Source organism: Ruegeria profundi, from assembly GCF_049800715.1.
Lineage (GTDB): Bacteria > Pseudomonadota > Alphaproteobacteria > Rhodobacterales > Rhodobacteraceae > Ruegeria > Ruegeria profundi_A.
Genome location: NZ_JBNAFO010000006.1, coordinates 1 through 55,820, shown reverse-complemented (window position 1 = coordinate 55,820; position 55,820 = coordinate 1). Strand labels below are relative to the sequence as shown.

55 protein-coding genes and 1 tRNA gene (1 of these 56 running past the window's edge) are annotated in these 55,820 nt (G+C 57.6%); 38 read left to right on the top strand and 18 right to left on the bottom strand.

Annotated features, from left to right (window positions below; translation table 11 throughout):
* Positions 1–974: the 5' portion of an energy-dependent translational throttle protein EttA gene (ettA, locus tag ACP15L_RS11410; RefSeq protein WP_425084251.1), read on the bottom strand. Its footprint begins 694 nt before the window's first position; the window shows 974 of its 1,668 coding nt (coding positions 1–974); it begins with the start codon at positions 972–974; its stop codon lies off the left edge, out of view.
* A gap of 138 nt (positions 975–1,112) precedes the next feature.
* Between ettA and ACP15L_RS11405 the strand changes: the two genes are divergently transcribed.
* The 3 genes from ACP15L_RS11405 to dacB all read left to right on the top strand — a co-directional run bounded on the left by ACP15L_RS11405 (position 1,113) and on the right by dacB (position 3,781).
* Positions 1,113–1,583, top strand: coding sequence for an MOSC domain-containing protein (locus ACP15L_RS11405; protein ID WP_425084250.1), 471 nt, complete (start codon positions 1,113–1,115; stop codon positions 1,581–1,583).
* Between the two features lie 32 nt (positions 1,584–1,615).
* On the top strand, positions 1,616–2,236 hold the full coding sequence (locus tag ACP15L_RS11400; RefSeq protein ID WP_425084249.1) for a nicotinate-nucleotide adenylyltransferase: 621 nt from the start codon (positions 1,616–1,618) through the stop codon (positions 2,234–2,236).
* 66 nt (positions 2,237–2,302) lie between these two features.
* The gene (gene dacB, locus ACP15L_RS11395) at positions 2,303–3,781 is read left to right on the top strand and encodes a D-alanyl-D-alanine carboxypeptidase/D-alanyl-D-alanine endopeptidase (protein WP_425084248.1); all 1,479 of its coding nucleotides are present in this window, start codon (positions 2,303–2,305) and stop codon (positions 3,779–3,781) included.
* Positions 3,782–3,783: 2 nt separating this feature from the next.
* Here the strand turns inward: dacB and ACP15L_RS11390 are convergent, their stop codons facing one another.
* A complete protein-coding gene (locus ACP15L_RS11390) occupies positions 3,784–4,206 on the bottom strand; it encodes a tellurite resistance TerB family protein (RefSeq protein ID WP_170721088.1) in 423 nt (140 codons plus the stop codon).
* Between the two features lie 79 nt (positions 4,207–4,285).
* On the bottom strand, positions 4,286–4,753 hold the full coding sequence (locus ACP15L_RS11385) for an Lrp/AsnC family transcriptional regulator (protein ID WP_425084247.1): 468 nt from the start codon (positions 4,751–4,753) through the stop codon (positions 4,286–4,288).
* Positions 4,754–4,862: 109 nt separating this feature from the next.
* On the opposite strand from ACP15L_RS11385, the gene phhA reads away from it, so the two are divergent.
* Positions 4,863–5,663, top strand: coding sequence for a phenylalanine 4-monooxygenase (gene phhA / locus ACP15L_RS11380; RefSeq protein WP_425084246.1), 801 nt, complete (start codon positions 4,863–4,865; stop codon positions 5,661–5,663).
* A gap of 6 nt (positions 5,664–5,669) precedes the next feature.
* A complete protein-coding gene (locus ACP15L_RS11375; protein ID WP_170691407.1) occupies positions 5,670–6,023 on the top strand; it encodes a 4a-hydroxytetrahydrobiopterin dehydratase in 354 nt (117 codons plus the stop codon).
* Between the two features lie 127 nt (positions 6,024–6,150).
* On the opposite strand, the gene ACP15L_RS11370 is transcribed toward ACP15L_RS11375, so the two are convergent.
* Complete coding sequence (locus tag ACP15L_RS11370; protein WP_425084245.1) at positions 6,151–8,031, bottom strand: hypothetical protein; 1,881 nt, start codon at positions 8,029–8,031, stop codon at positions 6,151–6,153.
* Between the two features lie 339 nt (positions 8,032–8,370).
* Between ACP15L_RS11370 and ACP15L_RS11365 the strand changes: the two genes are divergently transcribed.
* From ACP15L_RS11365 to ACP15L_RS11350, 4 genes are all read left to right on the top strand, one after another.
* Complete coding sequence (locus tag ACP15L_RS11365; RefSeq protein WP_425084244.1) at positions 8,371–9,945, top strand: lysine--tRNA ligase; 1,575 nt, start codon at positions 8,371–8,373, stop codon at positions 9,943–9,945.
* A gap of 48 nt (positions 9,946–9,993) precedes the next feature.
* Positions 9,994–10,395, top strand: a complete 402-nt coding sequence (locus ACP15L_RS11360; protein ID WP_425084243.1) for a DUF4864 domain-containing protein — start codon at positions 9,994–9,996, stop codon at positions 10,393–10,395.
* A 135-nt stretch (positions 10,396–10,530) separates the two neighbouring features.
* Complete coding sequence (locus tag ACP15L_RS11355; protein ID WP_425084242.1) at positions 10,531–12,816, top strand: glycosyl hydrolase family 28-related protein; 2,286 nt, start codon at positions 10,531–10,533, stop codon at positions 12,814–12,816.
* Positions 12,817–12,927: 111 nt separating this feature from the next.
* Entirely contained in the window at positions 12,928–13,248 is a 321-nt protein-coding gene (locus ACP15L_RS11350; RefSeq protein WP_170378809.1) for an antibiotic biosynthesis monooxygenase family protein, read from the top strand.
* Positions 13,249–13,269: 21 nt separating this feature from the next.
* Here ACP15L_RS11350 and ACP15L_RS11345 read toward each other — a convergent pair whose 3' ends face one another.
* The gene (locus ACP15L_RS11345) at positions 13,270–13,752 is read right to left on the bottom strand and encodes a HugZ family protein (protein WP_425084241.1); all 483 of its coding nucleotides are present in this window, start codon (positions 13,750–13,752) and stop codon (positions 13,270–13,272) included.
* Between the two features lie 109 nt (positions 13,753–13,861).
* Between ACP15L_RS11345 and ACP15L_RS11340 the strand changes: the two genes are divergently transcribed.
* Together ACP15L_RS11340 and ACP15L_RS11335 are read left to right on the top strand one after the other, a co-directional pair.
* Positions 13,862–14,272 (top strand): excalibur calcium-binding domain-containing protein, encoded by a 411-nt coding sequence (locus ACP15L_RS11340; RefSeq protein ID WP_425084240.1) that lies wholly within the window; start codon positions 13,862–13,864, stop codon positions 14,270–14,272.
* A 143-nt stretch (positions 14,273–14,415) separates the two neighbouring features.
* Positions 14,416–14,706 carry a hypothetical protein gene (locus ACP15L_RS11335; protein ID WP_170468737.1) on the top strand — a complete coding sequence of 97 codons (291 nt, stop codon included), beginning with the start codon at positions 14,416–14,418 and terminating at the stop codon, positions 14,704–14,706.
* 44 nt (positions 14,707–14,750) lie between these two features.
* Here the strand turns inward: ACP15L_RS11335 and ACP15L_RS11330 are convergent, their stop codons facing one another.
* Complete coding sequence (locus ACP15L_RS11330; protein WP_425084239.1) at positions 14,751–15,179, bottom strand: hypothetical protein; 429 nt, start codon at positions 15,177–15,179, stop codon at positions 14,751–14,753.
* A 47-nt stretch (positions 15,180–15,226) separates the two neighbouring features.
* Positions 15,227–15,934: an ORF6N domain-containing protein gene (locus ACP15L_RS11325; protein WP_425084238.1), complete on the bottom strand. Its 708-nt coding sequence runs from the start codon at positions 15,932–15,934 to the stop codon at positions 15,227–15,229.
* Positions 15,935–16,238: 304 nt separating this feature from the next.
* Between ACP15L_RS11325 and ACP15L_RS11320 the strand changes: the two genes are divergently transcribed.
* A complete protein-coding gene (locus ACP15L_RS11320; protein ID WP_425084237.1) occupies positions 16,239–16,886 on the top strand; it encodes a hypothetical protein in 648 nt (215 codons plus the stop codon).
* Positions 16,887–16,907: 21 nt separating this feature from the next.
* On the opposite strand, the gene uvrB is transcribed toward ACP15L_RS11320, so the two are convergent.
* Entirely contained in the window at positions 16,908–19,094 is a 2,187-nt protein-coding gene (gene uvrB, locus ACP15L_RS11315) for an excinuclease ABC subunit UvrB (RefSeq protein ID WP_425084236.1), read from the bottom strand.
* Positions 19,095–19,246: 152 nt separating this feature from the next.
* On the opposite strand from uvrB, the gene ACP15L_RS11310 reads away from it, so the two are divergent.
* From ACP15L_RS11310 to ACP15L_RS11300, 3 genes are all read left to right on the top strand, one after another.
* Positions 19,247–19,558, top strand: a complete 312-nt coding sequence (locus tag ACP15L_RS11310) for an ETC complex I subunit (protein ID WP_425084235.1) — start codon at positions 19,247–19,249, stop codon at positions 19,556–19,558.
* A complete protein-coding gene (locus ACP15L_RS11305) occupies positions 19,559–20,035 on the top strand; it encodes a GNAT family N-acetyltransferase (protein ID WP_425084234.1) in 477 nt (158 codons plus the stop codon).
* A gap of 21 nt (positions 20,036–20,056) precedes the next feature.
* A tRNA-Arg gene (locus ACP15L_RS11300) sits at positions 20,057–20,133 on the top strand.
* A gap of 179 nt (positions 20,134–20,312) precedes the next feature.
* Here ACP15L_RS11300 and ACP15L_RS11295 read toward each other — a convergent pair.
* Positions 20,313–21,377 carry a Hint domain-containing protein gene (locus tag ACP15L_RS11295; RefSeq protein WP_425084233.1) on the bottom strand — a complete coding sequence of 355 codons (1,065 nt, stop codon included), beginning with the start codon at positions 21,375–21,377 and terminating at the stop codon, positions 20,313–20,315.
* 256 nt (positions 21,378–21,633) lie between these two features.
* On the opposite strand from ACP15L_RS11295, the gene iolG reads away from it, so the two are divergent.
* From iolG to ACP15L_RS11250, 9 genes are all read left to right on the top strand, one after another.
* Positions 21,634–22,647, top strand: coding sequence for an inositol 2-dehydrogenase (gene iolG / locus ACP15L_RS11290; RefSeq protein WP_425084232.1), 1,014 nt, complete (start codon positions 21,634–21,636; stop codon positions 22,645–22,647).
* A 122-nt stretch (positions 22,648–22,769) separates the two neighbouring features.
* Positions 22,770–23,711 carry a sugar ABC transporter substrate-binding protein gene (locus ACP15L_RS11285; protein WP_170378787.1) on the top strand — a complete coding sequence of 314 codons (942 nt, stop codon included), beginning with the start codon at positions 22,770–22,772 and terminating at the stop codon, positions 23,709–23,711.
* Between the two features lie 84 nt (positions 23,712–23,795).
* Positions 23,796–24,920, top strand: coding sequence for an ABC transporter permease (locus ACP15L_RS11280; RefSeq protein ID WP_425084231.1), 1,125 nt, complete (start codon positions 23,796–23,798; stop codon positions 24,918–24,920).
* A gap of 1 nt (position 24,921) precedes the next feature.
* Positions 24,922–25,740, top strand: coding sequence for an ATP-binding cassette domain-containing protein (locus tag ACP15L_RS11275; protein WP_170639990.1), 819 nt, complete (start codon positions 24,922–24,924; stop codon positions 25,738–25,740).
* 89 nt (positions 25,741–25,829) lie between these two features.
* Positions 25,830–27,662 (top strand): 3D-(3,5/4)-trihydroxycyclohexane-1,2-dione acylhydrolase (decyclizing), encoded by a 1,833-nt coding sequence (gene iolD, locus ACP15L_RS11270; RefSeq protein ID WP_425084230.1) that lies wholly within the window; start codon positions 25,830–25,832, stop codon positions 27,660–27,662.
* Entirely contained in the window at positions 27,659–28,558 is a 900-nt protein-coding gene (gene iolE / locus ACP15L_RS11265) for a myo-inosose-2 dehydratase (RefSeq protein WP_425084229.1), read from the top strand. The genes iolD and iolE overlap by 4 nt, the downstream gene beginning before the upstream one ends.
* A gap of 48 nt (positions 28,559–28,606) precedes the next feature.
* Positions 28,607–29,788, top strand: a complete 1,182-nt coding sequence (locus ACP15L_RS11260) for a phytanoyl-CoA dioxygenase family protein (protein WP_425084228.1) — start codon at positions 28,607–28,609, stop codon at positions 29,786–29,788.
* Between the two features lie 47 nt (positions 29,789–29,835).
* On the top strand, positions 29,836–30,642 hold the full coding sequence (iolB, locus tag ACP15L_RS11255) for a 5-deoxy-glucuronate isomerase (protein WP_425084227.1): 807 nt from the start codon (positions 29,836–29,838) through the stop codon (positions 30,640–30,642).
* A complete protein-coding gene (locus tag ACP15L_RS11250) occupies positions 30,639–31,397 on the top strand; it encodes an SDR family NAD(P)-dependent oxidoreductase (protein WP_425084226.1) in 759 nt (252 codons plus the stop codon). The genes iolB and ACP15L_RS11250 overlap by 4 nt, the downstream gene beginning before the upstream one ends.
* Before the next feature lie 195 nt (positions 31,398–31,592).
* On the opposite strand, the gene ACP15L_RS11245 is transcribed toward ACP15L_RS11250, so the two are convergent.
* The 4 genes from ACP15L_RS11245 to iolC all read right to left on the bottom strand — a co-directional run bounded on the left by ACP15L_RS11245 (position 31,593) and on the right by iolC (position 35,080).
* A complete protein-coding gene (locus ACP15L_RS11245; protein ID WP_425084225.1) occupies positions 31,593–32,159 on the bottom strand; it encodes a hypothetical protein in 567 nt (188 codons plus the stop codon).
* 258 nt (positions 32,160–32,417) lie between these two features.
* A complete protein-coding gene (locus tag ACP15L_RS11240; RefSeq protein WP_425084224.1) occupies positions 32,418–33,257 on the bottom strand; it encodes a class II fructose-bisphosphate aldolase in 840 nt (279 codons plus the stop codon).
* Positions 33,254–34,090, bottom strand: coding sequence for a 5-deoxy-glucuronate isomerase (locus tag ACP15L_RS11235; RefSeq protein ID WP_425084223.1), 837 nt, complete (start codon positions 34,088–34,090; stop codon positions 33,254–33,256). The genes ACP15L_RS11240 and ACP15L_RS11235 overlap by 4 nt, the downstream gene beginning before the upstream one ends.
* Before the next feature lie 9 nt (positions 34,091–34,099).
* Positions 34,100–35,080: a 5-dehydro-2-deoxygluconokinase gene (gene iolC, locus ACP15L_RS11230; protein WP_425084222.1), complete on the bottom strand. Its 981-nt coding sequence runs from the start codon at positions 35,078–35,080 to the stop codon at positions 34,100–34,102.
* Positions 35,081–35,193: 113 nt separating this feature from the next.
* Here iolC and ACP15L_RS11225 point away from each other — a divergent pair, with 113 nt between their 5' ends.
* Both ACP15L_RS11225 and ACP15L_RS11220 read left to right on the top strand, forming a co-directional pair.
* Positions 35,194–36,297: a Gfo/Idh/MocA family protein gene (locus ACP15L_RS11225; protein WP_425084221.1), complete on the top strand. Its 1,104-nt coding sequence runs from the start codon at positions 35,194–35,196 to the stop codon at positions 36,295–36,297.
* Positions 36,298–36,335: 38 nt separating this feature from the next.
* Complete coding sequence (locus ACP15L_RS11220; protein ID WP_425084220.1) at positions 36,336–37,469, top strand: Gfo/Idh/MocA family protein; 1,134 nt, start codon at positions 36,336–36,338, stop codon at positions 37,467–37,469.
* Here ACP15L_RS11220 and ACP15L_RS11215 read toward each other — a convergent pair whose 3' ends face one another.
* From ACP15L_RS11215 to ACP15L_RS11205, 3 genes are all read right to left on the bottom strand, one after another.
* Positions 37,470–38,468, bottom strand: coding sequence for a LacI family DNA-binding transcriptional regulator (locus ACP15L_RS11215; RefSeq protein ID WP_170378761.1), 999 nt, complete (start codon positions 38,466–38,468; stop codon positions 37,470–37,472). It lies immediately after the preceding gene.
* Positions 38,469–39,181: 713 nt separating this feature from the next.
* Positions 39,182–40,279, bottom strand: coding sequence for a Gfo/Idh/MocA family protein (locus ACP15L_RS11210; RefSeq protein ID WP_425084219.1), 1,098 nt, complete (start codon positions 40,277–40,279; stop codon positions 39,182–39,184).
* Positions 40,280–40,291: 12 nt separating this feature from the next.
* Positions 40,292–41,002: a GntR family transcriptional regulator gene (locus tag ACP15L_RS11205; RefSeq protein WP_425084218.1), complete on the bottom strand. Its 711-nt coding sequence runs from the start codon at positions 41,000–41,002 to the stop codon at positions 40,292–40,294.
* A gap of 105 nt (positions 41,003–41,107) precedes the next feature.
* Here ACP15L_RS11205 and ACP15L_RS11200 point away from each other — a divergent pair, with 105 nt between their 5' ends.
* From ACP15L_RS11200 to dctP, 6 genes are read left to right on the top strand one after another with little or no spacing between them, the layout of a single operon-like run.
* A complete protein-coding gene (locus tag ACP15L_RS11200; RefSeq protein WP_425084217.1) occupies positions 41,108–42,262 on the top strand; it encodes an LLM class flavin-dependent oxidoreductase in 1,155 nt (384 codons plus the stop codon).
* Entirely contained in the window at positions 42,262–43,152 is an 891-nt protein-coding gene (locus ACP15L_RS11195) for an aldo/keto reductase (RefSeq protein ID WP_425084216.1), read from the top strand. The genes ACP15L_RS11200 and ACP15L_RS11195 overlap by 1 nt, the downstream gene beginning before the upstream one ends.
* Positions 43,152–43,667 carry a flavin reductase family protein gene (locus ACP15L_RS11190; RefSeq protein WP_425084411.1) on the top strand — a complete coding sequence of 172 codons (516 nt, stop codon included), beginning with the start codon at positions 43,152–43,154 and terminating at the stop codon, positions 43,665–43,667. The genes ACP15L_RS11195 and ACP15L_RS11190 overlap by 1 nt, the downstream gene beginning before the upstream one ends.
* 53 nt (positions 43,668–43,720) lie before the next feature.
* Positions 43,721–44,308, top strand: a complete 588-nt coding sequence (locus tag ACP15L_RS11185) for a TRAP transporter small permease subunit (RefSeq protein WP_170468686.1) — start codon at positions 43,721–43,723, stop codon at positions 44,306–44,308.
* The gene (locus ACP15L_RS11180) at positions 44,309–45,598 is read left to right on the top strand and encodes a TRAP transporter large permease (protein WP_170378746.1); all 1,290 of its coding nucleotides are present in this window, start codon (positions 44,309–44,311) and stop codon (positions 45,596–45,598) included.
* Between the two features lie 24 nt (positions 45,599–45,622).
* Positions 45,623–46,684: a TRAP transporter substrate-binding protein DctP gene (gene dctP, locus ACP15L_RS11175; RefSeq protein ID WP_170457744.1), complete on the top strand. Its 1,062-nt coding sequence runs from the start codon at positions 45,623–45,625 to the stop codon at positions 46,682–46,684.
* Positions 46,685–46,714: 30 nt separating this feature from the next.
* Here the strand turns inward: dctP and ACP15L_RS11170 are convergent, their stop codons facing one another.
* Positions 46,715–47,185, bottom strand: a complete 471-nt coding sequence (locus tag ACP15L_RS11170) for a tetratricopeptide repeat protein (RefSeq protein WP_170478075.1) — start codon at positions 47,183–47,185, stop codon at positions 46,715–46,717.
* A gap of 45 nt (positions 47,186–47,230) precedes the next feature.
* Between ACP15L_RS11170 and ACP15L_RS11165 the strand changes: the two genes are divergently transcribed.
* Positions 47,231–48,472 (top strand): cytochrome-c peroxidase, encoded by a 1,242-nt coding sequence (locus tag ACP15L_RS11165; RefSeq protein ID WP_425084215.1) that lies wholly within the window; start codon positions 47,231–47,233, stop codon positions 48,470–48,472.
* Positions 48,473–48,812: 340 nt separating this feature from the next.
* Here ACP15L_RS11165 and ACP15L_RS11160 read toward each other — a convergent pair whose 3' ends face one another.
* Positions 48,813–49,817, bottom strand: a complete 1,005-nt coding sequence (locus tag ACP15L_RS11160) for a helix-turn-helix domain-containing protein (RefSeq protein ID WP_425084214.1) — start codon at positions 49,815–49,817, stop codon at positions 48,813–48,815.
* A gap of 141 nt (positions 49,818–49,958) precedes the next feature.
* Here ACP15L_RS11160 and ACP15L_RS11155 point away from each other — a divergent pair, with 141 nt between their 5' ends.
* The 5 genes from ACP15L_RS11155 to ACP15L_RS11135 all read left to right on the top strand — a co-directional run bounded on the left by ACP15L_RS11155 (position 49,959) and on the right by ACP15L_RS11135 (position 55,746).
* Positions 49,959–51,356: an amidohydrolase family protein gene (locus ACP15L_RS11155; RefSeq protein ID WP_425084213.1), complete on the top strand. Its 1,398-nt coding sequence runs from the start codon at positions 49,959–49,961 to the stop codon at positions 51,354–51,356.
* An 86-nt stretch (positions 51,357–51,442) separates the two neighbouring features.
* The gene (locus ACP15L_RS11150; RefSeq protein WP_425084212.1) at positions 51,443–52,147 is read left to right on the top strand and encodes a DUF3299 domain-containing protein; all 705 of its coding nucleotides are present in this window, start codon (positions 51,443–51,445) and stop codon (positions 52,145–52,147) included.
* Positions 52,144–53,322 carry a carbohydrate porin gene (locus ACP15L_RS11145; protein WP_425084211.1) on the top strand — a complete coding sequence of 393 codons (1,179 nt, stop codon included), beginning with the start codon at positions 52,144–52,146 and terminating at the stop codon, positions 53,320–53,322. Before ACP15L_RS11150 ends, ACP15L_RS11145 begins: the two co-directional genes overlap by 4 nt.
* Before the next feature lie 69 nt (positions 53,323–53,391).
* Positions 53,392–54,351, top strand: coding sequence for a hypothetical protein (locus tag ACP15L_RS11140; protein WP_425084210.1), 960 nt, complete (start codon positions 53,392–53,394; stop codon positions 54,349–54,351).
* Positions 54,352–54,394: 43 nt separating this feature from the next.
* Positions 54,395–55,746, top strand: a protein-coding gene (locus ACP15L_RS11135; RefSeq protein WP_425084199.1) for an IS3 family transposase whose coding sequence is annotated in 2 segments (ribosomal slippage) — positions 54,395–54,731 and positions 54,731–55,746 — 1,353 coding nt in all. Because the reading frame shifts where the segments join, the coding sequence is not laid out codon by codon here.
* Positions 55,747–55,820 lie beyond the last annotated feature (74 nt).

Below are 55,820 nucleotides of genomic sequence, written 5' to 3'. Positions count from 1 at the left end.
TCGATCACCTTGCCGCCAAGGCGCTGGCCGTTGGGGATGACGATCTGGGCGCGGGTTAGCTTTTCGCGTTCGGACTGTTCGGCCAGTTCGTTATAGGCGTTGATCCGGGCCTTGGATTTGGCCTGGCGGGCCTTCTGTCCCTGACGCATCCATTCCAACTCGCGTTGCAGGGTCTTCTGCTTGGACTTGTCCTCGCGGGCTTCCTGTTCGAGGCGTTTGGCCTTTTGTTCCAGCCATGCGGAGTAGTTGCCCTCGTAGGGGATGCCGCGGCCCCGGTCGAGTTCGAGAATCCAGCCGGTGATGTCGTCCAGGAAGTAACGGTCGTGAGTGACGATCAGGATGGTACCCTTGTAGTCGATCAGGTGCTGTTGCAGCCAGGCGATGGTCTCGGCGTCCAGATGGTTGGTCGGTTCGTCCAGCAGCAGCATGTCGGGCGCTTCCAGCAGCAGTTTGCACAGCGCCACGCGGCGTTTCTCACCCCCCGAGAGGTTGGCGATGTTGGCATCGTCCGGCGGGCAGCGCAGCGCCTCCATCGAGACGTCGATCTGGCTGTCGAGGTCCCACAGGTTTTCCGCGTCGATCGCGTCCTGCAGGGTGGTCATCTCTTCCATCAACTCGTCCGAGTAATTCTCGGCGATCTCCATGGCGATCTCGTTGAACCGGTCCACCTTGGCTTTTTTTGCCGCGACGCCCAGCATGACGTTTTCGCGGACCGACAGCGATTCATCCAGCTGCGGTTCCTGCGGCAGATAGCCCACCTTGGCGCCCTCGGCCGCCCATGCCTCACCGGTGAAATCCGTATCAAGGCCGGCCATGATCTTCATCAGTGTCGATTTACCCGCGCCGTTGACGCCGACGACACCGATTTTCACGCCGGGCAGAAAGCTCAGGTGGATGTTTTCAAAGCACTTCTTGCCACCAGGATAGGTCTTGGAGACACCCTGCATGTGGTAGACATATTGATAGGCGGCCATGTCGCGTCCTCTGGGTCGGGGAAATCAGCTTGAAACGCTTGATATCCAAGCGGGGCGGGCGGGGCAAGCTGGTGGTTTCGTGATTTTTGCTGAGACCTTGGGCGGGCTAGAGTGGCTTCGGTTTGAGAGGCGTGTGAGATGTCAGAACTTGCGGAATTGATTGACGGGTGGGCAAAGCCCGGTCGGGTCGATTGGATTGGTTTGCGTCCAGCCCGACGGGCGAAGATCGTCACTTTAGGCGACGCTATGATTTCCGCTGATGGTTTGGATGGAGATCGCAGTCGCACGGGCAAGCGGGCGGTGACGTTGATCCAGCAGGAGCATTTGGCGACGATTGGCTCGTATCTTGGACATGGGCCGATTGCGCCAGAGATATTGCGGCGCAACCTGGTGGTTTCGGGGATCAATCTGGCCGCTCTGAAGGGGCGTGAGGTGCAGGTGGGCGAGGCGGTTCTGCGTTTTAACGTGATCTGCGCACCTTGCAGCCGGATGGAGGAAGCGCTGGGAAAAGGCGGCTATTCTGCCGTGCGCGGGCATGGCGGGTGGTGTGCGGAAGTGGTGCGTCCGGGACGGGTTCGGGTGGGCGATGCGGTGCAACCTGTTGATTGACAAGCTGCTGCAGTTCTGAACAACAGCAAGGGATGTTGCGCAGCCAGATACCCTATGCTCGGCCCGGACAGGTCATTGGGCTGTTCGGAGGGTCCTTTGATCCTCCGCATCAGGGGCATGTGCATGTCACGCTTGAGGCGATGAAAGCATTCGGTTTGGATCGTGTGTGGTGGCTGGTCTCTCCGGGTAACCCTCTGAAACAGCGCGGGCCTGCGCCTTTGCCACGTCGGTTAGAGGCCGCGCGGGCGGTGATGCAGCACCCTCGGGTGGACGTGACGGATATCGAGGCGCTGACAGGCACACAAGCGACGGCGGATACGCTGGCGGCCCTCCGGCGGCTTTATCCTCGGGTTCGGTTCGTCTGGATCATGGGGGCCGACAATCTGGCGCAGTTTCATCGGTGGAAGGACTGGCGGCAGATCATGGACCGCGTCCCCGTGGGCGTTGTGGCGCGACCGGGGGATCGGATTTCCGCGCGGATGTCGCCAGCAGCACGGGTTTATGCGCCCTACAGAATTGACGGGCAGGCGCGGCATCTATTGGGGCGCGCGCAGGCGCCGGGGTGGTGTTTCGTGAATGTGCCGATGGTCAATCTCAGTTCAACTGAACTTCGCAATCGCGGCATCTGGGCAAACGGAGTGTTGCCCGAATAGCCACATTGCCTGCATATTCTCATGCAATGGTTGTCCAAATTTCATCTCTGGGATTTTAATTGACCCATGGTTGATCGTATTTCACGACGTTTGTTTCTGGCAGGGTTGAGCGCAGCTGCGGTCCCTGCGGCTGCCATGGCGCAGGCGCCTTTGGTATCCTTGCGGCCTCAGGCCCGAGGGCCTCAGCTGACCGGGGCCGAGCGGTTCGTTCGTGCAGCCGGGCTGCGGGGCGATGTGATCTTTGCAGTGGCAGATGTTGAGACGGGCACCCAGCTTGAGGCGCTGGGGGGTGAGGCCGGGTTGCCTCCGGCCAGTGTGGGCAAGGCGCTGACCGCGCTCTATGCGTTGGACGTTCTGGGGCCAGATCATCGCTTTGAGACCAAGCTTCTGGCGGATGGGCCAATTGAGAATGGCATTCTAAAGGGCGACTTGATCCTTGTCGGTGGCGGCGATCCTCTGCTGGATACGGATGCATTGGCAAGCATGGCGGCTAATCTGCGCGAGGCCGGGGTGACCGAGGTGCGCGGAGCGTTCAAGGTCTATGACGGAGCCTTGCCCTATGTGTTCAGCATCGACCCAGGGCAGCCAGATCATCTGGGCTATAGCCCGGCGATCAGTGGAATTTCTTTGAACTTCAACCGCGTTCATTTCGAATGGAAGCGGGCCGGGACGAATTACAACGTCACGATGGATGCGCGCAGCGCCAAGTACCGTCCGGATGTAGATATGGCTGTGATGCGGGTCGAACCGCGCAGCCTGCCGATCTACACCTATCAACCCAGCGCACGTCAGGACCGCTGGACCGTGGCCAAAGGCGCGCTGGGCAACGGCGGCGCACGTTGGTTACCCGTTCGAAAACCTGCACTTTATGCGGGCGATGTGTTTCGCACGCTTGCCCGCTCAAACGGGATTGTTCTGGGTCGGGTGCAAGTCACGCAGGAAACCCCGCAGGGCACTACGTTGGTTGTGCATCAGAGTGACCGGTTAGAGAGCATCCTGCGCGGGATGCTGAAATACTCGACCAATCTGACGGCAGAAATGGTTGGTATGGCGGTTACTAAAGCACGCGGGGTGAGGCCGAGTGATCTGGCGGACTCGGCGGCTGAGATGAACCGCTGGGCGGCGGAGACCTATGGTGCCAACCAAATCGCCATGGTGGATCACTCTGGTCTTGGTGATGCGTCCCGCATGCCTCCGGGTGATCTGGTGAAGGCGCTTGTTGCGGCGCGCAAAACCGGGGCGCTGCGGCCGCTGCTCAAACCTTTCACGCTGACTGATAGTCAGGGTCGGGCGGTCAAGGATCACCCCATCAAGGTGAATGCAAAAACCGGAACGCTGAACTTCGTTTCGGGTCTTGGTGGGTTTCTGACCACGGCTGACGGGTCTGAACTGGCCTTTGCGATTTTTACGGCAGATGTGGACCACCGCGCCACGATCCCGCGCGAACAACGCGAGCGTCCCGAAGGTGCCCGTAGTTGGAACCGCCGGTCGCGCAAGCTGCAGCGGGCGTTGATTGAACGCTGGGGGTCTCTCTACGGCAGTTGAACCTAAATCGTGTGGCGCGCGCGGGCACCGCGTTCGATCGCGGCTGCGTGCAGGCGGTCGATGTTCAGCTCATAGCGGATTTCTTCCAACAAACGCAGCTCGGTTTCGGCCAGTGAACCGTCTGCGGCGGCAACGTCGCAGGCCAGTGCATAGGCCGTTTCGTTCAAGCGTTCGGGCAAGTTGTCACGGATCAGGCCGAAGAGGGCGTCCAAACCATCTTCCTGTTCGAACAGGTCGAACACGATTTGCGAAACCCGGCGGGTGCGGTCGATGTCATAACCCGCAAAAACAGGCAGCATATTCACCGCGCCTTCGATCTTGACCAGTTCGGCGGTGCGGATTGTCTCATCCGACGCCGAGATCGCGACCATGATCGCCACAAGGCAATCTTGCGGAGACATCGGGTGTGGTACTTGGTCGGTCATTGGGTCGTCCTGAGTCATTTGCTGCCGTCGCACGATAGGAGGGCTGGCGGGCAGGTTCAACGGCTTTTGCTGGCGCGCGTCAGAGAATTGGCAATGGCCCCCGCGTTTTGGTCTGGCGCAACACGAAATTGCTGCGGGTGTCACGCACCAGACCTGACTTCAAAAGGCGCTGCATTATGAAAAGCTCAAGATCTTCGGGCGATTTGGCGTAGACCTTGAGGAGGAAGTCATGATCCCCAGTAATCGACGCGCATTCCACGATCTGAGGTTCGGTTTCAACAAGCCGTAGGAAGGCGTTGATGCTGTCTTCCTGATGGCTCTGCAACGCGACGTGGATATAGGCAATGGCGTTCAGTCCGACAGACTTGGCGCGGACCTGCGCAGTGTAGCCCGATACAACGCCTGAGGCCTCAAGATCCCGCACCCGACGCCAGCATTGCGAGGCCGACAGGCCCGTGCGGTCTGCAAGTTCCTGCATCGACAATCGGCCGTCGGTTTGCAGCTGTTGCAGGATGGCTAGATCGGCAGTATGAAACGTTTGTGCCAATTTTAACCTCAATGCGAAATGATCCGTTCAACTATAAGCGATCTTCCTATCTATAGAAACTGAATTCGCCACCTCCCTTGAATAGAATATCTGTGAGGGGGAGGAGAAGATGCCGAAAACAACGAAATACCGCGCTAGAATCGCCGATGCGAAGGGTCATATCGCGTATACCGCTGAAGAGGACGCCGTTTGGGCTGATCTCTACTCGGCGCAGCAGGACAACGTGCAGAAATACATGGCGCGCGACTATCTCGACGGCCTGAAACGGTTGGAGTTGCCGAAGACCCGTGTGCCTTCCTGCAAGGATATTTCAGAGCGCTTACTTGACCTGACCGGATGGCGGGTGCAGCCCGTGCCAGCGCTGATTGGGTTCGAAACCTTCTTTGGGATGCTGGCCGACAGGGTGTTTCCGGCTGCGTCCTTCATCCGTTCACGCGAGGATTTCGACTATATTGAAGAGCCGGACATCTTTCATGAGATCTTTGGGCATACGCCCTTGCTCAGTGATCCCAGATTTGCGGCGTTCAGTAGGGCCATCGGCAAGGCCGGGGTGCAGGCTGAGCCAAAGGACTATGCCTGGCTGATCCGGCTTTATTGGTTTTCGGTCGAGTTCGGGTTACGGTGGCAGGATGGTGAAATCAAAGCGCTGGGTTCGGGGCTTGCGTCCTCGCCAACTGAACTGGTTTATGCGGTCGAAAGCGACATTCCCGACCGAGACCCGTTTGACGTGCTGACGATTCTGCGTACTCCATACCGAATCGACATGCACCAAATGGGCTACTTTGTTCTGCAAGACCCCGAGGCGCTGTTCGCCGCGGCTGACAGGGACCTGTTGGCAGATGTAAGACAGGCGCAGTCGCTCGGTCTATTGCCCAACAAGTTCCCACCCAAAGCAACAGCAGCGGAGTGATCGAAAATGACCACAACAGGACAAACCTGCAACTTGTCAGACCGTACGTGCGTACCTTGTTCCGGCGGCATTCCAGCCCTGACGGCAGACGAGGCGAATGCTCATATGGGCGAGCTGTCATCGGAATGGACACTGAATGTCGGGTCGACCGAGCTTAGCCGCCACTTCGCGTTCAAGGGTTTCGCTAAGGCGACATATCTGGCCAATCTTTGTGCATGGCTGGCGGATCAGCAGGGCCACCATCCCGATATCTCGTTCGGCTGGGGCTATGTGGATGTCAGGCTGACAACCCATGAAATCGGCGGACTCAGCGAGAATGACTTTATCTGGGCGGCGAAACTGGACCAGTTGACCGGTTGAATCGGCCTTGGCCCTAAGAAAAACCCCGTGCTTTTTTGACTCATGCTGCACCGACACGACAGGAGGGGGAGTTGGAAGGTTCAATTGGAATGTGGGTGCGCACGGGTTTCATGCTGCCCCCGGATTTCTATTCGAGATAAAACCAGTTCCCGGCGCCCAATTTTTCAAGGTCAATGACATGCATACCGTCCTGAAAACTGTGTGCTCCCACGGCGGCTTTTTTCTGGTCGGGGAAGCGAAGCGTTAGCCTAGGCGATGCTTTTATCTGAAGCCGTCCGACTAAGGGCTCAATCCGGAAGGAGAGTTCTTCCGGAACTGCGCGGCCGGCCAGTGAGACCAGAATACGTCCTGAAGTTGTAATCTCTTCATCATCAAGACTTTGGACAACAACAGCCGCAGTTGGGTTCTCGACCTCGAAAGCTACATTCGTGGTTGCGACCGTTTTGTCCGAAAGGTGTCCTGCGGCGGCCTGGGTCTTGGCCGTGTCGATGACAATCAGGCCATCGTTGAATGCCCTATAAAAATCACCGGTATCCGCCGCAACGGTTTGAGCGTCCGGTTCCAGGTAAGAGTGTTCGGTATCGAGTATTTCATGTTGCTGCTCCTCCAGTACCGAGGCTTGCAACCAAGGCAGTGCCGGCGTGTCCGGCATACAGGTGACCAATCTACTTTGCTCGACGATTGTTCGTATCCCGACCGAGGATGCCGGCGTTATCGAATTGCCAAAAAAGGCCTCGTGATCGGGGCAAAGGGCATAAGTCTTTTCCGCAAGGCGCACATGGCCCTGCCGATAGAGAAGAGCAGCCGCAGGCATCATGGCCATCATCGCGGGGTCTTCGGCCATGCTCCAGTTGGTGGGGCGAAGCGGGCCATTCAAGGGCTGCTGCGCATAACCATAGACGATAGGGGCATCCCATCCCTGATGGGCGGCGCGCACGGCGACACTGAGTGGTGCAATAAACCTGTCGTCGCCGGGAAATTCGCCGATGTTCCACTCGGAAACGCTGAACGGCATTCCGACCACTTGTCCAATGGACAGCCAATCCAGAAAGCCGGATCGCGTTCTTGGGTCGTAAAAAACTTCTCCCGAGCTTCCATAGCTATGCGCGTCAACCATGGAGCCGCGCGTGAGAGAGGGCAGCCCGGCGACCGACATCCCGCCCCACAAGCTGGTTGTGGTGATCAGACCCTCAAACCCGGTGGCTTCAATATTCTCGATCATTCGGTCATTGAAGCGGCGTTCAAGTTCGTTGAGGAACAGCTTGGACGGCCCGTGCAACCACGATCGCCAGGTGAGTTCCGGGTCAATGCCATTTTCCAAGGCAAATTCGCGCGCGGCCGCCATATAGACTGCGTTGTGCCGGGGGACGTTCTTGTCTGGCAGCAACGCATTTCCGAAATGATGTGTCAGATCATTTTCGTTGGTGATCATAACGGCAATGACCGCAGGATCTTCTGCGTAGGACAACCCGGTTATCTTGTTGATGTGTCGTAGATACTTGTCCTGAAAATCAAGCATCAGCGCTTCGATACTGGGTGAAATGTAGCTGAATCCCTTGACGCGAATCGAGGTCTCACCCTTGGCGATCTCTTCGAAATCCTCGACCCCGTCTTCGTTTGTAAAGCTGCGACCGACATGAAGGTCGAGCCAGATGTAAAGGCCCTCGGCCTTTAGTGCCGCGATCCATTGGTCCAGTTTTTTCAATGAGAAGGCATCGAGCTTGCGGGTTGTCTGCGCTTCGCTGCCAAAGATGTTGGGTTGCACCCAATGCGAGTCGTGGTGGTGGATGCGCACCAGATTGAAGCCCAACCGAGAAAGACGTTGGGCATGGGCCCGCATGAAACGAGGTTCGGTCGTGAACAGCGCATAGGCTTGAAGGTTCGCCCCCCAAAATCGGGCCGGGGTACCATCCGCGAAGAAAAGCTCATCGCCGACGGCCTGTATCTTACCGTGACGGCCGGCAGGCTGGTGGTTCAACGCACTTAGGTCGGGAATGGGGGTTTCCAACCGCAGCGCCCCTCTCGGCCAAGTCTGTACATCTTCGCTTGGCTGCGACGTTGCCGATCTGGGGCCGGATGCGATGCTAACCGCTAGGATGAGCAAAAAAGCAAAGATATCTGGGCGGTTCATCAGGCACCTCGTGCTTGTGCAGTGTATCTTTTCGGAAGGTTACCGCGTTGCCCGGGATTTCAAAATGGTTCTGCACACTGAGCTTATGCTTATTTGCAGTGGGCGGCGCTAGAAAAACCCCGTGCTTTTATTGACTCATGCTGCACCGGCACAATAGGAGGGGCCGGTCGGTTGCAAAGGGCGACCGGCGCTGTTTTTCCCGATGGAGCAAATCTGATGTCTGAACTGCGTGAAACCGCAATGTCGTCCAAGGCCTGGCCTTTCGAAGAGGCGCGCCGGTTGCTCAAACGCTATCAGAAGAACGCTCCGGAGAAGGGGTTTGTGTTGTTCGAGACCGGCTATGGCCCCTCGGGTCTGCCGCATATCGGCACCTTTGGGGAGGTCGCGCGAACCACGATGGTCAAGCGCGCGTTCGAGGCCCTGTCGGATATCCCGACGAAACTGATCTGTTTCTCGGACGATCTGGACGGCATGCGCAAAGTGCCCAGCAACGTGCCGAACCCGGAGATTCTGGAGCAGCACCTGCAGCGTCCGCTGACTTCGGTTCCCGATCCATTCGGTGAATACGAAAGCTTTGGGGCGCACAACAACGCTATGCTACGCCGATTCCTCGACACCTTTGGGTTCGAGTATGAGTTCTATTCGGCCAAGGAATTCTACGAGTCCGGACAATTTGACGAGATCCTAAAGCGCGCTGTCGAACGCTATGACGAGATCATGGCAATCATGCTGAAAAGTCTCCGCGAAGAACGGCAGCAAACTTATTCGATCTTCCTGCCTCTGCATCCCGAAAGCGGGCGGGTGATGTATGTGCCGATGAAAAAGGTATGTGCCGAAACCTACACCGTGACCTTTGATGATGAGACGGGCAAGGAATGGACCGTTCCCGTGACCGGCGGCAACGTAAAGCTGCAGTGGAAGCCGGACTTTGGCGCACGCTGGGCTGCGCTTGGTGTCGATTTCGAGATGTACGGCAAGGAACACGCCACCAACGAAAAGATCTATGACGCGATCTGCCGTGCTTTGGGTGGCCGAGCGCCCGAGCATTTCTCGTATGAGCTGTTTTTGGATGAAAACGGTCAGAAGATATCGAAGTCGTCCGGCAATGGTGTGTCGATTGACGAATGGTTGACCTATGCACCGACGGAAAGCCTGTCGTATTTCATGTATCAAAAGCCCAAGACGGCCAAGCGGATGCATTTTGACGTCATTCCCAAAGCCTATGATGAATATCATCAGCAGTTGCGAGCCTATCCGGGGCAGGATCTGAAGGCGCAGTTGAACAACCCGGTCTGGCATATTCATGGCGGAGATGTCCCGGAATCGACCCTGATTGTGCCGTTTGCCATGTTGCTGAACCTCGCCTCGGTTTCAGGGGCTGAAGACAAGGAGGCGCTGTGGGGCTTCATTCGCCGTTACGCGCCTGAGGCGACGGCAGAAAGCCACCCCGATCTGGATCAGGCGGCTGGTTTTGCTGTGCGCTACTTCAACGATTTCGTCAAACCAACGCGCAAACACCGCGCCCCGACGGATCAAGAGCGCGAAGCGCTGGAGGCGCTCAAGGCCGCGCTCGAGGCCTATGACGGCCCGGCCGAGGATGAGGCTCTGCAATCGGTGGTCTATTCCATCGGGCGCGAGCGGTTTGACCCGATGCGTGGCTGGTTCACCGCCCTCTACGAGGTGCTGTTGGGGGCCTCGCAAGGCCCGCGTTTTGGCGGCTTCATTGCCCTCTATGGCGTGCCGGAAACGATTGCACTGATCGACAAGGCCTTGGCCGGAGAACTGGTCTGATTTGACCTGATCCCGCATGGGGCTACCGTTCCGACAGGAGGTAGCCCCATGCGTCGTTTACTGCTTGCCCTGTCCCTGAGCGCCGGTTTGGCCTCGGGTGCGTCTGCCCAGAGCGCCGAGATCGAGGCCAATATTGCGGCCCAGATTCAGGCCTTCAAGGCGGATGATTTCGCCACGGCCTTTACCTTTGCCAGCCCCAATATCCAGCGTCTATTCGGAAACCCGGACAATTTCGGAGCGATGGTACGCAATGGCTATCCCATGGTCTGGCGTCCCTCTGATGTGCGGTTTCTGGAACTGCGCGAGGTCGCAGACGCGTTGTGGCAGAAGGTCATGATCACCGATGGCGATGGCGCGGTTCACATTCTCGATTATCAGATGATCCAGCAGGAAAATGGCTGGAAGATCAACGGCGTGCAGCTATTGGGTCGCGCTGACCCTGCAGCCTGATGCAACACCACCGTCACGGTCGTATGAGTGGCGGTTAATCCCTTTTGGATACTCAGATCGTCGCGTTCGGGATGGACCTGAACACGGCGTTTGAACGTGCAGCCATTGGGCCGCGCGACGAGGAAAGGGATTTCTATGAACAAGGCAATCACCGACGGCATTGTGTTCATGCCGCCTGCTTTCGAAAACGGTCTGGGCGTGTGGTCTGCGGGCGATGGTACGCCGGGCTCACCGACCTATGATGGCTCGGGCACCGGGGCATTTGTGCCGTCGGATGCGGATTTTGGCGGCTGTCTTGAGATCCTGAAGATCAACAGTCCGCAGCAGTTGCGCTACGTGGGCCAGACCCAGATCCTGCCGGGGTGCTATTTGCAGATCAAGGCGCGGGTCAAGGCGATCAGTGGCCCTCTGCCCGAAGTGCGGATCGCCGCCTGGGCCGGTGCAGCAGGCGACACCCACCTGACAGGCGTGATCGAGCAAGGTCCAGCCACCCAGCTGACAAGTTACGGCGCGGTGACCGAGATCACCGCGATTGTGGGCACCGGGCGACGTCCGGGTGTGGACATGGCTTGGGGTGTCAGTGCGCTCTACGGTCATTTCGGCATTGATATTGAGGGCGCCAACGGGGCCGTCATCCGCGTCGATGATTTGGAGATCACCGACGTTACCGGCGTGTTCCTGCGTGAGATCATCAGCCGTGTGGACGTGCGCGACTATGGCGCGGTGGGCGACGGCATTGCCGACGACTCGGCCGCGTTCGAGGCAGCGGATCAGGCCGCCGGAGGCCGGCGCATTTTTGTGCCCCAAGGCACCTATCGTCTGGCCGAGAACACCACCCTGTCCTCGGAGGTCGAGTTTCAGGGCACAGTTACGATGCCTGACGACAAGATGCTTTTGCTGCTGAAAAACTATGACCTGCCCGCCTATATTGCCGCGTTCGGGAATGAAGAACTGGCCTTCAAAAAGGCGTTTCAGGCGCTGCTGAACAACTCGGACCATGAATCGCTGGATCTGGGCGGCCGCAAGATCGAAGTGACGGCCCCTATCGACATGTTTGCCGCCGTTCCCAACAGGCCGGGGTTTTCGACCCGTCGCGTCATCCGTAACGGTCAGTTCGATGTCAAAAGCAGCTCGGCCTGGGATACCGAGACCTTCACCTCGGTCGCGACCTATGATCCGGCGGATTCGACCCGTCTGACCAATGTGGCCAACGTGGCGAATATCCCCATCGGCTCGCTGGTTCAGGGTAGCGGCGTCGGGCGCGAGATCTACGTGCGCGGCAAGGATGAAAGCGCCGGAGAGCTGACGCTGAACGCACCGATGTATGATGCGGCAGGCACCCAGACCTTCACCTTCGTGTCCTTCAAATACCTGCTGGATTTCGGCAATTTCGGAGTGCTGCGTAAGTTCGGGATGGAACAGATCGAGTTCCAGTGCAACGGCCGCTGTAGCGCCATTCGTCTGGCACCTGCGGGCAGCACGTTTTCCCTGTCGGATTGTTTCATCAGCCGTCCGCTGGATCGCGGCATCACCTCGATTGGGACGGGCTGCAAAGGGATGCTGATCGACAATTGCCAGTTCCTGTCCTCGGAAGAGTCCTTCATTGTCCCGGACCGCAAGTCCATCGCGCTGAACACTACCTCGAACGACGTTAAGATCCGCCACAACCGGGCAGTGCGCTTCAAGCATTTTGCGGTTATCGGCGGCGACAACAACATGATCCTTGGCAACCACTTCTTCCAGGGCGACAGTATTCCGCAAGGGGTGCGGACCGCAGGGCTGATCATGATCGGCACCTATAACAGCTCGACCATCGCCGAGAACTACGTAGACAATTGCTTTGTGCAATGGACGAATGAGCGTGACACGACGCCCGCCTATGTCTCGGGCTATTCCTTCAGTGCCATGAGCATCACCGACAATATCTTCTATTCCAGCGAAGCGCCGCCCTGGTTCAGCTATATTGTGATCCGTCCGCACGGTCCGGGTCATTTTCTGAACGGGCTGGCGGTGACCGGTAACAAGTTCCGCTCGAACGGAACGGACCTAGAGCGCGCCGACCGCGTGGATACGTCCTTTGCGGATCTGGATGCGGATCAGCACATCAACGTAACGTTCAGCAACAACACCTATCACGGGATTGACGCCAAGGTCGAAAACCCGCTGCGGGTGCGGCACAGCCAGAACTCGGCCTCGCAGGTCTGGACCATCGACTCGGACGGTCGGTTGCCGTTTGGCGCCAAGGCTCGCAGTTGCGACGCGGTGGCGGTTCTGGGGCCGCTCAGAACGGCGCTTGGGTCGGTTCGCTATTCCTTTCCCTATGCCGATGTCGAACAGGGCAGCAATGGCGATGCCGTCCAATTGCGCTGGGCCGAAAGCCTGAGCGGCGATGTCTCGGTACAGATGCGTCTGGAAGAGTAACAATACCTGCAAGTCGCCCCGTTTTCGGGGCGGCTTCGCTTTGGGCAGCAGGAAAGACAAGACGTTTGGGATTCCTGTGCTAGGCTGAGGGTAAGCCAAAGGAGGACCCAGATGCCGACCATAGCCAAAACCGCCAGCGTTCAGACCGTTATCACGACATTTGAGATGACACCCGGCACCTGTCAGGACCTGCTAGAGGCGCTGACGGATGCCTATTCCGACTTCATCTCAAAACAGCCGGGATTTGTATCGGCCGGCCTGCATGTCAACGACGCCCAGACCCGGATTGCCAATTATTCGCAATGGGAACGGCGCGAGGATTTTCTGGCCATGCTACGCACCCCGGAAATGCGCGACCGCAACCGCAAGATCAACGAGCTATGCAAGAGTTTCGAGCCGGTCATGTATGATGTGGCTGAGACATTCAATTAACTCAGGTCCGGTGTCCCGGTGTCAGATGTCTGTAGCTTCGACACGGTAAGCTTTGCCAAACCCGCCGTTCAGCAGCCCATCTTCAATCTCAAAGCGGACAAAGCTGAAGTCTGCGAAATCAGCATAGAGTTTAGCCTTCGGGCGCAATGACAGATACCTCTGGCGGAGGTTGTCATGGTCCTCCGTTCCTCTTGCAACTAAACGGGCCATCGCGTGTAAGGTCAGCCGGGGATGCGTCAGCGGATCCCCTTTAGGGCCAGGATCCCCGACCAGAAGGGCGCAGGCCGGGTTGTTCTGTAGCGCCCGGCTATGATCCGACAGGCTTGAAATCAGCGAGATCGGTTGCCCCTTGGCATCTGTCGCCAGAGCGATCCGCGATACGGATGGCATAGCGGTACCCGGTCTCAGAACGGCCAGCGCGGCATGGGTCGCCGCATCCATCAATTCGCGGATCAGGCCCCGGGCGGTGTCGTCCAGCGGTTGGTAGGGGTCTTTGGTTGGCATTGTGCCTCGCATTGGTGAGCGTGAGGGTAATCCTATACCCGCTGATCTTTGTGTGCGAGCCGTGTTCTGCCTCGGCTTCGCCACAAAGTCCCTGTATCGCGATGGCATGATGTTTCGCAAATCCAATCTGGACGAACCCTTGCCGACCAAACGTCAGCGCCGGGCCGAAGCCGCCCGGCGACGCGCACTCTCTCCGGTGCGTATTCTGCTTATGGTTCTGTGCCTGCCGCTGACCGTCGCGTTGATCTCTTTCAACATGTTCGTGCGCCTTTCGGACTATGGTCGGGATGAAGCTATGGTCCATCTGATCGCGCTGGCCGGCTGCGATGCCTCTCGGTCCATGGGTTTTGGAACGTTTTACGAAGGCTATGCCGGATATCATCCTCGCAACGACCCCGACGGTGACGGACTGGCCTGTGGACCGGATGTGGCGCAGGCTCCCTCGCCGAGCACGACCATGCCCCGCGAAACCAGCGCCAGCCAAAGGTCCTTGGGCAACGCCAAGTTCATAAAGCCCTAAAACCCGTGGGTTGAGGGCTATTACTTCCGCGACCGCTTGGCCTGTGACGCTGCGGGAATCTGCCAGTTCATGCTATGATGCGCGGCGTTGGTACCAGTTTGGTGCCTCCATCGGGCAATTTTGCCCAGCTTGGGAGGACAAAGATGTTTGCACGCGTAACTCAATTTAAAATGAAGCCCGGCACGCGCGAGGCGGCCACGGCGAAGATGAACGAATTGAAATCTGAAATCATGGGCATGCCCGGCATGCACTGTTTTACCAACGTCATGAACGAGGACGGCACGGGATACGTGATCTCGGTGGTCGAAAGCGAGGATATCTCGAACGCAAACGCCCCAAAAGTGGCCGAGCTTTGGGGGCATTTCGCCGAGTTCATGGAAGCGCCGCCAACCCCGGCAGGCTTTGACGTGATTGCCCATTGGGACAAAGGCTGAAGGCACGTTTGACCACAGGCCGATCCGCGCCGCTTCAGGCAACGCTACGAGAGCAGCGACGCTGCGCAGGTGCGAAACTTGCGCACCTCTGGCGCGGCACCTTCCAGTGAGAATTCACTCAGGTGGTCTTGCGTGAAGGCATAGGCCGTTTGGTTGAACTCGAGGCCGTCCAAGACGTTGCCAAAGCCGGTGTCTGAGACGAACAACGACATCGCATCGTCCGACAGCGTGTGTCGTGGCGTTCCGATCTCAATCGGGTTTGGGCCTTCAAACCGCATGGCAAACCAAGGTGATTGCGTCCAACCTTCGGCGCGGCGCGTGATTTCAAGGGTATAGAGCGGCTGCGCCGGATCGTAGGTGAGCCGGATCTCCTCTGCTTCGGTCTCGTGTGTCAACGTGCAGATCTTGCCAATCGTGGCGTTCCACGCATAGGCGGGGCTGCCGAGCAGCAGTGAGAGCAGGACAAAGCGCATGGAGAGGAACCTAGCCGCAGATTGCCCTTTGGCAAGTGTGAGACGGGCTAACCCTTCATTGCATTCAACAAGTCCAACAGCCGCTTTCGATCATCATCGTCAGCATAGTCACCGGTGGCCAGGCGCTGGGCAATGCTCAGACGCAGGCGTTCCTGCTGGGTGCGGACATCTTCGCTGGCGGTTTCGGCCAGCGTCTTCATGATCGCCGCCACGGCCTGTTTGCGATTGGTGCTGGGGCTGGCGATATAGTCAACAAGGCTCTGCTTACCGGAATCGAGGATGTTTTCGGCCAGATCACGCAGTTGCGCGCCATTGGGCAGCAGCGGGGCAGGAGCGTCTTCGGGCGGCAGGATTTCGGGCAGGCTGCGCGGGGTCTCGGCCAGAGCGTTCGCACCGTCGACAAAGGCCTCGGTGATCATCCGAGTGATTTTGATCGCGCGCGGGTCCTTGAACAGGGCCGAGGCGATGGCCACGCCGTAATCCGTGTAAACCCACGGATTGACCCGCCGCCCGCCGCGGCCCTTGGGTTTTGAAATCACATTCTGTGATTGCAAATCGGTGACCTCGGCGTCGGTCAGTTGAAAGCGGTAGCCCTCAAACAGGTCCTTGTTGCGCGAGACGGCCTGATTTAAGGCGCTGACCGATTTTCCATAGAACTGCGCCAAATCCTCGGCCAGCACCACGCGGGTGCCGCGCACCCGGTGAATGGCGCTCTGGACTTCATGCGTGCTGGGCAGGGTGTTGGGGTTCGTCATGGTAACCGTTTGGAATCACAATTTGTGATTTCAAACGTGGAGGAGAGGGCGCTGGGCTGCAAGGGTGGAGTGTGGGGAGGCCGGTTCGAATTGGTCGAATTCTGGATAGTCAAAACTGCCTACGGGGTGCCGAAAAAAGAGAGGAACGTTAACCGCCATGTAGTTGAATGAACTTGAATGATAACTTGGAAACCTATCCCACTCTAATTTAACGTTCACACCCCCAATCTCGAACAGAAACATATTGATTCGAACGTTAGTCGAATTCAAACTGATACGTGTACGATTAAATTAGGTGTTGGATATGAAAATTGAGTTTCTAGGAGCATTGTTGCCAGCTTTCGCGCTATTAGCACTGTTTACTTTTTACCCAACGATGGGTCAGTCGCATGGTGATTGTGCGCAAATAGAAAACGACATAGCGCGTCTAAGTTGTTTTGATAATTCTCATGTTTCCAGTGTTCAATCCAACGTGTCGCCAATGACCGCCTACATAGAGCATTCAAACTTACTTTATTCAGGTTGGTGGGATGGAGGTAGGGGTCAGATAGTCAACTCAGCCTTTGATGACACAAACTGCAATTATGTATTTGGGCGTTTGGATGGATCATTGGCGTCGGGTTTCTGGTTTAATGCTATTGCATTTAATGCTGGAGAAATCGAAAGAATTAATGTGCAAGGAAACAGGACGCTTTTCACTATGAAACGTCGAGCAGAATTGGCATTCCATTGGGCGGAATCAAGGCAGACCCTACCTGATCAGGGTTCAGCAGAACGGTTTCTTGCAATTATGTTGAACACGATCCTAGAGGATGAGATGCGGGGCGAAGCGATAAAATTAGAGTATGCGCCGACACAAAAACTATCAATTACAACGCCTGAGTCAGCAGTTGACTATGACAAAATCAAAAACTCACTCACTGACTTAGTCCAGACGTGCGAGAGTAGGTGAAGTGAAGCCTATACAGCACTATCACCGCTTCCGCCTCTTCACATTCCCACCTCGCTGCCCCGGTCGTCCAGCCGTTGACCGTCCGCGCGACTTAACGGCATCCTCCGAGGCCTTCTCGACCGCCCACTGCCGCGCCATGGGGTCGTCGGCGACGGCGAGGTCGACCGCTTCCAGACGTTTGATCTCATCGCGGATGTTGGCGGCCTCTTCGAATTCAAGGTTCTCGGCGGCTTTGCGCATCTTCTCGCGCAACCCGTCCAGGTGGGCCTCGAGGTTGGCGCCGTGCATCGGTTTGTCGATGGTGGCGGTGACGCGGTTCATGTCGACGTCGCCTTCGTAGAGTCCGGCCAGAACGTCCTCGACATTCTTCTTCACCGTCTCGGGCGTGATGCCGTGTTCCTCGTTATAGGCAATCTGCTTGGCGCGGCGGCGGTTGGTCTCGTTCAGCGCGCGCTCCATCGAGCCGGTGATCTTGTCGGCATACATGATGACGCGGCCATCGGCGTTGCGCGCGGCGCGGCCGATGGTCTGGACCAAAGAGGTCTCGGACCGAAGAAAGCCTTCCTTATCCGCGTCCAGAATGGCGACCAGCCCGCATTCGGGAATGTCGAGGCCTTCGCGCAGAAGGTTGATGCCGACCAGCACATCGAAGGCCCCCAGCCGCAAGTCGCGCAGGATTTCGATGCGTTCCAGCGTGTCGATATCCGAATGCATGTAGCGCACCTTGACGCCCTGTTCGTGCAGGTATTCCGTTAGGTCCTCGGCCATGCGTTTGGTCAGCGTGGTGACCAGCGTGCGGAACCCGTTGGCGGAGACCTTGCGCACCTCGTCCAGCAGGTCGTCGACCTGCATCGACACGGGACGGATTTCGACCTCGGGGTCCAGAAGGCCGGTGGGGCGGATCACCTGTTCGGTGAAGACGCCGCCGGTCTGTTCGATCTCCCACTTTGCCGGGGTGGCCGAGACAAAGACGGATTGCGGGCGCATCGCGTCCCATTCCTCGAACTTCAGCGGGCGGTTGTCCATGCAGGAGGGCAGGCGGAACCCGTGTTCGGCCAGTGTGAATTTGCGCCGATAGTCGCCCCGGTACATGCCGCCGATCTGCGGGACCGAGACGTGGGATTCATCGGCAAAGACGATGGCGTTGTCGGGGATGAATTCGAACAGGGTCGGGGGCGGTTCACCCGGCGCGCGACCGGTCAGATAACGCGAGTAGTTCTCGATCCCGTTGCAGACGCCGGTGGCCTCCAGCATTTCCAGATCGAAATTGGTGCGTTGCTCCAGACGTTGGGCTTCCAGCAGTTTGCCTTCGCCCACCAGTTGGTCCAGCCGGATGCGCAGTTCCTTTTTGATCCCGATGATCGCCTGCTGCATCGTCGGTTTCGGCGTGACGTAGTGCGAGTTCGCATAGACTCGCACCTGTTCCATCGTGGCAGCGCGTTCTCCGGTCAGCGGGTCGAATTCGGTGATCTGTTCCAGTTCCTCGCCGAAGAAAGACAGCTTCCAGGCGCGGTCCTCGAGGTGGGCGGGCCAGATCTCAAGCGAGTCACCCCGAACCCGGAAGGACCCGCGCTGAAACGCCTGATCGTTGCGGCGGTATTGCTGAGCAACGAGATCGGCCATGACCTGCCTCTGGTCATACTCACTGCCAACCTTCAGATCCTGAGTCATCGCCCCATAGGTCTCGACCGAGCCGATACCGTAGATGCAGGACACCGAGGCGACGATGATCACGTCATCGCGTTCAAGCAGCGCCCGCGTGGCCGAGTGGCGCATCCGGTCGATCTGTTCGTTGATCTGCGATTCTTTCTCGATATAGGTGTCCGAGCGCGGCACATAGGCCTCGGGCTGGTAGTAGTCGTAGTAGGACACGAAATATTCGACCGAGTTTTGGGGGAAGAAGCCCTTGAACTCGCCGTATAGCTGCGCGGCCAGTGTCTTATTGGGTGCAAGGATGATGGCGGGGCGCTGCGTTTCTTCGATCACCTTGGCCATTGTGAAGGTCTTACCCGTTCCGGTCGCGCCCAGCAGAACCTGATCGCGCTCGCCGTCCATAACGCCGCCCGCCAGCTCTTTGATGGCCGTGGGCTGGTCCCCGGCGGGCGCAAAATCGGTGTGCATGACAAACGCCTTGCCGCCCTCAAGCTTGAGGCGGGCGCGGACGTCTTCTGAGGTCAGCTGGGTCTTGTCGGAATGAGCATAGGCCATAGAGGGGATTCCTTTCGCGCCTGATTTTGATCTGTTTTTGTTCCGGTTCAAGGGGGCATTTCCAATGCACGCAATTGCGACAATTGCGGACTTGTCCGAATGGATGCTGTGACGCATAAACATAGCCAGCCAAGTGAGCACGGAGAGGCGAGATGCGCGCACGGATATATCAGCCTTCGCGGAATGCGATGACCTCGGGCATGGCCAAAACCCGCAAGTGGGTTTTGGAATATGCGCCTGCGTCCTCGCGTGAAGTTGATCCGCTGATGGGCTGGACCTCATCCGATGACACCCAGACCCAGGTGCGCCTGAAATTCGCTACCAAGGAAGAGGCGCTGGATTACGCCAAGGACAATGGTATTGACGTGCAGGTCAGCGAGCCGCACAAGCGCAAGCCCAACCTGCGTCCGCGCGGGTATGGCGAGAATTTCGCAACGGACCGTCGCAGCCCCTGGACGCACTAAATGATCGAAATTCGACCGGCCGACCCCATGTCGGATGCCTTGCGCCCTGTGATTGAGGCGCATTTTGCCCATAGCGAACAAGCGGGTCCGGCGGAAAGCAATCATACCATGGGGCCCGAGGCCTTGTCGGGTGACGGCATCCGCTTCTGGGGTCTTTTCGAAGAGGGTCGCGCCTTGGGCTGCGGCGCGTTGAAGACGCTACCCGATGGTACGGCCGAAGTGAAATCGGTGCACGTTGTCGAAGCCGCCCGCGGACGCGGTCTGGCGCGGGTGATGATGGCGCATCTTGCTGATCTGGCAGCCAAGGAAGGCACAGAGGCGCTTGTGCTTGAAACGGGTGCGGCGCACCTGCCAGACTATGCGGCTGCGCGTAAGCTCTATGAGGCGCTGGGTTATTCCTATTGCGGCCCGATCTATGGGTATGAAGATGATCCAAACAGCGCCTTCATGCGCTTGGCTCTTGAACCCCGCCCTTAAAACCAGCAAGAAGGGCGCAGCGGTCCCTTAGCTCAACTGGATAGAGCAGCTGACTTCTAATCAGCAGGTTGAGGGTTCGAGTCCTTCAGGGATCGCCATTCCACTTAAAAAACGCGCGGTTTGTCCGATCCGTTCTTCGCTTTGGAGGGGAAGGGTCAGAAGGGCTGGCTGAGGGGGTCGTGCCAGCCCTTCTTAAGAGGGTTACTGAGTGGTAGGTAAATCAGTTCCCAATAGTTAACAAAGGTGCCGCGCGTGCGAAATTGGGGGATTCCCGTAGTTACTGCGCCGCCAAGCGGGATTCTGCAGTGATTGAACGAGAGAGATGCGACCTGAGAACAGCCGCTTCATGTGGCTTCAGAATGGGTGCAGCCGTCGGCCCAAAGGCGTTGGGATCTTTGCGCAGCTCGGGGAAAAGTGACAGTATTTCAGCACGCTGCGGGCGATCCAGCGCTCCGATCGAGGTCGGGGATACGAAAATACTCTCGCTGAGGACGCCCTCAGATCTGACGATCTGATGCTGATCGAACATGATATGCCAATAGCTGACATGCCCGCCTTCGCGAATCGATACACCTTCCATGCCGCATAGGAACTTGGCTGCCACCAATGCGCGGGGCGCGCCAAACAGAAGCTCGGCTACACTTGTGTCGATCATCATCCTGTGCTGCTGCGAGACGACAAGTTCGCGCGGGTTCCCCATCGTATTGGGGGCGAAGGCCACAGGGGCAACGCGCCCGGTTGCCGGAACGGATGTGCTCCCGACCCACAGAACGGGCTGCAGGCCGTTGTCTCGTGTCCAGACCTTTTGACCCACGTGGATCTGCTGCACGGGAACTTGGCCGTCGGCTGTTTCGATCAATGTGCCCTCAGCAAAGCAAGCCACATAGTCCGAATACAGCGAAGACCCCGTATTCGATCCCGCAACCTTGACGTAGGAGGCCCCATCTATCAGTCGCTCCGAGGCCGCAAAACCCCAGACATCCGACGTCACACCGTTTTGCGAAAAGACATACAGCCGGATGACAGGGCCGGTTGCTACATCGTTTTCGTCAAGCTGCCGAATATCGATGAAGGACTCGGATTCCACAGGGGTACCATTGGCCACGATACCACCGCCATCGGTGACGGTATGACCAAAGGCCTGATCATCTTCGAACACATCTGGATTGCCCGAGGTGTCATCCACGGTGATCGTGGTTCCGCCGCCCGCAGTATATTGGAAAATAGTACTGTCCGGCGTGTCCGAGTTGTTGCGGATCGGTGTGCCTACGATCCCAGCGCTGGGGCTGGACGTAACCATCATGTTTTCGCTGTCGATCGAAAAGAAACTGCGTAGAACCATCACACACCCATCATGTTTACTATTGCTTCGAGTTGCCCGAACAGACAATTCGCGACGCACCCTAGGGTGGTTCTTGGCCTCGACCAATTCACGTCATCTTGAGCGTCAGGTTATTTGAGGCTTCGCGCATTCAATTGTGGTTGAGGTGCCGACTACATAGCCGGCAGACCTTGATCGGAGGACCAGTGATAAAACTATTGCAACCGGTTGCAAAAAAATCCATTGTTGCGCCAGAAAACAGGATTCGAGGGTTTGGATGTTGAAGGTTGGATTGCTGGGCGCCGGACGGATCGGGCGGGTGCATGCGCGGGCGATATCGGCCCATCCGGGCAGTGTGTTATGTGCTGTCTCGGATGCCATGGCTCAGGCGGCAGAGGATCTGGCCAATGACCACGGTGCCGAGGTTCGAACCTCGGACCAGATCATAGCGGACCCAGAAATTGACGCTGTGCTGATCGCGACGCCGACAGACACGCATTCAGACCTGATCGAAGCCGCAACAGCGGCAGGCAAAGCAGTTTTGTGTGAAAAACCCGTGGATCTGGACCTTCAGCGGGCCATTTCCTGCCAGCAGTCGGTCGCGGCTCATGGTCAGCCCGTGATGATCGGCTTCAACCGTCGGTTTGATCCCAGCTTTTCGGCATTGAAAGCGGCTGTGGATGCGGGCGAGATCGGCAAGGCTGAACTGTTGTCCATCACCTCGTTTGACCCGGCCCCGCCGCCCGTGAGCTATGTCAAGGTTTCGGGTGGCCTGTTCCGGGACATGATGATCCACGATTTCGACATGGCGAATTTCTTGATGGGAGGGGTCCCAACGACGATTTCCGCTGTCGGCTCGTCGATCGTAGACCCAGAAATCGGCGCGGCCGGAGACGTGGATACCGCCGTTGTTACAATGACTTACGCGGACGGTCGTATCGCGGTCATCAAGAATTCACGCCGGGCGGCCTATGGCTATGATCAGCGGGTCGAGCTGCTGGGTTCCGAAGGTCTTCTTCAGGCGCAGAACATGCTGGAGAACACGGTTGTCAAATCGACCTCCACCGGCGTCGTCGGGGCCAAACCCACCTATTTCTTTCTGGAACGCTACATGCCGGCCTATCAGGCCGAGTGGGCCGCTTTTGTGGAGGCAGCGGCCTCGGGCGCGCAGGTTCCGGTCTCGCTGGAAGATGGCGTTGCAGCCCTCGCAATGGCCGAAGCGGCAACCCTGTCGGCGCAGTCCGGTAGGCCGGTTCATCTGGCTGAAGTTTTGAAACCGGTTGCAAAATGATTGAATTTCTTCAAACTGAAAACAGCTCGGATACAGACCCGGGCAATACAGATTCGGCCCAACCGAATAAATGGGGCTGATAGCCTAGGACGAAAACAGACGGTTTTATGGGAGGAAACCAAATGAACAAGTTTGTGAAAAGAGTACTGATGGCCAGTGCTGTCGCGGTGGCGGCCGCAAGCGGTGCCGCAGCTGAAGGCGAAAAGTACATCCTGGTCAGCCATGCCCCTGACAGTGACAGTTGGTGGAACACGATCAAGAACGGTATCGCTTTGGCCGGTGAGCAGATGGGTGTCGAGGTGGAATATCGCAACCCGCCTACTGGTGACCTTGCGGATATGGCGCGCATCATCGATCAGGCTGCGGCCTCTGGTCCCAATGGTATCATCACCACGTTGGCTGACCCGGATATTCTCGAAGGCCCAATCAAAGCTGCTGTAGATTCCGGGATCGACGTGATCATTATGAACACTGGGACGCCCGATAAGGCGCGCGAAGTTGGCGCCCTGATGTATGTCGGGCAGCCCGAATACGACGCCGGCTACGCGGCTGGTCTTCGGGCGAAAGGTGACGGCATCGGCTCTTTCCTTTGTGTCAACCACTATATCGTCCAGCCATCCAGCCAAGAGCGTTGCCAGGGCTTCGCGGACGGACTGGGTATCGAACTTGGTGAGCAGATGATCGACGCGGGACAGGATCCGGCTGAGATCAAGAACCGCGTTCTGGCCTACCTGTCGGCTAACCCGGAGACGGACGCTGTTTTGACGCTTGGCCCGACCTCTGCCGACCCAACCATCTTGGCGCTGCAAGAGAACGGCATGGCCGGTGATATTTATTTCGGCACGTTTGATCTGGGTGGCGAGATTGTCAAAGCCATCAAGGACGGTACCATTCAGTGGGGAATCGACCAGCAGCCGTTCCTGCAGGCCTACCTGCCGGTTGTTGTTCTGACCAACTACCACCGTTACGGCGTTCTGCCAGGCAACAACATCAACTCTGGCCCCGGTTTCGTGACTGCTGACGGTCTGGAGAAAATCGAAGAATTCGCGGGTGAATACCGCTAATCTTCCTAGCTGAGCGGGCGTGCTAAGGCGCCCGCTCAGACCTACTTCCATTTTTTCTGGATCACCCGCGAGGGGAGGACCACAATGTCTGAGTCAGCTCAATCCACGGCAGTTGAAGATGAACGGATCAAAGAGATCTCGCCGCTGCGCCGTGCTCTGATCCGCCCAGAGCTGGGTGGAATTGTCGGCACCGTCGCCGTATTTACGTTTTTTCTGTTGTTTGCCTTCGATAGTGGCATGTTCACAAGTCAAGGTGTGCTGAATTGGTCGATCGTTTCGGCGCAGTTCATGATCATTGCCGTAGGGGCGTGCCTGCTCATGATCGCAGGCGAATTTGACTTATCGGTCGGTTCGATGATCGGCTTTGCCGGGATGATGATCGCGATCTTCTCAGTCACACTCAGTTGGCCCGTGTGGATGGCTATCATTGTGACGTTTGCGCTCTGTGTGTCGATTGGGGCCTTGAACGGTTTTATCGTGGTGCGAACTGGCCTGCCCAGCTTTATCGTGACTTTGGCCTTCCTGTTTATCCTACGCGGCTTCACTATTTATCTGCCGCAAACCATTGAGCGGAAGACGATCATCGGCGGCATCAAAGACGTCGCGGAAGGTGACTGGCTGGCATCGATTTTCGGTGGCAAAGTCGGACAAGGGTTCTTCACTTGGCTTGGCGAAAACGGCTTGATCGAAACGTTCGAGCGTGGAACGCGCGCGGGTCAGCCTATTGTTGACGGTATTCCAATGCTGATTGTCTGGGCCATTGGTATCATTATTTTTGGCCACGTGCTGCTTACCAAAACCAAGTTTGGGAATTGGATTTTCGCAGCAGGTGGCGACGCCGAGGCAGCGCGAAATTCAGGCGTGCCAGTGAACAAAGTCAAAATACTGATGTTCATGTTCACCGCCTTCTGCGCCACGGTTTTCGCCACCTGTCAGGTTATGGAGTTCGGCTCGGCTGGTGCGGACCGCGGTTTGCTTAAGGAGTTTGAAGCGATTATTGCGGTTGTAATTGGCGGCGCGCTGCTGACCGGCGGATATGGCTCGGTTCTGGGGGCTGCTTTGGGCGCGTTGATTTTTGGCGTGGTACAGCAGGGGCTGTTCTTTGCCGGCGTCGAAAGCTCATTGTTTAGGGTCTTCTTGGGGATCATCCTGTTGGGTGCCGTAATCCTCAACACCTATATCCGCCGCATCATCACAGGAGAACACTGAGATGACTGACGATACCAAGTTCCACCATGGGGACGCGCAGGATAGCAAGCCGATCATTCGTATGGTCGACATCCAGAAACACTTCGGTTCAGTCATTGCGTTGGCAGGTGTCAGCTTTGACCTTAAACCCGGGGAATGCCACTGTCTTCTCGGCGACAATGGCGCCGGCAAGTCGACCTTCATTAAGACGATGTCGGGCGTTCACAAACCAACTTCGGGCGAGATTTTCTTCGAAGACAAACCGATGCATTTTGAAGACCCGCGCGATGCTATTTCAGCGGGGATCGCAACAGTGCATCAGCATTTGGCCATGATCCCGCTGATGAGTGTCAGCCGCAATTTCTTCATGGGCAACGAACCTACGCGCAAAGTGGCCGGAATCAGTTTCTTCGACAAGAAGCTGGCTGACGAGATCACTATGGAGGAGATGCGCAAGATGGGCATCAACCTGCGTGGCCCGGATCAGGCTGTGGGCACCCTGTCGGGAGGGGAACGTCAGACGGTTGCGATTGCGCGCGCGGTTCATTTCGGTGCCAAGATCCTGATTTTGGACGAGCCAACCTCGGCCCTTGGTGTGCGGCAAACTTCGAACGTGCTGGCGACCATCGACAAGGTGCGCAGCCAAGGCGTCGGAGTGGTTTTCATCAGCCACAACGTGCGCCACGCGCTGGCCGTCGGCGACCGCTTTACCGTGCTGAACCGGGGCAAAACGCTGGGCACCGCAAAACGCGGTGAGATCACACCTGAAGAACTACAGGACCTGATGGCAGGAGGGCAGGAATTGGCCCAATTGGAAGGGTCACTGGGCGGAACGGTTTAACACCGTTCCCCCAAAATTGGACCATTCGGTCCGACATCCAACGAAATCGCAGAATTGGCCAAATTGGCCTTGTGTTGAAAGGGATCACAATGGGCAAAACCGTCCGACTGACCGCAGCGCAAGCTTTGGTGCGCTATCTGGGCGCGCAGATGAATGAGGCTGGAGAGCCTTTTATCGCCGGTGTCTGGGCCATTTTCGGCCATGGCAATGTGGCCGGGCTGGGTGAGGCGCTGCATGGTGTCAAAGACACGCTGCCCACCTATCGTGGCCACAATGAACAGACGATGGCGCATTGCGCGATTGCCTATGCCAAGCAGATGCGGCGCACGCGGGCGATGGCGGTGACCTCGTCCATCGGGCCGGGCGCGACCAATATGGTCACCGCTGCTGCGCTGGCCCATGTGAACCGCCTCCCGGTTCTTCTGCTACCGGGCGACGTCTTCGCCTCTCGCGGGCCGGACCCGGTGTTGCAACAGATCGAGAGTTTTGGCGATGGTACAATCAGCGCCAATGACTGTTTCCGCCCGGTCAGCCGCTACTATGACCGTATCTCGCGCCCCGAGCATCTGCTTACAGCTCTGCCGCGTGCATTTCGCACGATGACCGACCCGGCGGATTGCGGGCCGGTCACTTTGGCCTTCTGTCAGGACGTGCAGGCCGAGGCCTATGATTACCCAGAAAGCTTCTTTGAACCGCGCGTGTGGTTCCAACGCCGTATTCGCCCGGACGAAGGCGAGCTGGCGCGCGCTGTGGCCGCGATTTCAGCGGCCAAACATCCGGTTATCGTTGCGGGCGGTGGGGTACACTATTCGGACGCAACGGATGCGCTGCAGAGCTTTGCTGAGACACACAATATCCCAATCACAGAAACGCAGGCCGGAAAATCCGCTTTGGCCTGGGATCATCCCCTGAACCTGGGTCCGATTGGTGTGACGGGCGGCGAGCCCGCCAATGACATCTGCGCCGAGGCCGATCTGGTGCTGGCCGTTGGAACGCGCCTGCAGGATTTCACGACCGGCTCGTGGGGCCTGTTTTCAAACCCCGCGCGCGAGATGATCTGCCTAAACACAGCCGCCTATGATGCTGAGAAACACGGCGCGATGCCGTTGCAATCCGACGCGCGCGTTGGCTTGCAGGAGCTGGGCGCCGCGCTGCAGGGCTACAATGCTGATCCTGTGGCCGACACACTCAAAGCGGACTGGTTTGGCAAGGTTGACGCGCTGACCGACGCGCCGGGTGACGGGAACGCTCTGCCCACTGATATGCAGGTGGTGGGTGCAGTTCAGCGCGCCTCGCATGACGACACGGTGGTGATGTGCGCCGCTGGCACAATGCCGGGTGAGCTGCACAAGCTGTGGAAAGCGCCGCGACCCGGGGCCTATCACATGGAATACGGGTTCAGCTGCATGGGCTATGAGATCGCAGGCGCCATGGGCATCAAGATGGCCCAACCGGATCGCGACGTGATCTGCTTTACCGGCGATGGCACCTACATGATGGCGAACTCGGAAATGGCGACGGCAGCGATGATGGGCGTGTCCTTCACCGTTGTGATCACCGACAACCGAGGCTTTGGTTGCATCAACCGACTGCAAATGGGCACTGGCGGGGCCGAGTTTAACAACCTGCTCGATCATACTGTCCACGAAACCGCCTCGAACATTGATTTCGCGGCACATGCGGCGGCGATGGGGGCGACCTCGGTCAAGGTCAGCTCGATTGCCGAGCTTGAGGACGCGCTGGCCAAACGCGGTGACATAACAGGGCCTTACGTGGTTGTCATCGACACCGATCCTTACCCCTCGACCGAATATGGCGGCACATGGTGGGAGGTTGCGGTGCCCGAGGTCAGCACCCGCCCCGAAGTGAACGAAAAACGCGCGGCCTATGAGGTTGCCATCAAGGAAAGAAACACGAAATGAGCGTGAAAATCGGGATCTCTCCGATCGCGTGGCAGAATGACGATCTGCCGGACCTGACCGCTGCATACACAATGGAACAAGCGCTGCAGGAGTCGCGTCAGATTGGTTACACCGGCGTCGAACGGGGCCAGCGTATGCCCAGCGATACCGAGGGGCTGCGCGCCTACCTTGAGGGCAACGATATCGCGCTCTGTGGCGGCTGGTGTTCCGGTGCCTCGCTGGTCAATGACTTTGCGACGGAACAAGACGCGGTACGGGAACAGGTCGCGCAATTCGCGGCCCTGAACAGCCCGTGTATCGTTTACGCCGAATGCTCCAACACCGTTCAGGGCCAGATCGGGACGCCGGTCAATGACCGCCCGATACTGTCGAAAGATGAGGTGCTCTCCTACGCGGCCAAGCTGACCGAACTGGCAAAATGGATGGGTGATCAGGGCATGACAATGGCCTATCACCACCACATGGGCACGATCATTGAAAGCGAAGATGACGTGAATTGGCTGATGGAGGGTTCAGGCCCCGAGGTGAAACTGTGCTTTGACACCGGCCACCTGCTGTTTGGCGGAGGTGACGTGATGGCGACCCTGAACCGTTGGGGCGACCGCGTGCATCACGTGCATTTCAAGGATATCCGTCCGGCCGTCGTGCAGGATGTGCGGGAAAACAACCGCAGTTTCCTGGACGCCGTGATTGCAGGCGCGTTCACGGTGCCCAGTGACGGCTGCATTGATTTCCAAGCGGTCGCAAATGCGCTGAAAGCGATGGATTATGACGGTTGGATCGTCGTTGAGGCAGAACAGGACCCGGCCAAAGCGCCGCCCTATGAGTACTCAAAGAAAGGCTACGACCACATCGTTGACGTCTGCGGCAAGGCAGGATTGGAGATCACCGCGTAACACACCGCCCCAAGGGGCAACACCGAAGCCATGAGAAAGGAGAAAGTCATGGTAAATCAAGAACTCGGATATGTCGGCTATTTTGACCGGGAATCCTGTGATCTGGATGAATTCAAGGTGTTGACCTCACAGGCCCTTTCGGCGGACGCGGTGCCGTTTGCTGCGTCTGTGGAAAACAATGTGCCCGTCTATGACATGCAGGCTTTGCGTCCGCTACTAGAGCAAGCAGACAATCGGCAGGCCTTGCTGGCCGAATGGGCTTGGGTACTTGCCAAATCCGCAGGCGTCATCGCCCTGAAACGGGCGTATCCGGATACAAGTGTGATTGACCGGGCCACAGATGTATTCCGCCAGATCATCAACGACGAACGTCAGGGCGGTGGGGGTGAGGGCGACCACTTTGCGGCCTCTGGGGCCAATGACCGGATCTGGAACGCGTTGCAGAAACAGTGCCTGCGCGATCCCGAGGGCTTCGCTCTCTATTTCGGAAACCCCTCGATTGCCGCCGCGTGTGAGGCTTGGCTTGGCCCGAACTATCAGGTCACGGCGCAAATCAACCAGGTGCGTCCCGGCGGGCAGGCACAGCAAGCGCATCGTGACTATCATCTTGGGTTTCAGACGGCAGACAGCGCAGCGCGCTATCCCTTGCATGCGCATTTTCTAACGGCAGCTCTGACGTTGCAGGGCGCTGTGGCGCATTGCGATATGCCGGTGGAGTCCGGCCCAACCAAGCTGCTGCCGTTCTCGCAGCTTTATGCGCCCGGATATCTTGCCTTCCACGACACGGATCACCGCGCGCATTTCGAAGAAAACTATGTGCAGCTGCCGTTGCAAAAGGGGGACGCCGTGTTCTTCAACCCCGCGCTGTTCCATGCGGCGGGCGAAAACTGCAGCGCGGACATTCATCGCATGGCAAACCTGCTTCAGGTGTCCTCGGCCTTTGGTCGGGCGATGGAGGCCGTGGATCGCCGCGCGATGTCCGAGGCGGTGTTTCCGTCACTCATCGCCTTGAAACAACGGGGCGATCTGACTGCTACGCAGCTAGAGGCCGCGATCGCCGCAACTTCCGAAGGCTATCCTTTCCCAACCAATCTCGACACGGACCCTCCGGTCGGAGGGAATGCGCCGGACAGTCAGGCAGACATCCTGCGCAGCGCTGTGGCTGAGGGGTGGTCTGAGGCGCAGCTATCGAATGCGCTTTCGGCGCTGACCACACGGCAATCCGCCTGAAATAAGAACCGGGCGGTCTGAAGGACCGCCCAATACCGGAGACCAACATGGCAGATTTGCTCAAGAAACCATTCGGCACCCGTGGCAAGGTCCACGATATCACTCCGACCAGCGCCGGGTGGCGTTATGTCGGGTTCGGCCTCTACCACCTGCGCGCGGGCGACAAGGCGGCCGAAGTCACTGGGGATCGTGAGGTCATTCTGGTCATGGTCGAGGGCAAGGCACAGATCACTGGCGCCGGGAAGGATTGGGGCGTTCTGGGCGACCGGATGAATGTGTTTGAGAAATCACCGCCTCATTGCCTCTACCTGCCCAACGGCATCGAATGGGAGGCCGTGGCCGAAACTGATTGCGTCATCGCCGTCTGCTCGGCCCCCGGAAAGGGCGGGCATCATGCCCGGCGGATTGGACCGGATGGCATTACTCTGACCCAGCGTGGCAAGGGCGTGAACACACGCCATATCAACAATATCGCGATGGAGAATGAAGACTACGCCGACAGCCTGTTGGTTACCGAGGTGTTCACCCCAAACGGCCATTGGTCCTCATACCCCAGTCACCGCCATGATGAGGATGACTTCCCGCGCATTACCTATCTCGAGGAAACCTATTACCACCGCCTCAACCCGGCCAACGGGTTCGGAATTCAGCGCGTCTATACCGATGATGGCCAGCTGGATGAAACGATGGCGGTCTCGGACGGCGACGTTGTGACCGTTCCGCGCGGACACCACCCTTGCGGAGCACCCTATGGGTTTGAGATGTACTATCTGAACGTCATGGCAGGACCTTTGCGGAAATGGCGCTTTGTCGCGGCCCCCGAGGTCGAGTGGATCATGGAGCGTGACGGATGACCCCAGAATTTGCCACCTATCCCAGCCTGAACGGCAGGACCGTTTTCATCACCGGTGGTGCTGGAGGGATCGGGGCCGAAACGGTTCGGGCCTTTGCTGCGCAGGGGGCCAAGGTGGGGTTTCTGGACCTCAACGCGGATGCCGGCCATGAGTTGCTGGCAGAGTTGGAAGGCGAGCATGCCTTCGCCCAATGCGATCTGCGCGATATCGATGCGCTGCGCGATGCGCTGGAGCAACTGACCGAGGAACTGGGCGCAGCGCATGTTCTGGTCAACAACGCGGCACAAGATGACCGACATGACTGGCGCGAGGTTACTGCGGACTATTGGGATGAACGCATGGCGACCAATATCCGCCATATGTTCTTTGCCATTCAGGCGGTTGCCCCCGCAATGATCGAACGGGGCGCAGGCTCCATAGTCAATCTGGGGTCGAATTCCTGGTGGGAGGCCGGCGCAGGTTTCCCCGCCTATGCCACCGCCAAATCTGCGGTTCATGGTCTCACCCGAACCATGGCGCGCGAGCTGGGGGATCACCGGATCCGCGTGAACACTGTTGTCCCCGGTTGGATCATGACCCAACGCCAGAAAGACCTGTGGGTCACTCCCGAGGCGCTTGCGAAGCAGGTTGACCGCCAATGCCTACCAGACCCGATCGACCCGGTCTACGTGGCGCGGATGGTAGTATTTCTGGCCTCGGACGACGCCGCCATGTGCAGCGCCGGGAATTTCATGGTCGAGGGTGGCTCGATCTAGGCTTAGTTTGATCGTCCGGCATGGGCCAAGCAATTGTTTTCCAGTCGCCGGATATCTCAATGAAGCACCGGCTTATAGTTTTAGACAGATGGTTTCGAAACCTGCCATCCAAAACGATTCCATCGAGGGACGAGTTGCGGGACAAATTGAGCTTTCGCTACAGTTACGCCAATGACAGCTTGGCCGGCGAGTATTTCATTTCAAGAACTGCCCAGCCGCTAGCTGTTCTTCCAACTCTGGGCGTAAGTATACCTTTGCGTGTTGTTCCTCTCCTCGGCATGCACCGATCCATTCCCCAGAGTATTTTGCGAGAGCTTCTTTCAGAAAAGCTATCGCGTCCTCTTGCTGCTCGATTGAGATAAAATGCTCGTCAAGAGCAACAGGCTCAAAGCGGTGGGATGGGTTGTGGACGTGGCGTGACGTATGCGTTTGTGCCAATGTATCGAAATAGAGTGGCATACCAAGAGAGCCTATTTCCCAGGTCGTTTCTCGCTTAGGCCCCTGATAAACGCTGGGAGGGAACGGTCTGCCTCCCTTTTGACCGATCTGAATACTCAGACCGTCCAATTTTAAAAACAAATACAATACCGCTTCCATTCCGCCGGTTCTGACAAAATTCAACGATACACTAGGGTTTGACGTAGCGATCCGTTTGCTTTCGTGCTCATACCAGAACTCCAGACCTCCAGTTGTTCGGTGGTTCTGGGGGGTACATACGAGTTTCTTGGGTTGAGGTACGATGCGTTTACTTTGCTGAGCCATAACGCTATCCCGCTTCTCCACGTACCCTGCAATTCCAGAGTTGCCTTCGAGCCCAAGTTGGCCCACTCGATTGCACCTCCAGAACACATAGCGGACATTTAGTCGATATGCAGTATTCGGTATTGAGGGCTCTTTTTCTTCTTTTACCGCATGCTGGCCGAAGGGCCGCTTTACTACTAGATACACAAACGCTGCCTGAGAAAGGCAATCTATCTAGGCGCAGGGTTAAGCTACGTAGCCATTCACATCTAGATCGAGCTATACCTGCGGCGGCGCGCCAAAGGCGCGGATCACGGTACGGGCAGCAGCTTCGACCGGGTCGTGGGTCTCTTTCAGGATGGTCACGCGGTCGAACCGCTCAGGGTCGGCGTTAACGGCGTCGCGAAGAGCGTTGCCAAAGGCCATGCGCAGTTCGGTCCCGATGTTGAATTTGCAGATCGAGGTGCCTTTGGCCAAGCGCGTGCGCTGCTCGACCGGCACGCCCGAGCCTCCGTGGATCACCAGCGGCACCTCGGTCAGCGCGTCGATCCGAGCGATCCGGTCTTCGTCAAGACCGCCTTCTTTGTTCTGCTGCAGGTGGACATTCCCGACCGAGATCGCCATCGCATCCACGCCTGTTTTTCGAGCAAATTGCGCGGCTTCCTCCGGGTCAGTTCCGTTCGAGCCTTCTCCGCCGGAATAGCCGACAAAACCGATCTCACCTTCACAGGAAATCCCAGCCGCATGGGCCATTTCGGCTATGGCGGCGGTCTCGTCGATATTCTGCTGCAGCGGCTTGCGCGACCCGTCGAACATCAGCGACGTAAATCCGCTGTCCAACGCGATCTTGCAGTCCTCATACGTGTAACCATGGTCCAAATGCGCCACCACGGGGACCGAGGCCCCCTCGGCCAGATGGCGGAACATTTTACCGAGGATGGGCAGGGGCGTGTGTTCGCGACAGCTGGGACCGGCTTGCAGGATGATCGGTGCGTTTTCGGCCTCGGCGGCGGCCACATAGGCGCGCATGTCCTCCCAGCCCAGGGTTACCAAACCGCCGACGGCATAGCCCTGTTCATAGGCAGGTTGCAGGACGTCTTTCAGGGTGACGAGGGTCATTTAAACTTCGCGATCATGTCTTTAATGCCCGGAATCGTCTCGACCTGATAGGCATGGGTGGGTTGGAAATACTGCACCAACGATCGCTGCGTCAGCCCGCCGAGGATGGTGAAATAATACATCTCATAACCTGGCAGCACGCAGCAGGGATGATAGCCCTTGTCGATACAAACGGTCGAGCCATCGACGATGTGATAGGCATCACCCGGTTCATTGTCTTCGCGCTGCAACATCTGCAGGCCCGAGCCCCAGTTGGGTTTGAAGCGGAAGTTATAAGTCTCGTCGTGGCGCGTCTCGTCCGGCAGGCGGTTGGTGTCGTGTTTGTGGCTGGGAAAGCCTGACCAGCCGCCTTGGCCGACGGTGAACAGCTCACTCACCAATAGGCGGCCGACCTTATCCTGTTGTTTTTGCCCCAGGATATGTTTGATCTTGCGATGCGTTTTGGTGTCGTCGCTGCCGTACTGCACGAGGTCATGCTCGCGTACATCGAACGGGTCCAGAACCTTGTCATACTTGGCCCCGGCGATGAAAACCTCGGCCTCATCCGACACGCAGACCAGCTGCGTTTTGGCGCCAACCGGGACATAAACCCCCTCTGGCTCACCATCCCACACGTCCTCGCCCCGGTTGCCCAGTTTGGCGAATTGCACGCCTTCGACGTCAACATCCACGAAGCCGGTGGCGGGGACGATGCAGGTCTCATAGCCCGGTACCTGGTATTCGAACGCCTCGCCGCGCTTGAGTTTGACGATGTTGAAATAGTTCAGCGGAACCAGCGGGTCGTCGACATCGACGATGGCTTTGTTCTGGTTATCATAGGGCTCGATATGCATGTGGGCCTCCTATTTGGTCGGGCCGGGGTGGTCGGCCAAAAACGCATCCAGCTCGGGCGTTGTGGGCATGGCGGGGGCGCATCCGGGTTTCGAAACCACAATGGATGCACAGGCCGAGCCGCGCATGACGGCTTCTTCTAGCGAATAGCCAGCAGCGACAGAGGCCAGCAAACCTGCCATAAAGCTGTCCCCTGCTCCGTTAGGTTTGACTGCGGTAACCGGGTAGATGCCCGTGTGAATCTCATGGCCGTCCATCATCGTGACGGCACCTTTTTCACCCATCTTGTATATAACGATGCGGCCTGGCTTTTCGGCCAGTTCTTTGGCCTTTGCGAACCCTTTTTCGATACCGCCGGCCATGAAGCCGAATTCCTCGTCATTGCCGACAATCAGGTCGCTGGCCTCTCCGGCCCGGGACAGGACATCGGCCGCCACTTCGGGCGATGGCCAGCTATAAGGGCGATAATCGATATCGAAAATTATTGGCAACCCTGCGGCGCGGGCATTGTCAAAAGCCCGAAACGTGGCGCTGCGTGACGGTTCCGCGGCAAAGACAGTTCCGGCGGATATCACGGCTGAGAATGCCGAAAAATCGATCCGGTCCATGTCCTCTTCGGTGACTTGGAAATCGACTGCCCCATTGCGGTAGATGACGTTCTGAAAATTCTCGACCCGGCTTTCATAGATCGCCAGGGATATGCGGAATTCACCGCCGACAATGCGGATGTAAGAGGTGTCGACACCGTAGTGTCGCAGGCGGTTCAGACAGAATCGACCAACTGCATCGTCCGAGACCGACGTAACCAATGATGCCCGACTGCCGAGCTTGACCAGACCCGCGCAAATATTGGCCGAGGATCCGCCGAGATCGGCATGGAACGTGTCGGCATCCTCGCTTTTGACGCCGATTGGATCGGCAAACATATCCATTCCGGCACGACCGAAAACCGCAAACCGATTTCCTTTGATGCCCTCGACCAAAGCGCTCACGTGATGTTCCTCCGGCGTAACGTCGTCGGCAAAGTTTGGACCTTGCGTTGAATCGATTCACACGATACTGATTTTGCAACCGGTTGCAAATAGTATGTTCGGAGCCGCGACAGATGCCTGAAATCGGAATTGGAATTGTTGGTGGCGGCTATATGGGCAAGGCGCATTCTGTTGCCATGTCCGCCGTGGGCGCTGTGTTCAACACTGCTCTGCGTCCGCAGCTCGAGGTGATTTGCGCCTCGTCCACTGAAAGTGCCGAACGATACCGTGCGGCCTATGGGTTCCAGCGCGCGACCGACGATTGGCGCGCTTTGGTCGAGGATCCGAAGGTCGACGCGATCGTCATCGCCTCGCCTCAGGAAACGCACCGCCATATCGCTGAGGCGGCCTTTGCGATAGGTAAGCCGGTTCTGTGCGAAAAACCCTTGGGTGCGTCACTGGAGGACAGTCTGGCCATGACGCGCGCGGCCGAGGATGCCGGCGTGGTCAACATGGTGGGTTTCAACTATATCCGCACCCCTGCCAGCCAATACGCGCGCAAGCTGATTGCAGATGGTGAGATCGGCGACATCACCTGGTTTCGCGGTGAGCATACCGAGGATTTCTATGCCGACCCCGACGCCCCCGCCACGTGGCGCACGACCGGCATGGCCAACGGCACGATCGGAGATCTGGCCCCGCATATGGTGAACGGCGCGCTGGCGCTTATCGGCCCGATTGCGCAGGTCATGGCCGATGTCGAAACCGTTCATCGCACGCGCCCGGGCGGGGAGGTTACGAATGACGACCATGCCCAGATGATGTGCCGCTTTGAAAACGGTGTGATGGGCAACCTCTATTTCAGCCGCGTCGCGACAGGCCGCAAGATGGGTTATGCCTATGAGATCTCGGGCACCAAGGGCGCAATCCGGTTCGATCAGGAAGATCAGAACGCCCTCTGGCTCTATCGCCGAGAAGGGCCGGAAGGGCAGCGCGGGTTCACAAAAATCCTGACCGGCCCCGCCCATCCGGATTATGAGCCCTTCTGTCAGGGCCCCGGCCACGGAACCGGCTATCAGGACCAGATCATCATCGAGGCCAAGGATTTCCTAAAAGCCATTCACACTGGCAATCCGATCTGGCCGACCTTCCGCGACGGGCATGAGGTCAACCGGGTGCTGGCGGCTGCGCTGGCCTCGTCGGACCAGCGCCAGTGGAAAGATATCAGCGATTTCTGATCGCTCTAGCTGCGTAAAATTGAAGAGAGACAAAGACCATGGCAAAGCTGAAATGGGGCATGATTGGTGGCGGCGAAGGCAGCCAGATCGGACCTGCCCATCGGTTGGGCGCGCAGGCGGACGGTATGTTCGAGTTTGCGGCAGGCGCTCTGGATCATCGGCCCGAGGTAGGCCGTGAATATGCTCAGCGATTGGGTATCAACGCCAACCGTGCCTATGGCAGCTGGCAGGACATGTTGGCAGGGGAAAAAGACCGTCCCGACCGGATTGATCTAGTCACGATTGCCACGCCGAACTCCACCCATTTCGAGATCGCCAAAGCGTTTCTTGAGGCTGGTTTCAACGTCCTTTGCGAAAAGCCCATGACCATGACGGTCGAAGAAGGCGAAGAGATCGTGCGCGTGGCAGAGGCCTCGGGCAAGATCTGCGCAGTGAACTACTGCTACTCGGCCTATCCGATGATCCGGCAGGCCCGCGCCATGGTGCGGGCAGGGGATATCGGCAAGATTAGGTTAGTGGTGACCAATTTCAGCCACGGTCATCATGGGGATGCGACGGATGCCGATAACCCTCGGGTCCGCTGGCGCTATGATCCGGCGATGGCGGGTGTCTCGGGCCAATTCGCCGACTGCGGCATTCATGCGCTGCATATGGCCAGTTTTGTCTGCGATGATCAGGTGAAATCGCTGTCTGCTGATATGGCCTCGACCATTTCCAGCCGCGAGCTGGAAGATGACGCGATGATCAATTTCCGCACCGAAGGCGGCACGGTTGGTCGCCTGTGGACGTCGTCCGTGGCGATCGGGCGGCAACACGGGTTCGACATTCAAGTGTTTGGTGAAACCGGCGGTTTGCGCTGGGCGTCTGAGCAGCCCAACCAGCTGATCTACACCCCAGTCGGAGGGCGCACCCAGATCATCGAAAAGGGCGAGGGTGGTCTGCATGACGAAGTGCAACGACTGTCGCGCGTGGCCATCGCCCACCCTGAGGGCTTCCCGCTGGCTGTGGCCAATATCTACTGCGATCTGGCCGATGCGATCCGGGGTGAGGCCCGTGACGGTCTGCCCGGGGCTTCAGACGGTGTGCGTTCGATCGCCGCCGTTCATGCCGCCGTTGCGTCAGGCAAAGAGGAAGGCGCGTGGAAAGACGCGCGTCCGCCAATGTTCCGGTAGTTACGGTCGGGGACGTAGCGTGCCCCTCTCGATCACACGGCAGGGGAAAATACGGGCCTCAGGGTATCTCTGAGGCTCTTTCAGCATCTCCTCGACCAGATCCACCGAGGCGTTGATGATCTGCTTGATCGGCTGGTGAATGGTGGTCAGGTCGACACTTTCCCAACGGGCCATATCCATATCGTTCAGGCCGATGACGCCGATGTCGCGCCCCGGCGTCAGCCCATGATCCTTGAGGGCCGACAGCGCGCCAATCGACAGGATGTCATCGCCGCAGAAATACCCCTCGGCCGGGGTTTCCCCCAACAGCCGCAGCATCTCGGCCCTGCCAGCATCGAATGAGTAGTTCTGCGCGAAGGAATAGGATACCTCGAGGTTCGCATATTGCGCGGTTTCCTCGATGAACCCGCGATACCGGTCCATGGCCGAGGTCGCATCCTTCGGCCCCCCAAGATACCCGACGCGTGTGTACTCACGCGCCACCAGTTCTCGCGCAGCCATACGCCCGCATTCCACGTTGTCGATCCCGACCACATGCACCTCGGGCGAGGTGGCCGAGCGGCCAAATGTATGCACCACCGGAACCCCGGCATCGTGGAAAGCCTTGGCAAAGCTCGGCGGCAAGGTCGATGAGGCGACAATGACCGCATCGACCGAGTATTGCCGCAACATCCGGACGGAATTGGCAGGCTCGGTCTCATCAGTCAGGTTCACGATCAAAGGACGCAGCCCTCGTTCTTGCAGAGCGCGGGTGAACTGGTCGAACACCTCCAAAAAGATCGGGTTGTGGAAGTTGTTCGAGATCAGCCCGATCAGCTTGGTCCGCCCGGTTGTCAGCGACGAGGCCAGCGCATTGGGGCTATAGCCCAGCTCTTTCGCGGCTTTTTCCACCTTACTGCGGGTTTTGGCTGAAACCGAAGCCCCTTCGGTAAAAGTGCGCGAAACGGCTGATCGCGACACACCCGCCAGCGCGGCAACATCTTTGAGGGTGACGCTCATGGCAGGTGCCTTGCAGGCAATTGGGCGGGGAGGGCGCTAGGCAATATCATGGTGTCAGTATTATGCACCAAGTCCGCGTTGCTGCAACCGGTTGCAACAATGCCACATCAACATCGTGCGAGGAGGAGCGTTTTTTAAAAGAAGCATCCTGGGTGATGAGAGACACGAAACCCAACGAACCTATGCGATCGAATTTACTGTGTAGGGTGCTGTAGTTGTGGAGCCGACTACACAATAGTTCTAATGACCAAAGATCAGGCTATGCGTCCAGCCCGCCCGCATTCTGGATAAGAGCTGCACATTTAATCTCGATGCCGAGGCTCGGTACATGGGTGTTATCGGCAGGGCCATCGGATGATCGAGCAGGTCCGTCGTCGGTATCGCAAGTTGCACGACATCGTCATCATGTTAGGCACTGTTTTTATTGGAGCTTGGACGCCAACCCAGAAGAAAGGTGTTTCGGTTTGTCCGGGGCAAGCGGACCTGAGCTGCATCCGCAAGAGCAACTCACTCGACCATGAAAGGCGGCCGTTCGCAGCAGGGAAGGCAAGACAAAAAGTCTAGCGGAGCATCCAAGTAGGACTGCGCAAACGTAGGCTTGCACAGTCGCTAGAATTGGCCCTTTGCCAAATCGATTGGCGATGTCTGACACAACCTCGAGCGATATGGGGCCTTTTAGGGGCTGCAACACGCGCCCGTGTTTTTGAACCCGTTCAATCGACCATGTACACCGTTTCGCCCGTGTCTATCGCCCGTTGCGCCGCTTGCCCCATTCTGACCGCCCAGAGGCCGTCGTTCAAACTTACGTCCGGCTTAGCTTTTTCGCCACGAAGCACGGCCAAGAAACCTTTGTGCTGATAGTAGGTCGACCCATTATGATCCCCAGCCGCCAATAAGTTCGGGTCCACTGGAACGTCCATTGATACGGGGCCTTTGGGATTGCGTGGACTCACGATTAAGCGCGGAGGCGGGGGGGCGCCCAAGTGATCCTGCCAAAAGCGCACCGGTCCTGGAACCAGAGCCTCGATCTTAGCTTTTGGTCCGACGGCTGATATTTCTTCCTGATAACGAGAGCCTTCCGCAAACATGCACAGTTCCAACATCGCGCGCGCACCCGAAGCAAAATCGACGAGAACGTAGCCGTGATCCAGAATATCTGGGGTTTGACCATCGTAGCTCTCGTCCAAATGGTTCACGGCCTGCCCACCACTTGCGGTTATGCGTACCGGGTCGGATTGCAATATCAAACGCATGAGGTCGAAGAAGTGACAGCATTTTTCGACAAAAGTGCCGCCAGTGTTGCGGTTGAAGCGGTTCCAATGGCCGACCTTGTCCAGGAACGGAAAACGATGCTCGCGGATCGATAGCATTTTTATACCACCTGTCACCTGAGCCTTCTCGATCAGAGCTGCAACAGGAGGCATGTACCGGTATTCCATCGCAACCCAAATCGGGCAGGGGTAGTCGCGCTGCAACTGCTCGAGTCGGGCCACGTCTTTCGGGTCGGTGAATAATGGCTTTTCTACCAAAAGCGGAAGCGGACGTGTTTCCGCAATTTCGTAAATCTGGTCCACGTGAAGATGGTTTGGGCTAACAATGACGACGCAGTCCAGTTCTTCAAACGCCAGAAGCTCTTGCACGGAACCCACCATGGCCGCATTTGGCGCAATTGCCTTGGCAGCTTTTGCCATCTCTGGATCGGGCTCAAAGATCGCTGCTACATTGGTGCCTTCCAGCAATCCGATATTGTGCAGGTGCTCTTGCCCCATCATGCCGCATCCAATCAGCCCGTAATTGATGGTCCGGGTCATGTGCGATTCCTTTTACTTCAAACGTTGTACGTAGTTGGCCCGATCTGGGTCGAACCATGTTTTTGAGAATTCAACGGGTTCGGCATTTTCCGACCAGCTGAACCGCTCGATGTAGCCTACCGTTTGGCCCGCTGGTTTGGTGAAGTCAGGAGGTGTCCAGTCCGGTAGCGGTTGGACCGAGACTCTGTCTTCGGCCCTTGCGATCCAAAAGTCCAATTGGCGCTGATAGTAGCGATAGAGTGAATCGGACAGCAGGCTCTGGTCGATCAGGCCCGCTGATTCGTCTAGCCAAATTTCCTCGACTGCGATGATTGTATCATTCAGGTAGCGCATTCGCCGGACGCGCGAACCGGCATCAGAAGCCCCGAATTTCGGCAGATCGACGGGCTTCTTCAGATGGTCAACTGAAAGGATATCCGCACGTGGCAGGCCTCCGCCTTCAGGTAGTTCCAGCCTGAACATTGCATAGACGCTATTTTGTGTGCCGGTCTCGCGGATGTAGTTGCCTGAGCCCTGGATACGCTCCAACATCCCCTTTTTTTCTAGCTCCGAGAGCGATTTTCGGAGAGTTCCGACCGAGACATTCAACTCCGCCGCCATCTCACGCTCGGGCGGCAAACGCTCACCATCAATAAGACGCCCGGCAGCGATGTCGCGGATCAGAAGTTCCGCGATCTGAATATATACCGGCAGGGCATTGGGGTTTCGGTTGGAGGCAGGCACGGCAGACGCTTCACTCGGTCGCAGGAGAAATTGATACACTATTGATCTACATCAAAGCGATTGCTACGCAAGAGGAAAGTCAAAGATGTACGGAGCGTGAATCAAATGAGCATCGTCCCCATCACATCCCCCGATCTGGATGCGGCCGAAGTTTCGTGGTTCGCCGCGCTGTGTTCCGATGATTACCAGTTCCTTGGCGTACCCGATGGCGACCTGCGGTCGAGTTGGGAGCATTGTTCCGGCATCGTGAAAGAGGCCGAAGCGCAGGGCTTCCGCAACATCCTATGCCCGTCCTCCTATCAGGTCGGTCAGGACACGCTGAGCTTTGTCGCGGGCTGCGCCCCAATCACCGACCGGATCAACCTGCTTGCCGCTGTACGCTGTGGCGAGATGCAACCGATCATGCTGGCCCGCACCATTGCGACGCTGGATCACATGCTGAACGGGCGGTTGACGGTCAACATCATCTCCTCCGACTTTCCCGGTGAGAAAGCTGACAGCGCGTTCCGCTATCAGCGCTCGCGCGAAGTGGTAGAGATTCTGAAGCAAGCCTGGACGCAGGACGAGATCAATCATGCAGGCGAGGTCTATAACTTCTCAGGTCTGACCACTGACCCGGCCAAGCCATACCAGGTTGGAGGGCCGCTGCTCTATTTCGGTGGTTATTCCCCCTCTGCGCTGGACTTGTGCGGCGAGCATTGCGACGTCTACCTGATGTGGCCAGAAACCAAGGACCAACTTGCCGAGCGGATGAAGGCCGTTCATGCGGTCGCCGAGAACTACAACCGCACGCTGGACTACGGTTTGCGTGTGCACATGATCGTGCGCGATACCGAGGCCGAGGCGCAGGAATATGCGGATTTCATCGTCTCGAAGCTGGATGACGAATATGGTCGTGCAATCCGCGAACGGGCGCTGGACTCGACCTCTCTCGGCGTGGCGCATCAGGCCAAGAACCGTGATCTGGCCGATGAATATGGTTATGTCGAACCCGGTCTCTGGACCGGCGTTGGCCGTGCGCGGTCTGGCTGTGGCGCAGCGTTGGTCGGGTCGACCGATCAGGTTATGAGCAAGATTGAAGAATACCAAAAGATGGGCATCCGCGCCTTCATCTTTTCGGGCTATCCGCACATGGATGAAGCCAAACATTTCGGCGCCCGCGTGCTGCCCAACCTGAAAACCTGTTCGCTGCCCGAAGCTTATGGGCGCGTGCCTGCAACTACCCCGGCGACCCCGCTGGGCAACGGAGTTCGTCGCTGATGCAACGCGTGAAACTATCTGACTCGCTGGAAATGAGCCGCCTTGTCTATGGCATGTGGCGCTTGGGCGACGACTCAGACACATCGGCGGCACATGTCGAAGCCAAGATCCAGGCCTGTCTGGATCAGGGTATCACCACCTTCGATCAGGCCGATATCTATGGCGATTACGGGGCCGAGGCGGTTCTGGGCAATGCCCTGCGCTCCAATCCCGGTCTGCGTCAGCGGATGGAGATCGTTACTAAATGCGACATCGTCGCGCCGGTTGGCCGTTATGCGGACACCAAGGTAAAATACTATGACACCTCGCGCGCGCATATCGTGAAATCGGTGGACACGTCCCTGTCCGAAATGGCGATTGACCATATCGATCTGCTTCTGATCCACCGCCCTGATCCCATGATGGACCACCATGAGACCGGAGCTGCGCTAGACGAGGTCGTCGCCAGTGGCAAGGTCGGCGCGGTCGGCGTGTCGAACTTCCGGCCTTGGGATTGGTCACTGCTGCAATCGGCGATGAAGACCCAACTGGTCACCAACCAGATCGAGGTGTCTCTGGGTGAGATCAGCCCCTTCACCAATGGTGATCTGGCTTTTCACCAGCAACATGGTCATCCGCTGATGGCATGGTCGCCGTTGGGGGGTGGGTTGTTGATGGCCGGAAACCCGCCGGTCGGCGTTGTCGCGGATGAAATCGCAGCCGAGTTCGGCGTGGATCGCGCCGCGGTTGCCATGGCCTTCTTGTTGGCGCATCCGGCCAACATCCTGCCAGTTCTGGGCACCAACAATCTGGACCGGATCAAACGCGCGTCGGACGCTGTGAAAGTCAAACTGGATCGTGAAAGCTGGTACCGCCTCTATGAGGCGGCGCTGGGGCATGAGGTACCATGATGAATGCAATCTCAAAGGACATGACCCACACCTTCGTTCCGCATAAGGACGACACTCGGACCCTGCGCGATGCCTTCGGGCGCTTTGCGACCGGCGTCACCATCGTCACATGCGACAGCGCCGATGGCCCGGTCTGCATTACGGCCAACAGCTTTTCGTCGCTTTCATTGGACCCGCCCTTGATCATGTGGGCTGGCGACCGCAACTCGCGCCGTTTCCCGTATTTCCACAAAGCCCGCCATTTCAGCGTGCATGTGCTGTCCTCGGAACAGGCCGAGCTGTGTTTTGGCTGCTCGAAAGACGCCTTTGCGCTGCGCGACATCGAGCATGAGCGTTGTGATAACGGGACGCCGCTGTTGGCGGACTGCCTGGCGCGGTTCGAATGTGAACAACACGCGTATCACGATGCAGGCGATCACGTTATTGTGGTTGGAAAGGTTCTTAAGGCCAGCATGGCGGATGGAGACGCGCTGACCTTTTACGCCGGGAAACTCGGCCAATTCGCGCAGCACTAAGCGCGATTTGACGACCGCGGGACATACCCGCGGCTGAACAAGGGAGGATCCGCATGAGCGGACTGGCATCGGTGCTTGCACCGATCGCATTCGTGAACGAAACCGTGCTGCGTCTGGGCCGCGCGGTTGGTGTCGTTGCGATTGCACTCATGGTGATTGCGATCCTAATCCAAGTTTTCTTCCGGTATGTACTGGGCAATGCTCTGCCATGGCCGGATGAGGCCGCGCGGTTTTGCATGTTGTGGATGACAGGCCTTATGGCCCCCACCGCCTTTCGCCGCGGCGGCTTTGTGGCCATCGACATGCTGGAGCGCTTTCTGCCGCGCTTGATCGGCCAATCGCTGAACCTATTCCTACTGCTGGTTTCGCTCGCCGTCTTGCTGGTCGCGGTCAATATCGGCTGGTCTGAGGTCACTGGCTTTGGCGGCAGATTCGCCACCGCTGCGCTATACATACCCACATCCTTTGGGTTCGACGAATGGTACCGCATCCCCCGCAGTTGGATGATGGCCTCGTTGCTGGTGGGGATCATCCTTCTGATTTCGGTGAATATCGAGCTGATCCTACGATCCTTCATCACTCTGCTGGGCGGGGGTCACCTGTTGCCTGAAATTCCTGATGCGGCAGTGGGGGCCGAATAAATGCTGATCTGGTTCCTGCCCACCTTCCTGATTTTCCTGCTGATCGGCCTGCCGGTCTTTTTCGCCCTGCTGGCCGCGCCCGGCATCCTGCTGTGGTTGAACGGACAGACCAACGACATCACGTTGCTCTATCGGAACGTCTATAACGGGATGGACAGCTTCCCGCTGATGGCGATCCCCTTTTTCATGCTCGCCGGAGAGCTGATGAACCGCGGCGGCATCACCATCCGCTTGGTCGAGTTCAGCCAGGCCCTGATGGGCCACCTGCGCGGCGGTCTTGCGCATGTGAACGTCCTCAGCTCGATCCTCTTCGCGGGCCTCTCGGGGTCCGCCGTGGCGGATACCTCGGCGCTTGGGTCGATGCTGATCCCGGCGATGGAGAAACAGGGCTACACCCGCAAATTCGCCGCCGCGATCACGGCGGCCAGTTCGGTGATCGGACCGATTATCCCACCTTCGGGCATCATGATCATCTACGCCTATGTCATGGGCGAAAGCGTCGCCGCGCTGTTCCTTGCGGGCATCGTGCCGGGCGTGATGGTCGGCGTTGGCCTGATGCTGATGATCAAACTCATGGCCGACCGTTATGACTTCCCGGTGGCCAGCCGAAAATACACATGGCCCGAACGGCGTCAGGCCAGCCTGAAAGCCTTCTTCCCGCTCATGACACCCGTGATCATTCTGGGCGGTATTCTGGGCGGTATCTTCACACCAACCGAGGCTGCCGCCGTCGCCGTGGGCTACGCCTTCATCATCGGCTTCTTCGTCCTGCGCACGCTGACATGGAAAGAAGTGCCCGAGGTGCTCAGCAACGCAGGCATGACTTCCGCCGTCGTCCTTCTGCTGGTCGGCGCGGCGATGGCGTTCAAGACGGTTGTCAGCCTCAGCCATGCGCCGGAACAACTGGCCTCGCTGATCCTCAGCTTGTCGGAGAACCCGCTGATCCTGCTGTTCCTGATCAACCTGCTACTGTTCATCGTCGGCATGTTTTTGGATGCAGGACCCGCGATCATCATCCTTGGTCCGATCCTTGGTCCGATCTTCACCAGCCTCGGCGTCGACCCGATCCACTTCGCTATCATCATGAGCGTCAACCTGACCGTCGGCCTCGCCACACCTCCAATGGGCTTGGTGCTGTTCGTGGCCGCCGCCGTGTCGCGCGAGCGGGTCGAAACCATCGCCAAGGCGATCCTGCCGTTCCTGGCCGTTGAAATCATAGTGATCTTCCTGATCACCTATATCCCCGCACTATCCATGACGATCCCGAGGATAACGGGATTTGCAAACTAACTGAGTTCCATAGGGAGGAAACGCATGCTCAGAGAATTTATCAAAACCGCAGCGGTGGCCACATCGCTCGTGGCCGCGTCCGCTATGGCCGCCACAGCCGCCGACTACACGCTGCGCGCCACTGCCAACTCGAACGAAAATGACGAAGACTATGATGGTCTGATTGTCTTCAAGAACTATGTCGAGGCCGCCTCGAACGGCGCGATCGAAGTCGAGCTGTTCATCGGAACGCAGCTGTGTTCGAACGGTGCGGAATGCCTGCAAGGTGTGGCCGATGGCACGATCGACATTTATATCTCAACCTCGGGCGGTGCCTCGGGTATCTTTCCTTACGTGCAGGTTCTAGACCTGCCTTACTTGATGGCCGATGACCGCATTGCCGAGCATGTTCTGTCCGGCGACTTCACCCGCACCATGCGCAATATGGCACTGGAGGACTCGGGCGGCGCGATCCGTCTGATGACCATTGGTAACACCGGCGGCTGGCGCAACTTCGCCAACACCCAGCGTCGCATCGCCGAGCCTGCGGACATGGAAGGTCTGAAAATCCGCACAGTGGTCGCCGACCTTCCGCAAGAACTGGTCAAAGCGCTGGGCGCGTCGCCGACGCCGATCCCATGGCCGGAACTGTTCACCAGCTTCCAGACCGGCGTGGTTGAGGGCTCCAAGAACGGCATCACCGACATCATGGGCATGAAATTCCCCGATGCCGGTCTGCAATATGTCACGCTGGATGGCCATGCTTATATGGGCGCGCTGTGGTGGATGAATAACGCCAAGTTCCAGGAAATGCCTGAGGATATGCGCCGCGTCGTTGTCGACGGTTTCTATGCACTGCAACAGGCCACCTTTGCCTCGCCCAAGCGCAAGTCGATCCAGGCCTATGAGGATTTCGTCGCCGGTGGCGGAGACCTCTACGTGCTGACGCCAGATCAGAAGGCTGCGTTCAAAGAGGCCGCAACCCCGGTGTATGATTGGTTCCAGTCCAACGTTGCCCGTGGGGACGAAATCTTTGGCGCGCTGACCGAAGCGGTTGCTGCCGCTGAGGCCGATGTAAACGCCTCGCGCGATGCGGACTTGAACTAAGTACAATGGCCGGGCTTTGTGGCCCGGCCCTCACCGAAACGGGTACATCCACCCTTTGTAGTCGTTGACCAACACATGCGCTCTTTCGATCTGCTCCGGCGACATTTTCTTGACCACTTCCTCAAGGCTGATCGCCGCATCGGGGTCGCCGCCAATCGCGCTCAGCGTGTACCACATATAGGCACGCACCAGATCGGGCGCGGGCATACCCAGACCCAATTCATAGTACCAGCCAACGCCCGACTGAGCCCCCGGATGCCCCTTCATCGAGGCGCGCAAATACCATTCAAAGGCGCGCTCGTAATCCTGCTCGACCCCGAGACCCAGCCCGTACATCACGCCGATCAGCTCCTCAGCCTCGGCGTTGCCCGAGCGAGCGGCTGGAAGAAGCTCCTCACGCGCGGCTTCGAACTGTCCGGCTTCCATCATGTCGCGCGCTTGCTCCAGTTCCGCCAGAGCCGGAGACGCAAATATGCAAAGGGCGAAAACAAGCTGACGCATGGGTTGGTTGCTCTCTTCTGGGTTGGGGCCGCTACGGCACAGGAGATGCCGCGACCGCTAACCGATGATGACTTTATCCCATTTGATATGGAACAGGCCGCCGTTGGTCATCAACTGTTTTACGACCCGATCCTGTCGGGCAACCAGAACATCAGCTGCGCCCATTGCCACCACCCGGATTTCGGCACCTCTGACGGGTTGTCACTGGGCATAGGAGAAGGCGGGCAGGGGTTGGGACTGGACCGCACACCCGGCACCGGAGCAGACAGAATACGCAAACGCATCCCTCGCAACTCTCCGGGCCTGTGGAATCTTGGGGCGAGGGAGATTCACACAGTCTTTCACGACGGCAGGCTGAGTATTTCAGACGTCTACGGCAACGGCTTCAATTCCCCAGCGCAGGAGTGGCTGCCCGAGGGCCTGAATTCCCTGCTGGCGGCGCAGGCTCTGTTTCCCCTGACCTCACAATTCGAGATGGCGGGCAATGTGGCCGAGAATGAAGTCACTGGCGCGGTGCATGATCGGATCGACAAAGGCTGGCCTATTCTGGCGAAACGCGTCCGCACCGATCCACGCTATGGCCCGGCCATCGTCGCTGCCTTTGATGAGGTCGAGTCGACCGAAGACATCACGATTACGCAAGTCGCCAACGCTCTGGCCGCTTTCATGGCGATCGAGTGGCGGAGCACCGACAGCCCGTTTGATCACTACCTCGCGGGTGACACGAATGCCCTCTCGCCGGCCCAATTGGATGGGATGAAGCTTTTCTACGGCAAAGCCCGCTGCTCCAGCTGCCACGCCGGACCGCTGATGTCAGATCAGAAGTTCTATGCCTTGGGTTTGCCGCCCTTTGGACCGGGCCGCACCCGGCAGTGGGATCCCTTCGTCCGAGATGTCGGCCGCATGGGTGAAAGCAACCGTCTAGAGGATGCCTATAGGTTCCGCACCCCTATGTTGCGCAACGTTGCCCTGACCGCGCCCTACGGTCACAATGGAGCTTTCCCCGATCTTGAAAGCATCATTCGCCATCACTTGAACCCACAGGCAAGCCTAGACAGTTGGAGGCCTGAAATGGCTGCTTTGCCCGAGGTGCCATGGTTGCAAAAAACCGATTTCATAGTGTGGGAGGACGACTATGAAATGGAGCGTCAACGCAATAAAAGCGACATTGTTCCAATCCAACTCACGGAGGTGGAAATTCAAAACCTGATTGCTTTTCTGCATTCGTTGACAGGTACCAGCGTAGATTCATTGAAGTTCGGAGTGCCGAAAGGATTTATTCCTTAGCCATCCCTCACATCGGCAAGGCTATGTCGGAGAAGTCGTACCCTGCCGTCCTTGTTGGATTTCTCATTTGGGAAGATCTTGGGATGAAATGATTTGCAGAGAAGAAGACTCTGTCGAGCGTCGCGATACAAAAAAACAGGTATCTAAAACGGTATCAAACCAATTTGATCTGACAAGATAGGTCTAGATATCTGACGCACTGTTCTTGTGAGTGGCGTGTTTCCAGTATGGGGCAATTTCCCCACTGCGATCCTTGAATAGGGCTCCAAGAATCCGTCGCAAATTCTTGTCGACCCGCACTTTATATGAGGGTGCAAGCGGTCCCAAAGTTGCAACGAAATTACGCACCAAGGCGGAATTTGGTCGGTGTCATTCCGGTTTGACCTCGGAAAAAGCGAGTGAAATGGGACTTGTCGGAGTAGCCAAGGAATAGACCGATCTCCGCAATTGTCATCTTGTCATCTCTGAGGTGCTCTTTGGCGACATCGACACGCAGCCGTTTGATTTCGCGGGGGAGTGTTGTGCCTTGTTGTTGAAGCGCTTTCAGAAACCGTTCCGGCTGTATTCCCAGTAGTCCGGCCACAACCTCTGGTCCCAGATCGGTTTCATCCAGTTTGTCGCGTAAGACGGATCGCAAAGCGGCCACCACCGTTACTTCTTCGTTTTGTCGAGCTGAGGCTATGGGTCTCGCATGACCCTCGGAGGCATGGCGCAGAAACAACCATTCCACAGGAAAACTGATTTGCATTCCGGGATCGGGTCCCAAGCCAACCTCGATCCCTTTGTAGTTGACCGGTAGACCCGTAATATACCGGCTTTCCCACCGCACACGCGAAGAATCCCAGGACTCTCCGACCACAGTCTCCAGAAGCCGTACATAGATTGCGGCTCCAAAACCGGTCACTTGAATGGGTGGGACAGCGGGTTCCTGTTGCCTCTCGATGCGATAAGTTGCTTTGTCCGCTTCGATGACAAGGCTGTGCCGCACGGAATTTGATTCCTGCGGGACAAGCCCAACAAAGCGGGTAAAAAACTCGAACAGCGAGTTTGTTGATTGCAGGGCCTGAGCGAACGGAGGCCATTCCTGCAGGTCAAAAGTCTCTCCTACATTCAGGCCAAGGTATCGGTCGCCGGACACGTCTGAGAAGGCATTTAGCAGACCGTAAACCAGCTCTGAGTGGACATAGACAGAAGGGTCAGACAACAGTTCGGACTTCAAGCCGACCTGATCCAAGGCCGGTTGCGGATCGAGCTCGCGGTCGGTGAGATATTGCAGAAACGGAGCTGCCAACGCGAGGCGAATGAACCCTTCGCTATGCTCTTGAGAGGTGGAGTTGAACGGCAATCTCGTAACCCTTTCAGGATCAAATGCTTTGATCAGTGGCCATTTTTGCAGTCACATTCGAACATCCTAATGCGAAACTGGCAACCGAGGCAAAGCTTTCCGGGCTACAGTTGGCAAAACACGAATATGAAGGGAGTACTTATGTCCGGTCTGCGAATGTCTCTTTGCTCGGCGGCAATTGTCGCCGCAGGTCTCTCTGTTTCAGCGCCCGCACAAGCTCAGGATCAGGAAGAACCCCAAACGCTGTTTACCAACGTGCATGTCTTCGACGGTGTGAATGAGCAACGCATTGAAAATGCCAGTGTTCTGGTCGAGGGCAATCTGATCAAGTCCGTCTCAACCGATGCCATTGATGCGCCGAGCGCGACGGTTATCGACGGCGGTGGGCGCACTCTGACACCGGGCTTTATAGAGAATCACGCGCACCTGATGCTCATGGGGCCATCGATTGCCGAGATGGAAACCAACTCGACCTGGGAGGATTTCGCCATCCACGGGACCCGGATGGCCGAAATGTACCTGATGCAGGGCTTCACGACCGTTCGCGATGCCGGGGGCGCTGGCGGCGGGCTGCGGCGCGCAATTGACGCCGGCCAGATCGTCGGCCCCCGCTTTTATCCTTCCGGGGCATTTCTCGGAACACGTGGTGGTCACGCCGATTTCGCATCCTTCACATCTCCGCCGGGTGGGGTGACCAACTTTGGGACTCTGAATATGGCCCAACAGGTCAACGGTGTTGACGAAATTTACATGTATGGCCGCAACAACCTGCGCATGGGTGCCACGCAATTGAAGTTCATGCAATCAGGTGGGGTGATTTCGGCATTCGATCCATGGCAGTTGCTCGCCGGTTCGAAAGAAGAGATCGAGGCCGCTGTTCAGGTTGCCAACGAGTACGGCACCTATGTCATGGCACATTCCTACCGCAAAGAAGCGATCATCAATGCCCTGAATGCAGGGGTCAGAACCATTGAACACGGATTTCACTTTGACTGCGAGATTTCTGCTTTGATGAAAGAAAAAGGAGCGTACATCACGACGAACATCACAGCATTTGATCCAGGCCTACTTGATGTTCCTTCCGTGAAAAACAACCCCAACAGTTTGAGGAAGGCCAAATCGGCCTCGGCGACCTTCGAAGCCTACATTCCAAGTATGAAGGAATGCCCGGCGCCGCGCGGTTTCCAAACCGATTGCGTCGGCTCGGTCGAAGCGTGCAACATCCAGATCGCCTACGAGAAACATCTGAATAACCATTTCTTCGGCCCCTATGCGTCGATGGTAACCCTAACTTCGGTAGGTGGCGAGATCGCGGCACTTAGCGGTGATTTCATGAACCCCTATCCGGAAGGCAAACTGGGTGTGATCGAAGAAGGCGCCTATGCCGACATCCTGCTGATAGACGGCAACCCCCTCGAAGATTTCTCGGTTGTTGGTACGGGTGATCAATGGTTCGGCGCCGACCCGAGGCCTGAAAGCCCTGATACGATTCGACTGATCATGAAAGATGGCGTTATCTACAAAAACACACTGAATTGACCTGTCTAAGTAGCCGGAGAGAATTTTTGCACCATTGGTTCCGCTGGGTAGTATTCACAGGGTTGTTTTGGTTTGGGCATTCTGCGATGGCGACGCCTGAAACCGCATTGGACTGGTCCGAGCTTCCGGACCCGTCCGCGCAGGTCTTTGAAGACCCCTACCGTGATCTCAGCCCTGAACAATTCGACGATGTCCTCTACGTTGTTCGATTGCGTGGCAGGCTGCAGCAGGATGGTGGCAGCGAAGAAGAGCGGCAAAAGTGGCAAGTACTTTTGACCGAGACTGAGGACGCCTTGGCTGCTGAGGGAATTGATATCGACTGGCTGCTCGATCAGCGCGAAGTTGTGATGGAACGTCGGAGAAAGGCGGGGACAAACGGAAATCCGCAATTCGATGGTCAAACAATCACCCTGGCTGGTTTCGCCATTCCTGCTCCGAATGATCCAGACGGGCGGCCTGTTGCGTACCTGGTGCCGGAACGCGGGATGTGCAGCCACATGCCGCCACCTCCGCCCAACCAGATGATCCGTGTGCGGTTGAACGGGGACTGGGCGCCCAGCTATTTTCATGAACCTGTTCGGCTGACGGGCATGCTGACCATCGATCCGTCTGTTCAGAATATGATGGTTGTGGATGGCCAGATGCCGATGAACGCGACTTTCCAGTTGGAAACGGAACGTGTCGAAACTCTGGAAAACAAGGCGGACAGGCTGGAATGGAAGCAGCGTGCCGCTGATCGCATCCGTGCGGCGGGCAATCGCAAGACCGGTGGGGCAAGGGCGTCTGAATGATAAGACTACTGGCTGCTACACTAAGTATTGCTGTCGCTGGCGCCGCCTCGGCGCAAGGACTGTCCGGGCCCTCTTCGGTCGAAGCTGATCTTACCCCCGGAGATGGGCTCACCGACCCACAATACCGTTCCGATTTTCCACGCAACATCGCACCGGGTTGGTTTGAGTGGAAAGACCAACTGGCTGAGGGTGGGTTTCGGTTCAATATTGATTACCTGGCGCTGGGCCAAACCACGAATGCTGATCTGGGAACCGGCGAAGCGGCCAGCGGAATTGCGCGTTTCTACGGGAGTTGGCAGGCGACTGAACGGGGTTCCCTGACATTCAAGATCGAAGACCGGCATAGCTATACCGATGTGGCCCCGCAGTTTCTTGGGCTGGATGGCGGAGCGCTGTCGATCACCGGGACTGCCTTCAACGATAGCGGTCTGCTGCTGACCAATCTGTTCTGGACCCAAAGGGCCGAAAACGGTTCTTGGACGCTGCAATTCGGGCAGATTGATGTAACGGACTTTGTGGATATCTATGGGCTGGTCAGCCCCTATAGTGGCTTCCAAAACCTGTCCTTCAACACCAACCCAACACTTAACGCACCCAACCCAGGTCTTGGTATTGCCGGTGGGATCAAGCTGAGTGAAAACTTCTACGCTGTCGCGAGCGTTGCAGATGCAAACGCCGATCCGTCTGATCCAAACTTTGATGTGTTCAGCGACGGCAACCTCTTCAAATCGCTCGAACTTGGGTACACGTCAGGCTTTGATCGCATTTATTTCGACAATGTCCATCTGACCCTCTGGCATGCGGATGCGGCCGAAGATGGCAGCCGGGCGGAAGACTATGGCGCTGCGTTTTCTGCCGCATGGTTTGTTGACAATAAGTGGATGCCGTTCTTTCGGGCAGGGGCGTCAAAAGGGACCGCCGCGCTATATGACCGGTCGGTTTCTGCCGGTGTGGGCTACTATGGTCGCAATACCGATCTGGCCGGTCTGGGCCTGAACTGGGCCGAGGCCCGAGGCATAGATGGCGACCAGTTTACGCTCGAAGCGTTCTACCGGTTTTCAATCTCACCCGGACTGCAGATCACACCGTCCCTCCAGTACATTTCGAACCCGCTGCTGAACCCAGGTCAGGATAGCATTACGCTGTTCGGCCTGCGAACCCGGATCGTTTTCTGATGTGGGGCGAAAGCAGACGTCAAAAGCGTCGAAACATGCAATTCTGCTGATCAAAGGGAGGATCTATCCATGCGTACCCTGTTTCTGGCTGGCACGTTGTCCGTGTTTTCCACTTTCTGCGTCGCGCAAACTTACGACGTGGTGATCCTCAACGGTCGGGTAATGGATCCGGAAACCGGGTTCGATCAGATTGCCAATGTCGGAATAAGCAACGGCTGGATCACTGCTATTACCGACGAAGATATTGACGGCAGAGAGGCAATCGACGCGACAGGGCACATTGTGGCGCCCGGGTTTATCGACCTTGAACAACACGGGCTGGATCCTTGGGGTATCAAGGTCAACCTTCGTGACGGCGTTACGACGCAAATGGATTTTGAGGTCGGGGCCGCAAATATCGACGAGTGGTACGCTGCGCGCCAAGGCGCGACGCAGGCAAACTATGGCACAGTCGTTGGACAAGAATTCGCACGGATGCGGGTGCATGACGGCCTTGTTCTGGAAGGTGGGGACATTGACTTCCGGAACTTCTTCGCACTTCGGGCACAATCCGTGGAAGACGGTGTCGAGGGTTGGTCGTCGGTTCCAAGCAACCGCGAGCAGATGAACGAAATCACCGCCCAACTGGATGAGGGGCTTCGTCTCGGAGCACTCGGCGTGGGATCGACCATCGGCTACGCCCGCGAAGGCATCACAACCTATGAGATGTTCGAGGCACAGCGGGCCGCAGCGCGCTATGGTCGTCTAACTTCGGTGCACCACCGGTTTCATCCCAGTGCTTCGACGCCCACCGAAACACAGACCGGCGTTAACGAAATCCTGGTCAATGCGATGGTGCTCGACGCGCCGCTGCACATTCACCACGACAATGATTATGGGTGGTGGGAAAATCAGGAAAAGCTCCAGATGGCCCGCGACCAAGGCTACAACGTCTGGTCCAGCTACTATCCTTGGACCGCCGGATCGGGAAACTACGGCGCTTCGATCTGTCTGACGTCAGCGCCAATGGGACAGTTTAGGTCGATTTGATAAGAGAGGGTTTCTGGCTCATCGTAACCGCCAAGGAGTGGAGATGAGAAAGAAACCCGGAACCAAGCAGAGCCACGGTGAGAAGGTCGTAAAGGACATTCGCCGTGCGACCCGCAAACAGTATTCCGCAGAAGAGAAGATCAGGATCGTGCTGGACGGCCTAAAAGGCGAGGACAGCATTGCAGAGCTGTGCCGTCGTGAGGTCATCGCGCAGAGCCTTTATTACAGCTGGTCCAAGGAATTTCTGGAGGCCGGCAAGAAACGTCTGGCAGGCGACACGGCCCGCGCGGCAACTTCCACCGAAGTGAAGGATCTGAGACGGGAAGCCCGTGATCTGAAGGAGGTGGTTGCCGAACAGGCTCTTGAACTGCGGTTGCTCAAAAAAAGCATGATCGCGGATGGGGACGACGACGCATGAGATATCCCGCATCCGAAAAACTGGAAGTCATCCGCTTGGTTGAGCAATCGCATCTGCCGACCAAGCGCACTTTGGAGAAGCTGGGCATTCCGAAGACCACCTTCTATCGCTGGTACGACCGATATCTCGTCGGCGGCCCCGAGGCGCTTGAAGATCGTAGACCCACGCCGTCACGGGTCTGGAACCGCATTCCCACGCCAGTGCGCGAGAAGATCAAGGATCTGGCTCTGAAGGAAAGTGAGCTTTCCCCGCGTGAATTGGCTGTTCGCTTCACTGACACAGAAAAGTACTTTGTGTCAGAGGCTTCGGTCTACCGCATCCTCAAGTCTTACGATCTGATCACCAGCCCAGCCTATGTGGTTTTGTCAGCCGCAGACGAGTTCCAGGACAAGACAACACGACCGAACCAACTCTGGCAGACCGATTTTACCTATCTCAAGGTGATCGGCTGGGGCTGGTTCTATCTCAGCACGATCCTGGACGATTACAGCCGCTACATCATCGCCTGGAAGCTTTGCACGACGATGAAGACCGAGGATGTGACCGACACACTGGACCTCGCCCTGCACGCCTCAGGCTGTGATCAGGCAACGGTGCTGCACAAGCCACGTCTGCTCAGCGACAACGGGTCCAGTTACATCTCTGGTGAGCTTGCCGAATGGCTGGAAGATCAGAAAATGGATCATGTTCGAGGGGCACCATACCATCCGCAAACTCAGGGAAAGATCGAGCGCTGGCACCAGACGCTCAAGAACCGCATCCTGTTGGAAAACTACTATCTGCCCGGTGATCTCACGCAGCAGATTGACGCCTTCGTCGAGCACTACAATCACCGGCGTTATCACGAGAGCCTGCAAAACCTCACGCCCGCTGATGTCTACTTCGGACGCGGGCAGACCATTCTAAAACAACGAGAAAGGATCAAACGAAAGACTATCGAAACCCGGCGCTTGCTTCACCGCAAAACCGCCGCATAATCAATCTAACCAGATGAGACAGATACTCTCTTAGATCACGCCGCCATCCGTCCCAAAACCCCTGACAACGGACA

Bases quoted from the DNA above. Each gene is read 5' to 3' on its own strand.
- ACP15L_RS11405 (WP_425084250.1), top strand. From the start codon at position 1,113: ATGTCAGAACTTGCGGAATTGATTGACGGGTGGGCAAAGCCCGGTCGG.
- ACP15L_RS11400 (WP_425084249.1), top strand. From the start codon at position 1,616: ATGTTGCGCAGCCAGATACCCTATGCTCGGCCCGGACAGGTCATTGGG.
- dacB (WP_425084248.1), top strand. From the start codon at position 2,303: ATGGTTGATCGTATTTCACGACGTTTGTTTCTGGCAGGGTTGAGCGCA.
- ACP15L_RS11390 (WP_170721088.1), bottom strand. From the start codon at position 4,206: ATGACCGACCAAGTACCACACCCGATGTCTCCGCAAGATTGCCTTGTG.
- phhA (WP_425084246.1), top strand. From the start codon at position 4,863: ATGCCGAAAACAACGAAATACCGCGCTAGAATCGCCGATGCGAAGGGT.
- ACP15L_RS11375 (WP_170691407.1), top strand. From the start codon at position 5,670: ATGACCACAACAGGACAAACCTGCAACTTGTCAGACCGTACGTGCGTA.
- ACP15L_RS11365 (WP_425084244.1), top strand. From the start codon at position 8,371: ATGTCTGAACTGCGTGAAACCGCAATGTCGTCCAAGGCCTGGCCTTTC.
- ACP15L_RS11360 (WP_425084243.1), top strand. From the start codon at position 9,994: ATGCGTCGTTTACTGCTTGCCCTGTCCCTGAGCGCCGGTTTGGCCTCG.
- ACP15L_RS11355 (WP_425084242.1), top strand. From the start codon at position 10,531: ATGAACAAGGCAATCACCGACGGCATTGTGTTCATGCCGCCTGCTTTC.
- ACP15L_RS11350 (WP_170378809.1), top strand. From the start codon at position 12,928: ATGCCGACCATAGCCAAAACCGCCAGCGTTCAGACCGTTATCACGACA.
- ACP15L_RS11345 (WP_425084241.1), bottom strand. From the start codon at position 13,752: ATGCCAACCAAAGACCCCTACCAACCGCTGGACGACACCGCCCGGGGC.
- ACP15L_RS11340 (WP_425084240.1), top strand. From the start codon at position 13,862: ATGTTTCGCAAATCCAATCTGGACGAACCCTTGCCGACCAAACGTCAG.
- ACP15L_RS11335 (WP_170468737.1), top strand. From the start codon at position 14,416: ATGTTTGCACGCGTAACTCAATTTAAAATGAAGCCCGGCACGCGCGAG.
- ACP15L_RS11330 (WP_425084239.1), bottom strand. From the start codon at position 15,179: ATGCGCTTTGTCCTGCTCTCACTGCTGCTCGGCAGCCCCGCCTATGCG.
- ACP15L_RS11325 (WP_425084238.1), bottom strand. From the start codon at position 15,934: ATGACGAACCCCAACACCCTGCCCAGCACGCATGAAGTCCAGAGCGCC.
- ACP15L_RS11320 (WP_425084237.1), top strand. From the start codon at position 16,239: ATGAAAATTGAGTTTCTAGGAGCATTGTTGCCAGCTTTCGCGCTATTA.
- uvrB (WP_425084236.1), bottom strand. From the start codon at position 19,094: ATGGCCTATGCTCATTCCGACAAGACCCAGCTGACCTCAGAAGACGTC.
- ACP15L_RS11310 (WP_425084235.1), top strand. From the start codon at position 19,247: ATGCGCGCACGGATATATCAGCCTTCGCGGAATGCGATGACCTCGGGC.
- ACP15L_RS11305 (WP_425084234.1), top strand. From the start codon at position 19,559: ATGATCGAAATTCGACCGGCCGACCCCATGTCGGATGCCTTGCGCCCT.
- ACP15L_RS11295 (WP_425084233.1), bottom strand. From the start codon at position 21,377: ATGGTTCTACGCAGTTTCTTTTCGATCGACAGCGAAAACATGATGGTT.
- iolG (WP_425084232.1), top strand. From the start codon at position 21,634: ATGTTGAAGGTTGGATTGCTGGGCGCCGGACGGATCGGGCGGGTGCAT.
- ACP15L_RS11285 (WP_170378787.1), top strand. From the start codon at position 22,770: ATGAACAAGTTTGTGAAAAGAGTACTGATGGCCAGTGCTGTCGCGGTG.
- ACP15L_RS11280 (WP_425084231.1), top strand. From the start codon at position 23,796: ATGTCTGAGTCAGCTCAATCCACGGCAGTTGAAGATGAACGGATCAAA.
- ACP15L_RS11275 (WP_170639990.1), top strand. From the start codon at position 24,922: ATGACTGACGATACCAAGTTCCACCATGGGGACGCGCAGGATAGCAAG.
- iolD (WP_425084230.1), top strand. From the start codon at position 25,830: ATGGGCAAAACCGTCCGACTGACCGCAGCGCAAGCTTTGGTGCGCTAT.
- iolE (WP_425084229.1), top strand. From the start codon at position 27,659: ATGAGCGTGAAAATCGGGATCTCTCCGATCGCGTGGCAGAATGACGAT.
- ACP15L_RS11260 (WP_425084228.1), top strand. From the start codon at position 28,607: ATGGTAAATCAAGAACTCGGATATGTCGGCTATTTTGACCGGGAATCC.
- iolB (WP_425084227.1), top strand. From the start codon at position 29,836: ATGGCAGATTTGCTCAAGAAACCATTCGGCACCCGTGGCAAGGTCCAC.
- ACP15L_RS11250 (WP_425084226.1), top strand. From the start codon at position 30,639: ATGACCCCAGAATTTGCCACCTATCCCAGCCTGAACGGCAGGACCGTT.
- ACP15L_RS11245 (WP_425084225.1), bottom strand. From the start codon at position 32,159: ATGGCTCAGCAAAGTAAACGCATCGTACCTCAACCCAAGAAACTCGTA.
- ACP15L_RS11240 (WP_425084224.1), bottom strand. From the start codon at position 33,257: ATGACCCTCGTCACCCTGAAAGACGTCCTGCAACCTGCCTATGAACAG.
- ACP15L_RS11235 (WP_425084223.1), bottom strand. From the start codon at position 34,090: ATGCATATCGAGCCCTATGATAACCAGAACAAAGCCATCGTCGATGTC.
- ACP15L_RS11225 (WP_425084221.1), top strand. From the start codon at position 35,194: ATGCCTGAAATCGGAATTGGAATTGTTGGTGGCGGCTATATGGGCAAG.
- ACP15L_RS11220 (WP_425084220.1), top strand. From the start codon at position 36,336: ATGGCAAAGCTGAAATGGGGCATGATTGGTGGCGGCGAAGGCAGCCAG.
- ACP15L_RS11215 (WP_170378761.1), bottom strand. From the start codon at position 38,468: ATGAGCGTCACCCTCAAAGATGTTGCCGCGCTGGCGGGTGTGTCGCGA.
- ACP15L_RS11210 (WP_425084219.1), bottom strand. From the start codon at position 40,279: ATGACCCGGACCATCAATTACGGGCTGATTGGATGCGGCATGATGGGG.
- ACP15L_RS11200 (WP_425084217.1), top strand. From the start codon at position 41,108: ATGAGCATCGTCCCCATCACATCCCCCGATCTGGATGCGGCCGAAGTT.
- ACP15L_RS11195 (WP_425084216.1), top strand. From the start codon at position 42,262: ATGCAACGCGTGAAACTATCTGACTCGCTGGAAATGAGCCGCCTTGTC.
- ACP15L_RS11190 (WP_425084411.1), top strand. From the start codon at position 43,152: ATGAATGCAATCTCAAAGGACATGACCCACACCTTCGTTCCGCATAAG.
- ACP15L_RS11185 (WP_170468686.1), top strand. From the start codon at position 43,721: ATGAGCGGACTGGCATCGGTGCTTGCACCGATCGCATTCGTGAACGAA.
- ACP15L_RS11180 (WP_170378746.1), top strand. From the start codon at position 44,309: ATGCTGATCTGGTTCCTGCCCACCTTCCTGATTTTCCTGCTGATCGGC.
- dctP (WP_170457744.1), top strand. From the start codon at position 45,623: ATGCTCAGAGAATTTATCAAAACCGCAGCGGTGGCCACATCGCTCGTG.
- ACP15L_RS11170 (WP_170478075.1), bottom strand. From the start codon at position 47,185: ATGCGTCAGCTTGTTTTCGCCCTTTGCATATTTGCGTCTCCGGCTCTG.
- ACP15L_RS11165 (WP_425084215.1), top strand. From the start codon at position 47,231: ATGCCGCGACCGCTAACCGATGATGACTTTATCCCATTTGATATGGAA.
- ACP15L_RS11155 (WP_425084213.1), top strand. From the start codon at position 49,959: ATGTCCGGTCTGCGAATGTCTCTTTGCTCGGCGGCAATTGTCGCCGCA.
- ACP15L_RS11150 (WP_425084212.1), top strand. From the start codon at position 51,443: ATGGCGACGCCTGAAACCGCATTGGACTGGTCCGAGCTTCCGGACCCG.
- ACP15L_RS11145 (WP_425084211.1), top strand. From the start codon at position 52,144: ATGATAAGACTACTGGCTGCTACACTAAGTATTGCTGTCGCTGGCGCC.
- ACP15L_RS11140 (WP_425084210.1), top strand. From the start codon at position 53,392: ATGCGTACCCTGTTTCTGGCTGGCACGTTGTCCGTGTTTTCCACTTTC.